60 protein-coding genes, 1 tRNA gene and 3 pseudogenes (3 of these 64 cut by a window edge) are annotated in these 55,489 nt (G+C 70.1%); 28 read left to right on the top strand and 36 right to left on the bottom strand.

Going from position 1 to position 55,489, the window contains the following annotated elements:
* Positions 1-1,715 carry the 3' portion of an ABC transporter permease gene (locus AB0B85_RS12235; protein WP_357406386.1) on the top strand. 841 nt of this gene lie to the left of the window's left edge, so 1,715 of the gene's 2,556 nt are visible here — the last part of the coding sequence; the start codon falls outside the window, past its left edge; it ends in the stop codon at positions 1,713-1,715.
* 84 nt (positions 1,716-1,799) lie between these two features.
* Here the strand turns inward: AB0B85_RS12235 and AB0B85_RS12230 are convergent, their stop codons facing one another.
* Both AB0B85_RS12230 and AB0B85_RS12225 read right to left on the bottom strand, forming a co-directional pair.
* Positions 1,800-2,456 carry an HAD family phosphatase gene (locus AB0B85_RS12230; RefSeq protein ID WP_357406434.1) on the bottom strand — a complete coding sequence of 219 codons (657 nt, stop codon included), beginning with the start codon at positions 2,454-2,456 and terminating at the stop codon, positions 1,800-1,802.
* Between the two features lie 120 nt (positions 2,457-2,576).
* A complete protein-coding gene (locus AB0B85_RS12225; RefSeq protein ID WP_357406384.1) occupies positions 2,577-3,320 on the bottom strand; it encodes a neutral zinc metallopeptidase in 744 nt (247 codons plus the stop codon).
* A gap of 289 nt (positions 3,321-3,609) precedes the next feature.
* Here AB0B85_RS12225 and AB0B85_RS12220 point away from each other — a divergent pair, with 289 nt between their 5' ends.
* Both AB0B85_RS12220 and AB0B85_RS12215 read left to right on the top strand, forming a co-directional pair.
* Positions 3,610-4,002, top strand: a complete 393-nt coding sequence (locus AB0B85_RS12220) for a YciI family protein (protein ID WP_357406432.1) — start codon at positions 3,610-3,612, stop codon at positions 4,000-4,002.
* Between the two features lie 3 nt (positions 4,003-4,005).
* Positions 4,006-5,259: a sigma-70 family RNA polymerase sigma factor gene (locus AB0B85_RS12215; protein WP_357406383.1), complete on the top strand. Its 1,254-nt coding sequence runs from the start codon at positions 4,006-4,008 to the stop codon at positions 5,257-5,259.
* A gap of 8 nt (positions 5,260-5,267) precedes the next feature.
* On the opposite strand, the gene AB0B85_RS12210 is transcribed toward AB0B85_RS12215, so the two are convergent.
* Positions 5,268-6,368, bottom strand: a complete 1,101-nt coding sequence (locus tag AB0B85_RS12210) for an ionic transporter y4hA (protein ID WP_357406430.1) — start codon at positions 6,366-6,368, stop codon at positions 5,268-5,270.
* A 73-nt stretch (positions 6,369-6,441) separates the two neighbouring features.
* Here AB0B85_RS12210 and AB0B85_RS12205 point away from each other — a divergent pair, with 73 nt between their 5' ends.
* A complete protein-coding gene (locus AB0B85_RS12205; RefSeq protein WP_357406381.1) occupies positions 6,442-6,822 on the top strand; it encodes a metalloregulator ArsR/SmtB family transcription factor in 381 nt (126 codons plus the stop codon).
* Complete coding sequence (locus tag AB0B85_RS12200; protein WP_357406379.1) at positions 6,819-7,316, top strand: SRPBCC family protein; 498 nt, start codon at positions 6,819-6,821, stop codon at positions 7,314-7,316. Before AB0B85_RS12205 ends, AB0B85_RS12200 begins: the two co-directional genes overlap by 4 nt.
* Position 7,317: 1 nt before the next feature.
* Here AB0B85_RS12200 and mug read toward each other — a convergent pair whose 3' ends face one another.
* On the bottom strand, positions 7,318-7,887 hold the full coding sequence (mug, locus tag AB0B85_RS12195) for a G/U mismatch-specific DNA glycosylase (protein WP_357406377.1): 570 nt from the start codon (positions 7,885-7,887) through the stop codon (positions 7,318-7,320).
* 74 nt (positions 7,888-7,961) lie between these two features.
* On the opposite strand from mug, the gene AB0B85_RS12190 reads away from it, so the two are divergent.
* The 3 genes from AB0B85_RS12190 to AB0B85_RS12180 all read left to right on the top strand — a co-directional run bounded on the left by AB0B85_RS12190 (position 7,962) and on the right by AB0B85_RS12180 (position 13,504).
* On the top strand, positions 7,962-8,702 hold the full coding sequence (locus AB0B85_RS12190) for a methyltransferase domain-containing protein (protein ID WP_357406376.1): 741 nt from the start codon (positions 7,962-7,964) through the stop codon (positions 8,700-8,702).
* Positions 8,703-9,316: 614 nt separating this feature from the next.
* Positions 9,317-10,582 (top strand): ThuA domain-containing protein, encoded by a 1,266-nt coding sequence (locus tag AB0B85_RS12185; RefSeq protein ID WP_357406374.1) that lies wholly within the window; start codon positions 9,317-9,319, stop codon positions 10,580-10,582.
* Between the two features lie 87 nt (positions 10,583-10,669).
* Complete coding sequence (locus AB0B85_RS12180) at positions 10,670-13,504, top strand: PQQ-dependent sugar dehydrogenase (protein ID WP_357406372.1); 2,835 nt, start codon at positions 10,670-10,672, stop codon at positions 13,502-13,504.
* Between the two features lie 246 nt (positions 13,505-13,750).
* Here AB0B85_RS12180 and AB0B85_RS12175 read toward each other — a convergent pair.
* Positions 13,751-14,077: pseudogene (locus AB0B85_RS12175) on the bottom strand (IS701 family transposase); the annotation flags it as partial.
* Between AB0B85_RS12175 and AB0B85_RS12170 the strand changes: the two are divergent.
* The 4 genes and pseudogenes from AB0B85_RS12170 (at position 14,031) to AB0B85_RS12155 (ending at position 15,440) form a co-directional block, all read left to right on the top strand.
* Positions 14,031-14,564 carry an ATP-binding protein gene (locus tag AB0B85_RS12170; protein ID WP_357406370.1) on the top strand — a complete coding sequence of 178 codons (534 nt, stop codon included), beginning with the start codon at positions 14,031-14,033 and terminating at the stop codon, positions 14,562-14,564. The pseudogene AB0B85_RS12175 and the gene AB0B85_RS12170 sit on opposite strands and share 47 nt — an antisense overlap.
* Positions 14,565-14,670: 106 nt before the next feature.
* Positions 14,671-14,895: a hypothetical protein gene (locus tag AB0B85_RS12165; RefSeq protein WP_357406368.1), complete on the top strand. Its 225-nt coding sequence runs from the start codon at positions 14,671-14,673 to the stop codon at positions 14,893-14,895.
* A 12-nt stretch (positions 14,896-14,907) separates the two neighbouring features.
* Positions 14,908-15,003 (top strand): annotated as a pseudogene (locus AB0B85_RS12160) (HNH endonuclease); the annotation flags it as partial.
* 2 nt (positions 15,004-15,005) lie between these two features.
* Complete coding sequence (locus AB0B85_RS12155; RefSeq protein ID WP_357406366.1) at positions 15,006-15,440, top strand: SMI1/KNR4 family protein; 435 nt, start codon at positions 15,006-15,008, stop codon at positions 15,438-15,440.
* Positions 15,441-15,770: 330 nt separating this feature from the next.
* On the opposite strand, the gene AB0B85_RS12150 is transcribed toward AB0B85_RS12155, so the two are convergent.
* Positions 15,771-15,944 (bottom strand): hypothetical protein, encoded by a 174-nt coding sequence (locus AB0B85_RS12150; protein WP_357406364.1) that lies wholly within the window; start codon positions 15,942-15,944, stop codon positions 15,771-15,773.
* A gap of 2 nt (positions 15,945-15,946) precedes the next feature.
* The gene (locus AB0B85_RS12145) at positions 15,947-16,531 is read right to left on the bottom strand and encodes a hypothetical protein (RefSeq protein WP_357406362.1); all 585 of its coding nucleotides are present in this window, start codon (positions 16,529-16,531) and stop codon (positions 15,947-15,949) included.
* A gap of 122 nt (positions 16,532-16,653) precedes the next feature.
* Here AB0B85_RS12145 and AB0B85_RS12140 point away from each other — a divergent pair, with 122 nt between their 5' ends.
* Both AB0B85_RS12140 and AB0B85_RS12135 read left to right on the top strand, forming a co-directional pair.
* Complete coding sequence (locus tag AB0B85_RS12140; protein WP_357406360.1) at positions 16,654-17,598, top strand: NAD(P)-dependent oxidoreductase; 945 nt, start codon at positions 16,654-16,656, stop codon at positions 17,596-17,598.
* A 68-nt stretch (positions 17,599-17,666) separates the two neighbouring features.
* Positions 17,667-18,590 (top strand): hypothetical protein, encoded by a 924-nt coding sequence (locus AB0B85_RS12135; RefSeq protein WP_357406358.1) that lies wholly within the window; start codon positions 17,667-17,669, stop codon positions 18,588-18,590.
* A 142-nt stretch (positions 18,591-18,732) separates the two neighbouring features.
* Here AB0B85_RS12135 and AB0B85_RS12130 read toward each other — a convergent pair whose 3' ends face one another.
* Positions 18,733-19,182, bottom strand: coding sequence for a GNAT family N-acetyltransferase (locus AB0B85_RS12130; RefSeq protein ID WP_357406356.1), 450 nt, complete (start codon positions 19,180-19,182; stop codon positions 18,733-18,735).
* Between the two features lie 107 nt (positions 19,183-19,289).
* Positions 19,290-19,730, bottom strand: a complete 441-nt coding sequence (locus AB0B85_RS12125; RefSeq protein WP_357406354.1) for a VOC family protein — start codon at positions 19,728-19,730, stop codon at positions 19,290-19,292.
* Positions 19,731-20,073: 343 nt separating this feature from the next.
* Here AB0B85_RS12125 and AB0B85_RS12120 point away from each other — a divergent pair, with 343 nt between their 5' ends.
* Positions 20,074-20,568 carry a GNAT family N-acetyltransferase gene (locus tag AB0B85_RS12120; RefSeq protein ID WP_357406352.1) on the top strand — a complete coding sequence of 165 codons (495 nt, stop codon included), beginning with the start codon at positions 20,074-20,076 and terminating at the stop codon, positions 20,566-20,568.
* Positions 20,569-20,629: 61 nt separating this feature from the next.
* Here AB0B85_RS12120 and AB0B85_RS12115 read toward each other — a convergent pair whose 3' ends face one another.
* The 3 genes from AB0B85_RS12115 to AB0B85_RS12105 are packed head-to-tail and all read right to left on the bottom strand — an operon-like array spanning position 20,630 to position 22,316.
* Positions 20,630-21,538: an alpha/beta hydrolase gene (locus AB0B85_RS12115; RefSeq protein WP_357406350.1), complete on the bottom strand. Its 909-nt coding sequence runs from the start codon at positions 21,536-21,538 to the stop codon at positions 20,630-20,632.
* Complete coding sequence (locus tag AB0B85_RS12110; RefSeq protein WP_357406349.1) at positions 21,531-21,998, bottom strand: hypothetical protein; 468 nt, start codon at positions 21,996-21,998, stop codon at positions 21,531-21,533. Before AB0B85_RS12110 ends, AB0B85_RS12115 begins: the two co-directional genes overlap by 8 nt.
* Positions 21,999-22,049: 51 nt before the next feature.
* A complete protein-coding gene (locus tag AB0B85_RS12105) occupies positions 22,050-22,316 on the bottom strand; it encodes a hypothetical protein (protein WP_357406347.1) in 267 nt (88 codons plus the stop codon).
* A gap of 101 nt (positions 22,317-22,417) precedes the next feature.
* Here AB0B85_RS12105 and AB0B85_RS12100 point away from each other — a divergent pair, with 101 nt between their 5' ends.
* Positions 22,418-23,176, top strand: a complete 759-nt coding sequence (locus tag AB0B85_RS12100) for an ATP-grasp domain-containing protein (protein ID WP_357406345.1) — start codon at positions 22,418-22,420, stop codon at positions 23,174-23,176.
* A gap of 161 nt (positions 23,177-23,337) precedes the next feature.
* A complete protein-coding gene (locus AB0B85_RS12095) occupies positions 23,338-23,490 on the top strand; it encodes a hypothetical protein (protein WP_357406343.1) in 153 nt (50 codons plus the stop codon).
* Positions 23,491-23,571: 81 nt separating this feature from the next.
* Here the strand turns inward: AB0B85_RS12095 and AB0B85_RS12090 are convergent, their stop codons facing one another.
* Positions 23,572-23,805 (bottom strand): hypothetical protein, encoded by a 234-nt coding sequence (locus tag AB0B85_RS12090; protein WP_357406341.1) that lies wholly within the window; start codon positions 23,803-23,805, stop codon positions 23,572-23,574.
* 458 nt (positions 23,806-24,263) lie between these two features.
* On the opposite strand from AB0B85_RS12090, the gene AB0B85_RS12085 reads away from it, so the two are divergent.
* Both AB0B85_RS12085 and AB0B85_RS12080 read left to right on the top strand, forming a co-directional pair.
* Positions 24,264-24,839, top strand: a complete 576-nt coding sequence (locus tag AB0B85_RS12085) for a hypothetical protein (protein ID WP_357406339.1) — start codon at positions 24,264-24,266, stop codon at positions 24,837-24,839.
* A gap of 168 nt (positions 24,840-25,007) precedes the next feature.
* The gene (locus AB0B85_RS12080; protein WP_357406338.1) at positions 25,008-25,229 is read left to right on the top strand and encodes a hypothetical protein; all 222 of its coding nucleotides are present in this window, start codon (positions 25,008-25,010) and stop codon (positions 25,227-25,229) included.
* 150 nt (positions 25,230-25,379) lie between these two features.
* Here AB0B85_RS12080 and AB0B85_RS12075 read toward each other — a convergent pair whose 3' ends face one another.
* From AB0B85_RS12075 to metH, 4 genes are all read right to left on the bottom strand, one after another.
* On the bottom strand, positions 25,380-25,547 hold the full coding sequence (locus AB0B85_RS12075; protein ID WP_357406336.1) for a hypothetical protein: 168 nt from the start codon (positions 25,545-25,547) through the stop codon (positions 25,380-25,382).
* Positions 25,548-25,815: 268 nt separating this feature from the next.
* A tRNA-OTHER gene (locus AB0B85_RS12070) sits at positions 25,816-25,943 on the bottom strand.
* 120 nt (positions 25,944-26,063) lie between these two features.
* On the bottom strand, positions 26,064-26,222 hold the full coding sequence (locus AB0B85_RS12065) for a hypothetical protein (RefSeq protein WP_357406334.1): 159 nt from the start codon (positions 26,220-26,222) through the stop codon (positions 26,064-26,066).
* A gap of 362 nt (positions 26,223-26,584) precedes the next feature.
* Complete coding sequence (gene metH, locus AB0B85_RS12060) at positions 26,585-30,100, bottom strand: methionine synthase (protein ID WP_357406332.1); 3,516 nt, start codon at positions 30,098-30,100, stop codon at positions 26,585-26,587.
* Between the two features lie 262 nt (positions 30,101-30,362).
* On the opposite strand from metH, the gene AB0B85_RS12055 reads away from it, so the two are divergent.
* The 5 genes from AB0B85_RS12055 to AB0B85_RS12035 all read left to right on the top strand — a co-directional run bounded on the left by AB0B85_RS12055 (position 30,363) and on the right by AB0B85_RS12035 (position 34,864).
* Complete coding sequence (locus AB0B85_RS12055) at positions 30,363-31,232, top strand: PAC2 family protein (protein ID WP_357254177.1); 870 nt, start codon at positions 30,363-30,365, stop codon at positions 31,230-31,232.
* 123 nt (positions 31,233-31,355) lie between these two features.
* Entirely contained in the window at positions 31,356-32,147 is a 792-nt protein-coding gene (locus AB0B85_RS12050) for a GntR family transcriptional regulator (RefSeq protein WP_357406330.1), read from the top strand.
* Positions 32,148-32,369: 222 nt separating this feature from the next.
* On the top strand, positions 32,370-33,104 hold the full coding sequence (locus AB0B85_RS12045; RefSeq protein WP_357406328.1) for a hypothetical protein: 735 nt from the start codon (positions 32,370-32,372) through the stop codon (positions 33,102-33,104).
* Positions 33,101-33,433, top strand: a complete 333-nt coding sequence (locus tag AB0B85_RS12040) for a transcriptional regulator (RefSeq protein WP_357406326.1) — start codon at positions 33,101-33,103, stop codon at positions 33,431-33,433. The genes AB0B85_RS12045 and AB0B85_RS12040 overlap by 4 nt, the downstream gene beginning before the upstream one ends.
* A 225-nt stretch (positions 33,434-33,658) precedes the next feature.
* A complete protein-coding gene (locus AB0B85_RS12035; protein ID WP_357406324.1) occupies positions 33,659-34,864 on the top strand; it encodes an acetylhydrolase in 1,206 nt (401 codons plus the stop codon).
* 213 nt (positions 34,865-35,077) lie between these two features.
* On the opposite strand, the gene mshC is transcribed toward AB0B85_RS12035, so the two are convergent.
* From mshC to AB0B85_RS12015, 4 genes are all read right to left on the bottom strand, one after another.
* The gene (mshC, locus tag AB0B85_RS12030) at positions 35,078-36,316 is read right to left on the bottom strand and encodes a cysteine--1-D-myo-inosityl 2-amino-2-deoxy-alpha-D-glucopyranoside ligase (protein ID WP_357406322.1); all 1,239 of its coding nucleotides are present in this window, start codon (positions 36,314-36,316) and stop codon (positions 35,078-35,080) included.
* 66 nt (positions 36,317-36,382) lie between these two features.
* On the bottom strand, positions 36,383-37,201 hold the full coding sequence (locus tag AB0B85_RS12025; protein WP_357406320.1) for an SCO1664 family protein: 819 nt from the start codon (positions 37,199-37,201) through the stop codon (positions 36,383-36,385).
* Positions 37,198-37,788, bottom strand: coding sequence for a DUF3090 domain-containing protein (locus AB0B85_RS12020; protein ID WP_357254163.1), 591 nt, complete (start codon positions 37,786-37,788; stop codon positions 37,198-37,200). Before AB0B85_RS12020 ends, AB0B85_RS12025 begins: the two co-directional genes overlap by 4 nt.
* A gap of 115 nt (positions 37,789-37,903) precedes the next feature.
* Positions 37,904-38,626 (bottom strand): MSMEG_4193 family putative phosphomutase, encoded by a 723-nt coding sequence (locus AB0B85_RS12015; RefSeq protein WP_357406318.1) that lies wholly within the window; start codon positions 38,624-38,626, stop codon positions 37,904-37,906.
* A gap of 158 nt (positions 38,627-38,784) precedes the next feature.
* On the opposite strand from AB0B85_RS12015, the gene AB0B85_RS12010 reads away from it, so the two are divergent.
* Positions 38,785-39,504, top strand: coding sequence for a YoaK family protein (locus AB0B85_RS12010; RefSeq protein WP_357406316.1), 720 nt, complete (start codon positions 38,785-38,787; stop codon positions 39,502-39,504).
* Positions 39,505-39,506: 2 nt separating this feature from the next.
* Here the strand turns inward: AB0B85_RS12010 and AB0B85_RS12005 are convergent, their stop codons facing one another.
* The 12 genes and pseudogenes from AB0B85_RS12005 to AB0B85_RS11950 all read right to left on the bottom strand — a co-directional run bounded on the left by AB0B85_RS12005 (position 39,507) and on the right by AB0B85_RS11950 (position 51,419).
* On the bottom strand, positions 39,507-41,165 hold the full coding sequence (locus AB0B85_RS12005) for an ammonium transporter (protein WP_357406314.1): 1,659 nt from the start codon (positions 41,163-41,165) through the stop codon (positions 39,507-39,509).
* Positions 41,166-41,191: 26 nt separating this feature from the next.
* Entirely contained in the window at positions 41,192-42,217 is a 1,026-nt protein-coding gene (gene yut / locus AB0B85_RS12000) for an urea transporter (protein WP_357406312.1), read from the bottom strand.
* A 19-nt stretch (positions 42,218-42,236) separates the two neighbouring features.
* On the bottom strand, positions 42,237-43,154 hold the full coding sequence (locus AB0B85_RS11995) for an urease accessory protein UreD (RefSeq protein WP_357406310.1): 918 nt from the start codon (positions 43,152-43,154) through the stop codon (positions 42,237-42,239).
* Entirely contained in the window at positions 43,151-43,780 is a 630-nt protein-coding gene (ureG, locus tag AB0B85_RS11990; RefSeq protein ID WP_357406308.1) for an urease accessory protein UreG, read from the bottom strand. Before ureG ends, AB0B85_RS11995 begins: the two co-directional genes overlap by 4 nt.
* A 60-nt stretch (positions 43,781-43,840) precedes the next feature.
* A complete protein-coding gene (locus AB0B85_RS11985) occupies positions 43,841-44,518 on the bottom strand; it encodes an urease accessory protein UreF (protein WP_357406306.1) in 678 nt (225 codons plus the stop codon).
* 22 nt (positions 44,519-44,540) lie between these two features.
* Complete coding sequence (gene ureE / locus AB0B85_RS11980; protein WP_357406304.1) at positions 44,541-45,104, bottom strand: urease accessory protein UreE; 564 nt, start codon at positions 45,102-45,104, stop codon at positions 44,541-44,543.
* A 61-nt stretch (positions 45,105-45,165) separates the two neighbouring features.
* A complete protein-coding gene (locus AB0B85_RS11975) occupies positions 45,166-46,884 on the bottom strand; it encodes an urease subunit alpha (protein ID WP_357406302.1) in 1,719 nt (572 codons plus the stop codon).
* A gap of 174 nt (positions 46,885-47,058) precedes the next feature.
* A pseudogene (locus AB0B85_RS11970) lies at positions 47,059-47,394 on the bottom strand (urease subunit beta); the annotation flags it as partial.
* 43 nt (positions 47,395-47,437) lie between these two features.
* Positions 47,438-47,740, bottom strand: coding sequence for an urease subunit gamma (locus AB0B85_RS11965; protein WP_088948057.1), 303 nt, complete (start codon positions 47,738-47,740; stop codon positions 47,438-47,440).
* 170 nt (positions 47,741-47,910) lie between these two features.
* Positions 47,911-49,353, bottom strand: a complete 1,443-nt coding sequence (locus AB0B85_RS11960; protein WP_357406300.1) for a sugar porter family MFS transporter — start codon at positions 49,351-49,353, stop codon at positions 47,911-47,913.
* Positions 49,354-49,533: 180 nt separating this feature from the next.
* On the bottom strand, positions 49,534-50,370 hold the full coding sequence (locus AB0B85_RS11955) for an undecaprenyl-diphosphate phosphatase (protein WP_357406298.1): 837 nt from the start codon (positions 50,368-50,370) through the stop codon (positions 49,534-49,536).
* The gene (locus AB0B85_RS11950; RefSeq protein ID WP_357406296.1) at positions 50,367-51,419 is read right to left on the bottom strand and encodes an LLM class F420-dependent oxidoreductase; all 1,053 of its coding nucleotides are present in this window, start codon (positions 51,417-51,419) and stop codon (positions 50,367-50,369) included. Before AB0B85_RS11950 ends, AB0B85_RS11955 begins: the two co-directional genes overlap by 4 nt.
* Before the next feature lie 186 nt (positions 51,420-51,605).
* Between AB0B85_RS11950 and AB0B85_RS11945 the strand changes: the two genes are divergently transcribed.
* A complete protein-coding gene (locus tag AB0B85_RS11945; protein ID WP_357406294.1) occupies positions 51,606-52,577 on the top strand; it encodes an aldo/keto reductase in 972 nt (323 codons plus the stop codon).
* Between the two features lie 92 nt (positions 52,578-52,669).
* Here the strand turns inward: AB0B85_RS11945 and AB0B85_RS11940 are convergent, their stop codons facing one another.
* From AB0B85_RS11940 to AB0B85_RS11930, 3 genes are read right to left on the bottom strand one after another with little or no spacing between them, the layout of a single operon-like run.
* Positions 52,670-53,578: a hypothetical protein gene (locus AB0B85_RS11940; RefSeq protein WP_357406292.1), complete on the bottom strand. Its 909-nt coding sequence runs from the start codon at positions 53,576-53,578 to the stop codon at positions 52,670-52,672.
* Positions 53,579-53,587: 9 nt separating this feature from the next.
* Entirely contained in the window at positions 53,588-54,649 is a 1,062-nt protein-coding gene (locus AB0B85_RS11935; protein ID WP_357406290.1) for a WXG100 family type VII secretion target, read from the bottom strand.
* The gene (locus AB0B85_RS11930; RefSeq protein ID WP_357406288.1) at positions 54,646-54,978 is read right to left on the bottom strand and encodes a hypothetical protein; all 333 of its coding nucleotides are present in this window, start codon (positions 54,976-54,978) and stop codon (positions 54,646-54,648) included. The genes AB0B85_RS11935 and AB0B85_RS11930 overlap by 4 nt, the downstream gene beginning before the upstream one ends.
* A gap of 93 nt (positions 54,979-55,071) precedes the next feature.
* On the opposite strand from AB0B85_RS11930, the gene AB0B85_RS11925 reads away from it, so the two are divergent.
* Positions 55,072-55,489, top strand: the 5' portion of a protein-coding gene (locus AB0B85_RS11925) for a YbaB/EbfC family nucleoid-associated protein (protein ID WP_357406286.1). It continues 2 nt past the right edge of the window; 418 of the gene's 420 nt are visible here — the first part of the coding sequence; it begins with the start codon at positions 55,072-55,074; the stop codon is cut by the window's right edge — 1 of its three bases falls inside, at position 55,489.
* Positions 55,488-55,489 carry a 2-nt sliver of an SseB family protein gene (locus AB0B85_RS11920; RefSeq protein ID WP_357406284.1) on the top strand. It continues 799 nt past the right edge of the window, so only 2 of the gene's 801 nt are visible here; its start codon straddles the right edge of the window (only 2 of its three bases are visible, at positions 55,488-55,489); its stop codon lies beyond the right edge, outside the window. Before AB0B85_RS11925 ends, AB0B85_RS11920 begins: the two co-directional genes overlap by 4 nt.

Raw genomic sequence — 55,489 nt, 5'->3', positions numbered from 1 at the left:
TGCTTGTCGCCACGTTCCTGATCCTCAACACCTTCTCGATCATCGTGGCCCAGCGCACCCGCGAGTTGGCGTTGATGCGCGCCATCGGGGCCAGCGGGCGGCAGATCATCGGTTCGGTGGTGCTGGAGGCCATCACTGTCGGCCTGATCGCCTCGGTCCTCGGTCTCGCCGCCGGCATCGGTGTGGGGGCGCTGCTGGCCTTCCTGTTCGGCAAGCTCGCCGGTGGCCTGACGCTGGCCGGGATCGGTGTGCCGGCGGCGGCGGTGATCGGGGCGTTCGCCATCGGGCTGCTCATCACTGTGGTCGCGGCGCTGCTGCCGGCGCTGCGGGCGTCGCGGATCCCGCCGATCGCGGCCATGCAGGACGTGGCCACGCCGGACCGGCCGCTGACCAAGGTCACCGTGGCCGGGTCGGTGGTCACCGCCATCGGCGCGGTGCTGCTCTTCCTCGGGCTCAGCGGCAACGCCGGCGGGCAGACGCTTTCCACAATCCTCGGTGGGGTGCTGTTCTCCTTCATCGGCGTGGCGCTGCTGACTCCGCTGATCAGCCGGCCGGTGGTGACCCTGCTCGGCGCGATCTTCTCCTGGTCGGTGCCGGGCAAGCTGGGCCGGCTCAACTCCGGGCGCAACCCGCGCCGCACCGCGATCACCGCCGCGGCGCTGATGGTCGGCGTCGCGCTGATCACCGGCATCACGGTGATCCTCGACTCGGCCAAGAGCAGCATCAGCGCGCTCGCCGAGGACACCATCAAGGCCGAGCTGGTGATCTCCGGTCAGCAGGGCGGTCCGCGTCCGCCGAGCTTCGACCCGGGTGTGCTGGACCAGGCGAAGGCCCTGCCCGGCGTGCAGTTGGTCGACGGCGAGTACGGCGACATGGCGAAGGTCGACGGCCAGAGCACCTGGGTCGCGGCGAGCAGTGACATCGCGTCGCTGCGGCAGATCTTCGGAGCGAAGGCCACCGCCGGCGACATCGACCGGCTCGGTCCGACCCAGATGCTGGCCAGCTCGGACACGGCCACCTCGCGGGGCTGGTCGGTGGGCTCGACGGTCAAGGTGCAACTGCCCCGGGGCGAGGCGCGGACGTACACCGTCAGCGGCATCTACGAGTCGTCCCAGTTGACCAACCCGGTGACGCTGCCGGTGCAGGCCGCGAAGGACTTCACCATCCCGCAGCCCATCCAGGGCTTCATCCAACTCGCCCCCGGTGCCCGGGTCGCCGACGTGCAGCCCCAGGTGGAGACGCTGCTGGCGGACAGCCCCGAGGTGTCGGTGGCCGACCGGGACGCGTTCGTCAAGCAGCAGACCGGTCAGCTCGACGGGCTGCTCACAATGATCAAGATCCTGTTGGGGCTGGCCCTCATCATCGCCGGGCTCGGCATCGTCAACACCTTGGCCCTGTCGGTGTTGGAACGGACCCGCGAGCTGGGTCTGCTGCGGGCGATCGGCCTGCGCCGCGGCCAGACGATGGGCATGATCACCGTGGAGGCGGTGGTGATCTCCGTGTTCGGCGCGCTGCTGGGCGTGGCGGTCGGCACCGGCCTCGGCGCCGCGGTGGTCGAGGCGCTCAAGGACGAGGGCATCACCGACCTGAACCTGCCCTGGGGGCAGATGGTCGCCTTCCTCGTTCTCGCCGCGCTCATCGGCGTGGTGGCCGCGGTGCTGCCGGCCATCCGGGCGGCCCGGATCAACGTGCTGGGCGCCATCGCCCACGACTGATCGGTTGCGGCGACGCCCCCGCTCGGCACGTGCGAGCGGGGGCGTCGGCCGTTCCGGGTGCCATCCGCGGACCGTGCCGGCCGCTCAGCCCGTCGCCGCGGTCCGGTCGGCAAGCAGCGCCGCGAGCAGACCCAGGTCCACGTCGGCCAGGCTCCGCACCTGGTGTACGCCGACAGTGCGCGCGAGCGCCACCTCCGCCGGTACGGCAAGCACCGCCGCGCCGGAGGCGAGCGCGCTGGCCACCCCGGTCGGCGAGTCCTCGATCGCCACGCAACGCTCGATCGGCACGCCCAGCAGCCGGGCGGCGGTCAGGTAGGGCTCGGGGTGCGGTTTGGCCGCGACGACCTCGTCGCCGGCGACCACTGTGTCGAAGTTGTCCCGGCCCAGGGTGTCCAGGGCGATCTCGACAAGCGCCCGGGGGCTGGAGGTGACAAGCGCGCTGGGGATTCCCGCCGCGCGGACCGCGCGTAGCAGCTCGAACGCGCCGGGCCGCCAGGGCAGACCGGTGCGGAACAGCTCCAGGATCCGGGCGTTGATCAACGCCGCGCTGATCTCCGGATCCCGTTCGGGCTGCCCCAGGTCGTCGTGCAGGATGCGCATCGACTCGGCCATGGCGGTGCCGACGATCGACCGACGGGCGTCCTCGGACAGCTCCCCGCCGTACTCACGGGCGAGTTCCTGCAGCGCGACGTCCCACAGCTTCTCGCTGTCGACGAGCGTGCCGTCCATGTCGAAGAGCACGGCGGCGGGGTGGTGGCTGCTCAGCGGATCCTCCAGGGTCGTGTCCGACACCGGCGATCCTGCCAGGCCAGGTCACCGCCGGTGGCCGCGACGGGCACCGGCGTGATCCGGGCAACCCGCTCAGCCCAGGTCGCAGGCCGCAAGTGAGCGCTCGTAGCCCCGGAAGAACGAGTCGGTGCGCTGCTCGGCGGTGCCGTGCGACCCCTCCGCGAACCACGGCTGATCCGGGTCGTCGCCGACGGCCGCCAACCCTTCGCGGAACTCGTCGAGGTCACCTTCGGCCAGGGTCAGGGCCTCGGCGCGCACCGAGTCGCCGAGGTACGCACCGGCCATGCAGTCCGCCTGCAACTCCTGCTGGATGGTGAAGCTGTAGTTGATGCCGAGCCGCACCTGGATGCCGTGGGCGTACTCGTGGCCGAGCAGGTAGAACACGAACGCGTCACCGACCTGGCGGAACGCCGCTACCGACCAGGCGACGTCGTACGCGATGAAGTCGCCCTGCGAGCAGTAGACGGCGTTGTTGCGGGGCAGCGGCTGGCCCCCGCACGACACCTCACCCGCCCGTTGGTAGGGGGTGATCCGCCGGATCGGTTGGAACCGCTGCCCGGACTCCTTGAACTGGGCCGCCCAGTACCGCTCGGCGACGTCCTGTGCGTCGGCGACGTCCTGCTTGAACTCGGCGACGCTTGTGGTGCTGTCGGCCCGGGTGGTGCTCGGCGCCGGAGCTGCCGGCGACCGGTCCCGGGTGGGACTCTCACCCGCCGGCTCGGCCAGCCCGCCGCCGGCGCAGGCGAGCGACACCAGGGCGGCGATCACCAGACCCGCCAACGGGCCTCGGACGTTGTGTCCCGACAGTGCCCCCACTGTGCCTCCCCTGGCGTCGGTCCTGCCCTGACGCAGTACCCCGACGATACGACCGCCACGCACCACTTCCACGCACACCAGCGCCACATGGTTCACCCCGGAACCGCCTCCCTCCCCCGTGATCAAGAGGTCGGCGTCACGACACGCCGGTCGGCATGACGCGAGCCTCTTGATCACCGGGGCGGAGACTGGGGTGGGTGGGTGTCCGGGTGGGGGGTTGGGCTTCGACGTTTCTGGTGGGCGGCACCGGAGGCGGTGCCGGCGACAGGAGGGAACACCCGTGAAGTACATGATTCTGCTGTTCGGCTCGCAACAGGACTACGACGTGCTGTCCGGTCGGGCGACCGACCGGCCGGCCATGTCGGCCGAGCAGGTCGCGGCGATGCACACGCACATGGAGACCGTGCACCAGGCGCTGGCCGAGTCCGGGGAGTTGGTCGACGCGCGCGGCCTGAGTGCGCCGGCACACGCCCGCCGGGTGCAGGTGCGTGCGGGCGCACCCGTGGTCACCGACGGCCCGTACCCGGAGACGCAGGAGGTCCTCGCGGGTTACACGATCGTGGAGTGCGCCAGCTTCGACCGGGCCACCGAGATCGCCGCCGGCCTGGTCGACCCGGACGCGCCCGGCGGTTACGTGGACGTGCGGCCGGTGCTGGACGGCGTCGAGGACCTGGCCGGCTGACAGGTGTCTGAGCTGCCCGTCGAGGACCTGCTGCGCGAACTGGCGCCGCAGGTCCTCGGCGCGCTGGTGCGCCGCTACGGGCACTTCGACACCGCCGAGGACGCCGTGCAGGAGGCACTGATCGCCGCAACGGACCGGTGGCCGCGCGACGGCGTACCGGAGAGTCCCCGTCGCTGGTTGATCACCGTGGCGTCCCGCCGGCTGACCGACCTGCTGCGCCACGAGCAGGCCCGGATGCGGCGGGAGGACAGGGTGGCCCGGTGGGCGCTGCCGGAGCAGTGGCGCGCCCCGGCGGCCGATCAACCGCCGGCGGACGCCGACGACACGCTCATCCTGCTGTTCCTCTGCTGCCATCCGGCCCTCTCACCGGCATCGCAGATCGCGCTCACGCTGCGCGCGGTGGGTGGGCTGAGCACCGCCGAGGTGGCCCGCGCGTTCCTGGTGCCGGAGGCGACGATGACCCGGCGGATCAGCCGGGGAAAGCAGCGGATCCGCGACACCGGGTTGCGGTTCGCGCCGCCCACCGGCGCGGAGCGCGTCGACCAGCTCGCCGCCGTGCTGCACGTGCTTTACCTGATCTTCACCGAGGGGTACGCGCGCACGGCCGGCCCCGGCTTGCTGCGCGCCGACCTGAGCGCCGAGGCGATCCGGCTGGCCCGCCTCATGCACCGGCTGCTACCGGAGGACGCGGAGGTCACCGGCCTGCTCGCGTTGATGCTGCTCACCGACGCCCGCGCTCCGGCCCGGATCGGCCCGCACGGCGAGTTGGTGCCGATGGCCGAGCAGGACCGCGGCCGATGGCGGGCCGAGCAGATCGCCGAGGGGGTCGCGCTGATCACCGCGGCGCTACCGGGCGGGGTGGTCGGGGCGTACCAGGTACAGGCCGCGATCGCCGCCGTGCACGACGAGGCGCCCCGCGCGCAGGACACCGACTGGGCGCAGATCACCGCCCTGTACGAGGTGCTGCTGGGCATCTGCGACAACCCGGTGGTGGCGCTGAACCATGCCGTGGCGGTGGCGATGAGCAGGGGCGCGTCGGCCGGCCTGGCGCTGCTCGCCGGCCTGGCGGGCGACGTCCGCCTCGCCGACGATCCCCGACTCCCGGCCGCCCGCGCCCACCTGTGGGAGATGGTCGGTGAGCGGGATGCGGCACGGGAGGCGTACCGGATGGCGGCGGCGCGCTCGACGAACCTGGCGCAGCAGCGCTACCTGAACGCCCGCGCGGACCGCCTGGCGGCGGGTGACGGATCGCGGTGACGGCGGGGTCAGGGGCTCGCGGCCAGGAAGACGAAGGCGGCGAGCAACACCAGGTGGACGCCGCCCTGGAGGACGTTGGCCCGGCCCGGCACGACGGTGAGCACCGCGGTCACCGCGGTCAGCGCGAGCAGGGCGAGCTGGGTGCCGCCGAGGCCGAGCAGCAGGGGGCCGTCCAGCCAGATCGAGGCGATGGCGATGACCGGGATGGTCAGGCCGATGCTTGCCATCGCGGAACCGAGCGCGAGGTTCAGACTTATCTGTACGCGGTCGCGGCGCGCGGCGCGGGCGGCAGCGAGGGTCTCCGGCAGCAGCACCAGCAGGGCGATGATCACACCGACGAACGCGTGCGGCAGGTTCGCGGCGGCGACGCCGGCCTCGATTGTCGGTGAGACGGTCTTCGCGTCGCCCACCACCGCGATCAACGCCACCAGCAGCAGCCCCAGGCTGATCAGCGCCGCGCGGGTCGTCGGTGGCTTGGCGTGCTCCTCGGCGTCGATCACCTGGCCCTGACTGTCGACCGGCAGGAAGTAGTCGCGGTGCCGGCCGGTCTGCACGAGCACGAACAGCCCGTACAGGGCCAGCGACGCGACGGCGGCGAAGGTGAGTTGGGCCGGGCTGAACTCCGGGCCGGGCCGGGCCGTGGTGAAGGTCGGGATGACCAGACTCAGCGTGGCCAGGGTGACCACGGTGGCCAGCGCACCGCCGGTGCCCTCCGGATTGAACACGGCGACGCGTCGGCGCAGCGCCCCGAGCAGCAACGACAGGCCGAGGATGCCGTTACAGGTGATCATGACAGCGGCGAACACTGTGTCGCGGGCGAGCGACTGGGTCTTCTCCGGGCCGCTGATCATCAGCGTGACGATGAGGGCGACCTCGATCACGGTGACCGCGACGGCGAGCACCAGTGAGCCGTAGGGCTCTCCCACCCGGTGGGCGACCACCTCCGCGTGGTGCACGGCCGCGAGCACCGCGCCGCCGAGCAGCACCGCGACCACCACGATGACGGGCCCGGGCAGACTCCGCCCCCAGGTGACGATCAGCACGAGCACGGCGAGCACGGGTACGGCGACGGTCCAGTCGGTCATCCGGGAGCGAAACAGGGTGGCCATGTCGTACAGCGTGCCAGGCCAGCTGATCATGTGCCCACCATCGACGCAGCCGGGTTCCCCATACCCGTAACCCATGGGTTACGCTTTCGGGGTGGATGAGGTGGCCAGCGCGATCGCGGACCCGGTGCGCCGGCACATCCTGACCATGCTGCGCGACGAACCCCTCTCCGCCGGTGACATCGCCAAACGGTTCGCGATCAGTCGACCCGCGGTCAGCCGCCACCTGCGGGTGCTGCGCGAGAGCGGCCTGCTCCGCGACGAGCTGGTCGGTCGCCAGAGGTTCTACCGCCTCGACCCCGGCCCGCTCGCCCCGCTGGCCGAGTGGCTGGCCGGGCTCGCCGGCGACAACAGGTGGGAGCGGCGCCTCGACGCGCTGGAAACCGAGATCTACCGCACCCGCCGAGAGCGCCGCGCTCGCGGCCCGGTGGAACACCGAAGGGAGCACACGGCATGACGCGCACACCCGCCGGACGCCTGTTTCGCACCGCCACCGGCCACGATCTTGTCCTCACCCGGACCTTCCGCGCCCCGGCGGCGGACGTCTGGGCCAGCCTGACCGAGTCGGAACGCACGGCCCGGTGGTTCGGCCCGTGGGAGGGCGACGCCGCGCCCGGACGGACCATCCGGATCCAGATGGCCTACGAGGAGGGGCAGCCCTGGTGTGAGGTCCACATCGACGCGTGCGAGCCCCAGCGACGCCTCGCCGTATCGATGATGGACAGCTACGGCACCTGGCGGCTGGACCTGGCGCTCACCGAGACCGACGGCACCACCGAACTGCGGTTCGTCCAGCACCTCACAAGCGTGGCGGGCATCGCCGAGGTCGGCGCCGGCTGGGAGTACTACCTGGACCTGCTCGTCGCCTCCCGGGACGGCTCGTCCCGGCCCGAGTTCGACGAGTACCACCCCGCCATGCAGGCCTACTACCAGGGGCTGGCGACCGACTGACCTAGGGGCCGGTCTCGCGGCGCAGCCTGGCGAACTCGGCGGTCAACGCCGGCAGCGGAAAGTGCGCGTTCAGGCCACTGGGGTTGGGCAGCACCCACACCCGCGACGGGCCCAGCCGGTCCGGCTGCGGGCCCAGCCCGGCCTTCGGCCGAACGAAGGCGATCCGGTAGGCGGTCACCCCGAGAATCGCCACCCAGCGCGGTTGGTACCGCTCGGTCTTCACCGCGAGCCCGGTCACCCCGGCCACCAACTCCGCCGAGGTCAACTCGTCGGCGCGGGCGGTGGCCCGGTTGCTGAGGCTGGTGACGCCCAGCCCCTTCCGCAGCAACTCGTCGTGTTCCCACGGCTGCAACTCACGGTCGGTGAAACCGGCGCCGTGCAGGGCCGGCCAGAACCGACTGCCCCGACGAGCGAAGGGCAGCCCCACGGCGGCGGAGTAGAGACCCGGGTTGAAGCCGCAGAACAGCACCCGCAGGCCGGGCCCGATCACGTCGGCCAGGCCCCGGCCAGCCGCCGCCGCCACCTCCTGCGGGGTCGGCCGCCGAAACGGCCCCGGCCGCCGCGCGTCCACCCCACCGATTCTGCCGTACCCGGGGGCGCCGGACCCGGCGCGCGCCGACGATCACCGTTTGACACCCTCATCGGATGCCGACCGACCACCTCGCCACCAGTCGCTACCGGCGGATGCGCTGGAACACCCCGCTGTCCGAGGAGCACGCGGCGCTGCTGCTCCAGCGACTCGAGGTCCACCCCGGGGCGCGCGTACTCGATCTGGGCTGCGGTTGGGGCGAGTTGCTGCTGCGGGCGGTCACCGCCGGAGGCGTCGCCGGCCCGGTCGCGACGAGGGGCGTCGGCGTCGACACCGACGACGCCGTGCTCACCCGGGGGCGGCGGCTGGCCGCGGATCGGTCGCTGAGCCGGCATGTCGCCTTCGTGATGGGGGACGTGGCGGCCTGGCAGGAGCCGGCCGACCGGGTCCTCTGCATCGGCTCGGCGCACGCGTTCGGCGGCACCCGGGCCGCGCTCGACGCGCTCGCCGCCGTGGTACGGCCCGGGGGCAGGCTCCTGTTCGGCGACGCGTACTGGGACCGTCCACCGACCCCGCAGGTCGAACAGATCTTCGGCACGGAAGTCACGGCGCTCCCGGAGTTGGTCGAGGCCGCCCGCGAGCGTGGCTGGCGGGTGCTGCACGTGAGCACCGCCGACCAACGGGAGTGGGACGACTTCGAGTCCACCTGGCTCGCGGGCCGGCAGGAGTGGCTGCTGGCGTACCCGGAGGATCCCCGCGCGGCCGAGGTCCGCGCGGAACTCGACGACCGGTTGCGCGAGTACGTCGGTGGCTACCGGGGCATCCTCGGTCTCGCCTACCTCGTGCTCGGTCGCTGACCGCCCGCGTTGCCGCCGCTGCCCGCCGGCGCCCTCCAGACGGTCGCCCTCGGGACCGCACGACGGCCGCGGGAGCTGGAACGGTCCCCGGCCGAACCGACGGCGCGGCTTCGATCGCTGTCGAATCGTCGCACCTTGCCATCGTCACCGACCCGGAGACGATCGCCGATCTCATCCTCCGGTCGGGCCGGGGCAACCGCGCGCACGGGTCGGCCGGCCGCCCGACGCGCGGCCGGGTAGGTGGGTAAACCAGCAGCGCCGCGCGTTGTCCGGCGCGAACGTCTCGTCCTAGTGGGTGGACCTGCCGCCGACCACGCGACGTGCCGCACCGCCTGCGCCGGCCGCACCGGCGGGCACCCGGGCCGGAGCGGGTGGGCTTGACGAGGGCAAGACATCGGAGGTTTACTGCCTCAGCGATACCAGTCGATACAATCGGACCGTCCACAGTGTCGGCCGGGGTGACCGACTGGCGCAGCGCCCCATCCTCCATCACCCCACCACCCCCGCACCACCTCAGCCGAGCATCGGCGGCCCGGCTTCCGCACCACCGCCACTGCGGCCCCGGCCTGCCCCGTGCACAGCCTGAGGTCGACGCTCAGCAGAGGAGCACGTCCATGCGTTCCCGTCCCCGTTTGTTGGCCTTCGTCATCGGCTTGGCCGTGTTGATGGCCAGCCTGCTAGTCCTTCCCACACCGTCCTCGGCCGCGCCGCTGACCAAGGTCCTGGTGTTCAGCAAGACCGCCGGCTTCCGCCACTCGGCCATCCCCAACGGCATCGCCGCCATCCAGCAGCTGGGCTCGGCCAACGGCTTCAGCGTGACAGCGACCGAGGACGCCAACCAGTTCACCACCTCCAACCTGGCCCAGTACCAGGCGGTGGTCTTCATGTCGACCACCGGCGACGTCCTCAACTCCAGCCAGCAGACGGCCTTCGAGCAGTACATCGCCGCCGGCGGTGGGTACGTCGGCGTGCACGCCGCGGCCGACACCGAGTACAGCTGGCCGTGGTACGGCCAACTGGTCGGGGCGTGGTTCGACTCGCACCCGGCGATCCAGACCGCGACCGTGAAGATCGAGGACCGGAGCAACCCGTCGACCGCGCACCTCGGCGCCACCTGGGTCCGCTCCGACGAGTGGTACAACTACCGCACCAACCCCCGGTCCAGCGCGCGGGTCCTCGCCAGCCTCGACGAGTCGTCCTACAGCGGCGGCAACATGAACGGCGACCACCCGATCACCTGGTGCAAGGCGTTCGGCGGCGGCCGGGCCTGGTACACGGGTCTCGGGCACACCGAGGCGTCGTACACCGACCCGAACTTCACCCGGATGCTGCTCGGTGGCCTGCAGGTCGCCGCGGGTTCGGTGAGCGCCAACTGCTCGCCGGGGACGGACCCGACGACCCCGCCGCCCACGACGGCCCCGCCGACCACCGCCCCGCCGACCACTCCCCCGCCCACGACGGCCCCGCCGACCACCCCGCCGCCGGCCGCCACCGGTTCCACCCTGCGGGCCCGCGCCAACAACCAGTACGTGAGCGCGCCGAACGCCACCACCGCGCTGATCGCCAACAAGAGCTCCGCCGGCACCAGCGAGCGGTTCGAACTGGTAAGCCTCGCCAACGGCAACGTCGCGCTGAAGGCCAAGAGCAACGGGCAGTTCGTCGCGGCGGAGAACGCCGGGGCGTCCGCGCTGATCGCCAACCGGGCCAGCGCCGGCGCGTGGGAGACGTTCCAGCTGATCCGCAACTCCGACGGCACGGTAAGCCTGCGGGCGACGGTGAACAGCCGGTACGTGGCCGCTGACAACGGAGGCGCCTCCCCGCTGATCGCCAACCGGACCGCCATCGGTCAGTGGGAGAAGTTCGACCTCGTCACCAACTGACCGCGCCGCGGTTCGCTCCTCACCACCCTCACCTGGTCGTGGTGCGCCCCCGCGCGCCCGTCCCCCGGTCGTCGAGAAAGGACGATCATGCTCTCGTACCCCCGGCGCTGGTCCCGGGCACTCGTCGCGGCGGTCACCACCGTCGCGAGTGTGGCCCTGGCCGTGGCCGCACCCTCCACCGCCGCCCAGGCGGTGGTGATCCCCGCCAGCGATTACCAACAGATCAAACTCGCCACCGGCTCGGCGGAGCTGGGTGAGGCCATGTCCCTGGCCGTGCTGCCCAACCGTTCGGTGCTGCACACCGCCCGCAACGGCGTGCTGCGGGTGACCGACGTGGCCGGCAACACCAAGGTCTCCGGCACCCTGTCGGTCTACACCCACGACGAGGAGGGGTTGCAGGGCGTCGCCGTCGACCCCAACTTCGCCACCAACCGGTGGATCTACCTGTACTACTCGCCCACGCTGAGCACCCCGTCCGGGGACGCCCCCACCACCGGTTCGCAGTCGGACTGGGACCGGTGGAAGGGGCACCTGCGGTTGTCGCGGTTCACCCTCAACAGCGACGACACGCTCAACCTGAGCAGCGAGAAGATCGTGCTCCAGGTCGCCAACGACCGTGGGCAGTGCTGCCACGTCGGCGGTGACCTGGACTTCGACGCCGCCGGCAACCTGTACCTGACCACCGGCGACGACACCAACCCGTTCGAGTCGTCGGGCTACGCGCCGCTTGACGAGCGGACCAACCGCAACCCGCAGTTCGACGCCCAGCGCTCGGCGGGCAACACCAACGACCTGCGGGGCAAGCTGCTGCGAATCAAGCCGCAGGCCGACGGGACGTACACGATCCCGTCGGGCAACCTGTTCGCGCCCGGCACTGCCAACACCCGTCCCGAGATCTACGCGATGGGTATGCGCAACCCCTTCCGGATGAGCGTGGACAAGGCCACCGGCGTCGTCTACGTCGGTGACTACGGCCCGGACGCGGGAAGCACCAACTCCAGCCGGGGCCCGCAGGGTCAGGTCGAGTTCAACCGGATCACGGCGCCGGGCAACTACGGCTGGCCGTACTGCACCGGCAGCAACACCAGCAACGAAACATACAACGAATACACCTTCCCGTCCGGGCCGTCGCAGTCGAAGTACAACTGCTCGGGCGGGCCGACGAACAACTCGTTCCGCAACACCGGCCTACAGACCCTGCCCGCGGCGAAGCCGGCCTGGATCAAGTACGCCGGCGACTCCGGTTCACCGTCGGAGTTCGGCAGCGGCTCCGAGTCGCCGATGGCCGGGCCGGTCTACCGGTACGACGCCTCGCTCAACTCCAGCGTCAAGTTCCCGCAGTCGCTCAACGGCCTGTTCTTCGCCGGTGAGTACGGCCGTCGCTGGATCAAGCCCATCGCCGTCAACGCCGACGGCTCGCGCGGAGAGATCTCCAGCTTCCCGTGGAGCGGCACGCAGGTCATGGACATGGCCTTCGGCCCGGACGGCGCGCTCTACGTGCTCGACTACGGCACCGGCTCGAACAACCAGGCGCTGTTCCGGATCGAGTACATCGGTGGGGGTAACCGCAACCCGATCGCTGTCGCCTCGGCCAACCCCACCTCGGGCGCCAATCCGCTTACCGTCAACTTCTCCTCGGCCGGCAGCTCCGACCCCGAAGGTGGCTCGCTGAGCTACCTGTGGACGTTCGGTGACGGCACCACGTCGACGGCGGCCAACCCGACGAAGACGTACACCACGAACGGCACCTACTCCCCCACTCTGAAGGTCACCGACCCGACCGGCCTCACCGGCACGGCGAGCCTGGTCATCACCGTGGGCAACACGGCGCCGACGGTGACGCTGACCTCGCCCGTCGACGGTCAGCTGTTCAGCTTCGGCGACACCGTGCCGTACCAGATCTCGGTGAGCGACCCGCAGGACGGCACTATCGACTGCACCAAGGTGAGCCTGACCTACGCGCTGGGCCACGACAGTCACGCCCACCAGATCACCTCGAAGACCGGGTGCAGCGGCTCGATCACCGTCCCGACCGACGGTGAGCACGACTCCGCAGCGAACATCTACGGGGTCTTCGACGCCGCCTACACCGACAACGGCGGGTTGACCACGCACAACATCAGGACGCTGCAGCCGAAGCACCGCCAGGGTGAGCACTTCGGCGCCCAGTCCGGTGTCCAGGCGACCGACCACACCAGCGCCGAGGGTGGTCGCACTGCCGGGTTCATCGAGAACAACGACTGGATCTCGTACCAGCCGTACAACCTGTCGAACGCCAACCGCATCACCGTGCGGGCGTCGTCGGCCGGCGCCGGTGGCACGATCGAGGTCCGGGCCGGTTCGGCCACCGGCAGCCTGCTGGGCACCGTCACGGTGCCGGTGACCGGCAACTGGGAGACCTTCACCGAGGTGTCCGGCACGATCAGCAACCCGCCGTCCGCGTCGACCACGCTGTACCTGGTGTTCAAGGGCGGCTCCGGCTACCTGTTCGACGTTGACGCGTTCACCTTCACCACCGGCACCGGCGGCAGCACGCCGGTGAGCACCCTGCGGGCGCAGATCAACAGCCAGTACGTGTCGGCGGTCGGCTCCACCGCGTTGATCGCCAACAAGGCCAGCGTCGGCAGCACCGAGCAGTTCGACAGGGTGGACGCCGGCAACGGCAACATCGCGCTGCGGTCGCGGGCCAACGGGCTCTACGTCTCGGCCGCGAGCTCGGGCGCCAACCCGTTGGTCGCCAACGCCACGTCGATCGGGTCGTGGGAGACGTTCCAGCTCATCACGAACTCGGATGGGACGGTGAGCCTGCGCGCCACCGTCAACAACCAGATCGTGTGTGCCGAGAACGCCGGGGCCGGTTCCCTGATCGCCAACCGGACGTCGGTGGGGGCCTGGGAGAAGTTCGTCCTGACCACCGGCTGAGTGGCACTACCCGGCCTGATCGACGGCCGGGTCGCCGAACGGCGGGAATCCGGGGTGGGCGGTGCGAACCGCCCGCCCCGTTCTCGTGTGCCGGTGCCGTTGACCCCGGCGGACTCCTAGTAGTGCTTTGTTAGGTTCTGTGGCGTTTGTTGCGGTGTAAGGGTTTCACGGGTTGGTGGCAGGTGATGCAGGCGCCGGTCCAGGTCGCGAGGAGGCGTTGCAGCTCGCGGATGACCGTGTAGAGGGTCAGGCCGGCGCAGCCGCTCTTGGGTCCAGGCGTAGTTCCGTGATGAACAGGTGCGCGGCGGTGACGAGGGTGACGTGGCGGTGCCAGCCGATGAAGGAGCGGCCTTCGAAGTGGTCCAGGCCGAGGCCGGTCTTCAGTTCGCGGTAGTCGTGTTCGATGCGCCAGCAGATCTTGCCGTAGCGGATCAGGTCGGGCCATTGGGCGATCAGCCACCGCTGCGGCAGGGTGCCGTCGGTGGCGCGGGCGACGCGGTGTCCGGCTGGGCGTACTCGTAGGAAGATGAACTGGGAACTCATCGTGCCCTTCGAGCCTTCCCGCCAGGTGATCGTTTCCGTGGCGGGACGTCCGGCGGCGCGAATGTGTTCGACCAGGCTGAGCGCGGTCGACAAGAACCCGCAGGTCGACGCCGTCTACGTCAACAACCTCGCCAACCCCGCCTGGGTCCGAGCCGGCGCCCCGCTGGTCCTGGTCGGAAACTCCGGCACCGGCAAGAGCCACCTGCTTATCGGCATCGGCACCGCCATCGCCGAGCATGGCCTGCGAGTCCGTTACACCACCACCGCGAACCTGGTCAACGAACTGGCCGAAGCCCACAACGAGAAACGCCTCTCCAAGACCCTCCACCGCTACGCCCGCTACGACCTGCTCTGCCTCGACGAATTCGGATACCTCAACCTCGACCGCACCGGCGCGAAACTCCTGTTCCAGATCTTCACCGAACGCGAAGAACGCACCCTAACGCAGCGCAGCGACCCACATACAACGCACCGGCCTCGCCGACGCGGTGGAGCCCAATCAAGGTGCCGATCATGAATGCTCGCCAGCTGGTACCCAAAGAAGCTAACGATCAAGGATCGCCGATATATCCCCCGACGGCAGGTGGTGCCAGAAGAACCTGCCCGAGTGGTGCCGGTTCAACGTGCCGGAATCGTACGAGGGCAAATACTGGACCCCGAGGCTTCAGGAGAAGTATCCGGACGGGATGTGGTTCACCGACGATGGGTACCCGGACTTCGGGCCCTACATCAAGCCGCCCCGCTCACAGCACGAGGCGCACTTCGACCCGCACTTCGAGGGCAACCACGGCAGCGACTTCACCGACGCCAATCGCAAGGCCGGTCTGCCTGCCACGCCCGAAGGCTAAGCCTGGCATCATCACCAGGACACGAAGCGGATGCAGTTGGCGCCGTCGGACCTGCACGATGCCGTCAAACACGCTGGCGGCGTATCCATCATGAAGGGAAGAACGTAGGCATGGCAGTGCCCTACCTGCGCCAGGAGGCGCCCGCGTCCGAGGAGCTTGTTGCCCGCCTCGAAGGGCGACTCGGCCATCCGCTGCCTAACACCTACCGCGCCTACCTGCGCCAGCACGACGGCGGGCGGCTCGCCAACAACGACCAAGCCGTCAACACGATCTTTTCCCTCGGCGACGTGCCCGACTACGCCAGCATGTGGGACCGGCTCGACACCTACGACGGTCGAGTGCCGACGTGGCTGTTGCCGGTAGCCCGGGACGAGTACGGCAACCTCTTCACCATCTCTCTGCGCGACATCGACAACGGCTCGGTCTGGTTCTGGAACCACGAGGAAGAGGAGATGGACGACGACCTCCCGCCCACCGAGGACGACATCACCCGCGTTGCAGACAGTTGGCCGCAGTTCCTCGACGGCCTCGCCCCGGTCGGCTAAATCCGCGACGTCAGAGGGCGGTTGCCTTGCTCGCGGTGGTGGTTGATGTTGTCCCCGATGAAGGTACGCAGCCCGAGCTGGTTGGCCGTGTCTCGGTTTGTTGCGGCTGACCCGTCGAGTGCGCCGATTCGCTCCGGGTAGGCGGTCAGGTATATCTGCCGCTCGTCGTCGGATAGGCCGCGCCACCAGGCGCGTACCTCCGCCGGATTGCTGCCGGGGCTGGGATGCTGTCCTTGCTAATCCCCAGTACCGCTGCGGCGGCCTGGGCTGCGTCTTGGGCCTTGTTGTACTCCCACGTGTACTGCCCGGGCATGCTCGTCTTCAGCTGGGTCAATGCGCGGGCGATCCGGCTGTCGGCCTCGGTGCCTCGGCAACGATTTTTTCGATGAACTCGGTGTAGATGGCAGCGTTCTGCATGTCTCGGCGATGGATGAGTTCCGCGTCCGGGTCGTGCCTCGCCTCCGCGGCCATCGGTGGCACGGTGATTCGGCCGGTGTCGTCCACGGCTAGGAGTCCGCGGGCACCCCCGCCTCGAGTTGACCGATCATCGGTGCGAGCAGGTCGTTGAGCTCCCGCACCAGCACAGCTGTGGCGCGGCGGGCCGTGGTCGCGACGTCGCCATCCGGACCGTCCGGTGCCGGCGGCAGATCATCGAGCGGTACGGGAGCCTCGACCTGGAGCATCGCCCGCAGGTGCGGGCTGCGGGTCTGATCCTGCTCGGTAGGGGTCGTGTACTGGCCGAACAGCTGGGGCCAGTCACGCCAGCCGCGGTCACGCTGCCACTGTCTGGTCCAGGTCAACTCGGCCGGCCAGCGGGAGATCACCGTCACCGCGCCGACCATGCTGCCGTCCCAGGGGCTTCTCGTGCAGGTCGCCGAGACAATCCGCCGATGCCAGCGGACGAAACCCGGAGACAGATCGGTGGCGACCCGCCAGGCGGTCGCCGCGAACCCGACCGGCGAGATGTCACCCCAGCTGTCGGCGAAGTCGTCGAGCCGCCGGCGCACCTCGGCCTCGTAGCGGCCGCCCACATCGGCACCGCGCTCACGGTCGAACTGCTCGTCCAGCCAGAAGGCGCGCGGCTCAGGCATTCCCCACCCCGGATCTGTGAAGGCTTCTCAGGCACGACGCGGCACGTTCCGCGGTCAGGCACCCGTCACCGACCGTACCCGATGGCTTGACAAGCGCCGGGTTCCGGAGTGGACGATGCACCGTGCGAATCCTCGTGGTGGGTGGCAGTGGTCTGATCGGCGCTCACGTGGTCGAGGTGCTGCGCGAGCGCGGCCACGCCACCACCACTGTGGCGCGTACCGCCCGGCCGGGGGTGGATCACCTGCTCGATGTCGGGTCCGCCTCGATCGAGCAGCTGCGGCCGATGCTCGCCGGTCACGACGGGGTCGTGTACGCCACCCGCACCGACGAGCAACGGTCGTTGCCCAGACCGATCTATCCGGAGTTCCGCCGCGACAACGTCGAACCGGTGGTACGCCTGTGCACCGCCGCCCGGACCGAGGGCCTCACCCGCGCGGTGGTGATGGGGTCGTACTACACCTACTTCGACCGGTTGCACCCACAGTGGCGGCTCGGCGAGCGGCACACGTACATCAGGTGCCGGATCGAACAGGCCCGGGAGGGACGGGCCGCCGCCGGTGCGGAACTGCCGGTCGCCGTCCTCGAACTGCCCTTCGTCTTCGGCCGGGCCGGTGACCGGTTGCCGAACTGGGCGGGGCCGCTGGACCGGTGGGCCCGCTCCCGTACCCCGCTGGTAGCGCCGACCGGCGGGAGTGCCGCGGCCTCGGCGCGCAGCGTGGCGGAGGTCACGGCGGACGCGTTGGAGCAGGCCAGCGGCGCGGACATCCCGGTCGCCGACGAGAACCTCACCTGGCACGAGATGATCGGGCGCATCGCGGCGGCGGTCGGCCGCCGCCGCCGGGTGGGCCGACTACCGGCCGGTGCGGCACGGGCCGCCCTGCGACTCGGCGGCGCGTTGCAGGGCCTCGGAGGCAAGGAGTCGGGCATCAACCCCACCCACCTCGCCGACCTGCTCCTCGCTGACCTGTTCGTCGAGCCGACAACCGGCCGGTCACTGGACTCCGCGCTACGCGAGACCTTCCCGACGACAGGCGGCGGTGGTGCGGCCGGCGCGGATCGAGCGTAAGAGAATCCTACGCTCAGCCACCTCGGCCATGTATGGATCTTGCTCTTCCGGAGTGTCAGGCTGGCCGGGTGTGCGAGATCAGCGAGACGCGAATCGGCTACCCACGCGGGCAGACCGAAGGATATGGGCGTGTCCTCGCCGTGCTGCCGTACGCGGCGGCCGGTGACCCGAGCCGGGTGGTCGTGACCGACCGCACCCCGTTCCATCCGGTGGACCACACGTGGCCGGATCAGCCCGCCGACCATGGTCTGATCTCGTTCGGATCGACGGCGGTCCCGGTCGTGGACACCCAGATCCTCTCGGTCGAGTCGGCGACCGGTGAGGTGCGGATCGGGCCCGAGGTGTCCGCGCGCCGCGGTGACCCGGACCGGATTCTCGCTGTCGGGCACATCGTGAACACCGTGGACGCCGACATCGCCGGATGGGTCGGGCAGGTCGTTTCGCTCGAGGTCGACGCCGTACGCCGGGCCGCGCTGAGTGCGGCGCACACCGGCTGCCATCTGGTCGCCTTCGCGGTCAACGAGTGCCTCGACGAGTTGTGGACCAAAGACGCTCTCCGTGACTCCAGAGGGAACAGGAACTTCGACGCGGCGGCGCTCCTGGACAGCCGACACCATGTCGATGGGAGCATCGACCGGTACCGGTTGGGAAAGTCCCTCCGAAAGAGGGGGTTCAACCATCCGGCATTCATCGCCGAACTCGACGCGTACGTTCGGCGCGCCAACGACATACTCGCGACCTGGCTGGCGTCCCAGGCGGGCGTGACCGTGACCGGTAGTTCGGACCACTTCACCGCGGACCGGCTCTGGCGGTGCGACATCTCTCCACCCGCTGTCATGCCCTGCGGTGGTACGCACGTGTCCGACCTCGGGCAGATCGCCGCGATCGATATCAGTGCCCAGTTCGACGACGAGACCAACGTGCTCACCCTCGCGGCCTCGACGGTCGTGAACGCGCATCCGCGCGGCTCGACCGCCCTCGCCCCGGGCTAGGTGCCGAGGTACGTGAGCATGGCAAGCACCCGGTGGTTCGCCGCGTGGCAACTGCGCAGCCGGGACGCCTGAGCCGGCCACCCTCACGTCGAAGCTGCGATCCGTCGTCGACGCCGTGGCCGGCGGTCCGCGCAGTGCCTAGCTAGCCCTGCGATGCCGGTGGTCGGGCGAGGTACGCGGTCTTGACGTCGGCCGAGAACCCGCAGGCGCGGTAGAAGCCGTGCGTCGCGGGGTTACGCGACCCGGTCATCAGCATCGCCTTGTAGCAGCCCGCGTCCCAGGCGGCCTGGAGCGTGGCGGCCATGATCTCGCGACCCAGCCCGGTGCCGCGCCGCGACTCCTCGACCACGACGTTCTCGATGACGGCGTAGGGCGACGCGGACCGGCTGATGTTGGGGATCAGGTTGAGGTACGTCGTGGCGACGACTACCCCGTCCACATCGAGGACGAAGAGACTCAGCCCTGGTGTGCCGAGGATCTGCGCGAAGGCCGCCTCGTCGGAGCCGTCGTCGAGCACCGGATCGTCCGGGTTCAACTGTCGGTAGAGGCGGATGATCTGCGCGAAGTCGTCAGGTCGAGCCGTCCGGAACATGCCGGGAGCCTAACGACGGCGGCGGACGGGCGCTGTCCTAGCAGCGGTGGCCCGTGCGGCCGCGACGTCGCCGCGTCTGCTGGCTCCCGAGCATGACGCGACCGCTCTCAGCGAAGCTCCTCGGCCAGCCCGACGATGATGCCCTCGGGGCCACGGACGTAGCAGAGCAGAAAGATGTCCTCGTATCGCTGCACCTCACCTACCAGTTCCGCCCCGTGGCGGCGCAGCCGGGCGATCGTGTCCTCGACGTCGTCGACGGCGAACATGATCCGGCGAATGCCGAGGGTGTTCGCCGCCGCGTCCTGCGGGTCGTGGCGGACCGCCTTCGGCGTGTGGAACACGGCCAGCTCGACCTTGCCGTGACCGTCCGGGGTCCGCAGCATCGCGACCTCCTGGCGCACGCCGTCGACGCCGACGACGCGCTCCACCCACCGCCCCTCGACCGGCCCCCTGCCCTCCAACTCCATGCCGAGCTCGACGAAGAACGCGATGACGGCGTCCAGGTCCTCGACCACGATGAGGACGTTGTCCATCCGCTTGATCGCCATGCTGGTTCCCCCTGTTCCGGGTGCGGTCGCGGTGGCCGCGATCCCTTCGAGACATGCGTACCCTGTGGCCCTGCCGGTGACTGACGCTACGAGGTGACGATGCGCGAGAGACCTCATCCGCCGGATTGGACGGTCCCGCGGGCTTCCCCTGCCCACGACGCTTGTCACCCTGCTGGCCCAGGGCCGGTGGTCGCCGACCCGAGGGTGGTAGCCAGTGACTTCTGGACCGACCCCCGCCAATGCTCCTGGCGGCTGGTGACGCCCACCTTCACGCGACTCCTCGCGATGTTCGGCCTCACCTGGCCGGCACCCATCGGTCCTGGTCCTGTGGCAGGGTGTGGCGGTGCATCACGTTGATCTTCGCGCCGCCACGCCGAGCGACCTCGCGTTCCTCACCGACATGCTGGTGGAGGCCATCAACTGGCTGCCGGAACGGAACTGGTCGCGCGAGCGCATCCTGGCCGACCCCGCGCTGGCCCACTATGTCACCGGGTGGATGCGGCCGGACGACATCGGGGTGGTCGCGGTGGAGCCGGCCGGGCAACCGGTCGGCGCGGCCTGGCTGCGGCACCTGACGGCCGCTGACCCAGGTTACGGGTACGTGAGCGACGACGTGCCGGAGCTGACCATCGGCGTGGTGCAGTCGTGGCGCGGCCGGGGTGTGGGCCGGACGCTGTTGCGCGCCACCCTGGACGCCGCCCGCGCCGAAGGCATCCGGCGGGTGTCGCTGAGTGTGGAGCGGGCGAACTTCGCCGCCGGGCTCTACGCCGCCGAAGGGTTCCGCACCGTCGAGTCGTTCGAGAACGCGGACACGATGGTCGCCGAAATCCGGGCCTGACCCGCGCCGCGTCTCTGCCGTACCGGCACGTGCCCGAGGAGGTGGGCCGCCGCGGGCCGCCTCAGGCGTGAGCGTTGAGGAAGTCGGTGATGAGGGTGGCGAGCTCCTGAGGGCGTTCGGCGACCATCGCGTGGCTGGCGCCGGCGAGCTGCCGCACCCGTAGGGACGGGTTGTCCACAGTGGCGAGCCGTTCGGCGGTGACCGTGCGATACGCCTCGTACAGGTCGCGGAACGGCTGTTGTTCGGGCAGGTCCTCGGTGGCGAGAACGAGCAACAGCGGGCAGCGGACGTCGCGGTAGGCGGGCATCAGGTCAAGGGAGTCCATGGCATCGCGGAGCTGCCGGGTGAGGGCCGGACCGGGCCGCAGCCGGCTGCGGCCGTCGTCGCCGGGCACCAGGTTGCGTGCGAAGGCAGCCACCCAGTCGTCGGGTGCGGCGCCGTAGCGCTGGGCCATGGCTCGCTGACCCGCAAGCATGGCGGCCACCTGCTCGGCGGTCAGCGGTTCGGCAAGCATCGCGGCCATCCCGTCGAAGACGGCCCGCAGCTTGGCCAGCTCGGTCTCGGCCTGCTCCGGATCCAGCCCGGCGACCTGGTCCGGACGGTTCAACGGCGGATTGCCGTCGAGGCTGACGGCACCGGGGCACTCCGGGTGACGCTGCGCCCAGAGGGTGGCGAGCATGCCGCCGAGGGAGACGCCGACCACCGCTGGGGTGGTGAGGCCGAGGTGGTCGGTGACGGCGGCCAGGTCGGCCAGTACGTCGTCCCAGCGCCACCGGCCGTCTCCGGACCGGCCGTGACCGCGCAGGTCGACGGTGACCACCCGGCGGGTCGGGCGCAGGTGCTCGGCGAGGGTGGTCATCTGGGCGAGGTTGCCACCGGCGCCGTGCAGGAGCAGCAGCGGTTGTCCGGGTCCGCCGAAGTCGCGGATCGCGATGGGCACGGCCCCGGAGTCGATGATGGTCTCAGCCACGTCGGGTTCCTTCCTTGAGCAGTCGGTCGCGTACGGAGGCGGAGCGCACGCCGCCTTCGGGATGGCGGGCGAGCTTGTCGCGGGAGACCAGGTCGTGGACGCCCTGGCGGGTGATGCCGAGCATGGCGCCGGCCACCGCGTACGACACGGATTCGGCAGTCGGGTGGCCGACCCGTCGCGCGACGGTCTGGCCGAGCGGGCTGCGCCACCAGTCGAGGGGTGGGTCGAACGGTCCGTCCTCCGGGTAGAGGGTGGAGATCGCGCGCATGACCACGCCGACGGCGGCCCGGTCGTCGCCGCCGACGAGTGTGGTGGCCCAGGATCGGGCCCGCTCCCGGACGACGGCGCGTAGCGGGTCGATGGCGTCGTGGCCGTCGAGAAGGATTTCGAGCGGGTCCAGCAGACGGATATCGATCAACCGGATGAGCTGCTCGGTCAGTTCCTGGTGAGTTGGCGACATGCCGGCCCTTTCGCTACTTGACGCCTATCGTCAAGTACTTGACGGCGAGTGTCAAGCCCGGTCGGCCGGCACGCCGCCCGGCGGTGCCGCCGTCTTCCACCGAAACTGGTGGTCGGGCTCGTCGCGATACTCCAGAACGCCCGCCCGCACCAACGCGTGCAGCATGTCGAAGAGCGCCGCACCGACCGGGTCGTCCGACCAGAACACCCACTTGACCTGCAAGAACGTGCGATCCGTAAACAGGCCCACAGCCCTGCCCAACTCGTACTGGGCGCCGTCCACGTCGGTCCACCCAGCGAGAGCGTCAGCCAGACCCATGGCCACAGATCCTCGCACGCGAACAGGGCCAACCTCAGCAGCGGCGACAGCTACGGATAACGACTGTGACAGCGCCGACCGGTACGGCAGGATCCTCGTCCGTGACGCTCGTCCTGCCACCGCGACTGACCGCATCGGCCCAGCGGTTGCGCGACACCGCCCATCGACGCGGGCTGGCCACCGTGCAGCTGCCCACCTTCACGGTGCCCACCGGCATGCGAGCCGACCACCTGCACGCCGGGCCGACCTTCGCCGACGCCGTCGCCCCGCTGCTCGGGATCGCCCCGCTGGAGGCCCCACCCGGCTGGCTCGCCGGGCTGCCCCGGGACGTCACGCGCCGGGACATCACAGTTGTCACGATCGACGACGCCTACGAACTCCGTCGACCCGCATTCATCAAGTCACCCAACGACAAGACCATCCGGGCCATGATCTACACCGACGGTTCCCGCCTGCCAGGACCCGACGCCGTCGACCGACAAACTCCCGTCCTCGTCAGCGACATCGTCGACTTCACCACCGAGTACCGGCTGCACCTGCTCGACGGCGCCGTCCACGCCGCAAGCCAGTACGCCGAGCACGGCCGGCTGCGCCTCGGCCCGGCACCTGCCGACGCGCTCGCCTTCGGCGCGGACCTGGCGGCCGGATTCGGTCACACACTTCCCACCGCCATCGTGGTCGACGTGGGGACCATCGACGGCGGCTGGGCCGTCATCGAGCCGAACGCGGCCTGGGCCAGCGGAGCCTACGAGGCCGATCCCGACCTGGTGCTCGACGTCGTCCTGCGCGCCGCCGGCCCGAGGGCCACAGTCAGTGACCACGATCGCCGGTTCATCCGGCCAGCGCAGCCCACTGCCTAGACCGTCGTCTCATCCTGCCCCTGACCGGCGACGGGCGGCCCGCGATGCCCCGAGGCCGCATTCGGGAGCCACGGTCGACGACGGTGTGGTGACTCGTCGGGCAAACCGGGGCCGTCCGCCGCTGACCGCTGGTCCTGCTGCTCGGCCTTCAGTCGCTTGTGATGGCCATCGAGCAGGTCAACCGCTTCCCGCAAGCCGCACCCGCGCTGCTCACGGATCAGGACAAGCGCTTGGATGTTCCGGCCGGCCCGAACCAGCTCATCAAGATCCTGGTTATCCACTCGATCAGGATCCCCTACCGACCCGCCGGCTGAGCCGGACGCCCTCGGGTACGGGTGACAGCACCTGAGGGCGTTACCTGGCGTGGTATTGGTCAACGGTGAGGGCGTAGTCGATCAAAGCTGACGGCTCTGCTCCCTCACCTCTGCCGCGCAACTGAGCAACGACCTAGCCAGCGCCTCCGCCCGGTCCGCCGACAACCACAACGAGCCGTGTGGCACGTCGTCATCGGGACCGGCCAGCCCTTGCGTCAGAGTCTCCGCTGGCACTTCGACGTCAAGCCGAACGAAATGATGCCCCCTGCTGTAGTCGACGAAGGCATCGAGGTACCGGTCATCATCAAAGGTCACCGCCGCATGCTGCCACGACAGCGAGGCTCACCTCACCCCTCAGCCTCGCCGCTTCGTGCCGAACGCAGCTACGCTGCGTCGTCTGCTGTCATCGGTTGTCGTCCGGTGCCCTTGGGCTCGACCACGACCTCGCCTGCCACAGTGATGTGTCGTCCACAGGTGGCAGTGCACCTGCGCCCGTCACTTGGCGTTGTATTGATCGAAGGTGAGAGCGTAGACGATCAACACGGACAAGATGCCGCCTGAGCTGCCCGCTCATTGGTGATCGGTGGTCAACGTTCCCTTGCTCCCGGTCCGCCTGTGACGGCCCGCAAACGGCATGATCTTGGGGCTCCTCGGGCTCGCGACCCTCGCTTGTGTAAGTTCTGTGCGGCAGGTCCGTCCTTGTCCGGCGGCGGTCGTCAGCTCGGATTGCCCGTCCGTCTCCGCACCTGCGGGCGCGCTACCGTCCGGTGGGGATGCTGTCAGCATTGCTGTCGACAGCTTTCCGCCGGCGGCTCTACCTCCCGGCTGTTGCGAGCGGTTGGGACCATGGCGCCATGACGCCAGGCCCACCAGCTACCCAGGCCGAGGATCAGGTATCCGAAGAGGTCCTCATGGCGGCCTACGCCGTGGTCGGCGCCCGCCGCACATCCCTCGACACGATGATGTGGCAAGTCCCCGCGTTGGCTACCGCGGCCCAGGCCTTCCTCCTCACGATTGCCCTACAGGCGGGCGGCTCAACCCCTGCTCAAGCGGTCTCGGCCGTCCTGGGCGCTATTCTCGCCCTGCTGTCGGCACAACTGATGGCCAAGCACCGCCACCTTGAAATGAGCGACAGCCGGCTAGCGGAGCGGATCGAGCGACAACTGGGCCTTGCGCAAGGCCTTGAAGTCCCTCCCCACGCCGCAGGCCGTCTCCGCCTCGGCGACCACCAGCCTTGGTGGATTCGGCTGTCGTCCTACCGCCTCTGGCTCTTCGGCGTGGCGTCGTTCGGCGTCGCCGACTTGGTCATAGCCCTCGACGCGATCGCAGGCCTGGGCATCTTTCACTGAGCCACCACCTTGACCTATGGACTGTCGGCCAGGCAGTTGCTGAGGGCCGGGTACGCAGGCCGCGAGCCGCAGCCGGTCAGCGGAGGGCTGTACCGGCGCCATGGGTCGCTCTACTTCGGCGCGGTTCGGCGAGCAGGGCGACACCGCCGGCCCTGGCGGAACAGCGACTTGGTCTTCACCATCCGCCTCGGTACGCCGATCGAGCCGAGGAACTTCCACCGGGAGTTCAAGACCCGCTGCCGCAAGACCGGCGTTCGGGAGACCTCCGTGCACACCCGGCGCACCTGCGCCACCCTGCTGGCGGCCCTCGACGTTCAGCCCCGGGTCATGATGCGGACCCAGCGGCACAGCCAGATCGCGGTGACCATGAACATCCACGCGACCGTTTGAAGCCGTGCTGTCGCAGCACCAGCCCCACCTGCTTGGCGATCATGTGCAGGTCTGCCTGCCGTACCGGACGCTCCAGGTAGAAGATCGTATTGGCGAGTACGACAAGGAGATCGAGCCACGGGAGGTTGCTGCACTTCACTGCTGCACTCCTCATCCGCGTGTAGCGCTGCTCAGCCGACCCCGAAAGGTGGCAGCGAGCTTGGCGATCGTGGTCGGGTCGCGGGCAACCTCGGCAAGGATGTCCCGGGCGACAGGCCGGTGCGTGATCTCGGCCGGTGCGGTGCGCTCGGCCTGCACCAGCAACCGAGCCACCCACATGAAGTCTCTCCATGACCTCAGACCATGCGGAACGGACGGCGGCTTTTCTGGCCTCGCACCAGCCCGCGGGATTGATCACTGCCACACGACCGTCCTGCCCGCCCTCTCCACCCGACCACTTGACCCCCGGGCAACCAACGCGGGGCGCTCACCTGCGCCTTCAAAGCCACTGAGCTGCCAGAACAGTCCCCAGCGTCCGGGACAGTCCGCGGGCGTTCGTCCCGATCGTCACCCAGGTAGTCACCCAACTGTGCTGGGAGAGTGCGAGCGGACCGGAGGGGATTCGAACCCCCGGTGGGGCATGGCACGCCAGCGGCCCCACACGCCTTCGAGCCGCCGCGCGTGCACGGCACCCGGCATCTCAGCGCTGCAATAACCCGGCTCTGCCACCGGTCCGCCGACAGTCTGCCCTCGACACTGTCAGCTTGGGAATCGTGTTGATCGATACTTTCTGTAGCGGCCCTCTCGGCGGGGAGCTAGGCAGCGCAGAGCACGAGCGTCCTCGATGTGATGCCGCTACCGTTCGACGATCCATCCAAGCTCCGCCAGGCGGCCGATCAAGCGGTCAAGATCGAGCGTCCGAAACATCCACAGCTCATCGCGATCAGCAGCCTCGAACTCCAACCCGACTTTTCGCCATCGTCGGATTGCGATCAAATTGTCGGCGGTGACCACCAGAACTCCGGCCCAGATCTCCCGTAGCGCGATGGAGTCCCGCTCAGCCCGCAGCCTCGCCATCGGCCAGCCAGAGTCGGCGCGAACGCCGCCCCCCACCTTCGGAACGACCCGGATACCACCACGTATCGAGAACCCGCCTGCGCCCAACTCCGGCCCTCCGTGTTCTCTACCTGGCCACCGCTGACGGGCCTGCCGCTCGGTCGCTCGAAGTTCAACCCGGAGTCTGGAAGCCTGCGATCCGGGCCGCCGACATCCCCGACGACCGTCGCAACGCCATGCACGTCCTGCGGGAGACGGCATGATCACGGCTCAGCGGCCTTCGGGACGACCTCGGGTGCAGGTCAGTGCACCTGCGCCCGTCACTTGGCGTTGAAGTAACTGGCCTCCGGGTGGTGGACCACTATCGCGTCGGTGGCCTGCTCCGGCATCAACTGGAACTCCTCGGACAACTCCACGCCGATCCGCTCCGACCCGAGCAGGTCCACGATCTTCGCCCGGTCCTCCAGGTCCGGGCAGGCCGGGTAGCCGAACGCGTACCGGCAGCCCCGGTAGTCGTTGCGCAGAATGCCGGCCAGGTCCACAGGGTCGTCGATGCTCAACGGGCGGCCGTCGGGCAGGGTCAGCTCGGCGCGGATGCGCCGGTGCCAGTACTCGGCGAGCGCCTCGGTGAGCTGCACGGACAGCCCGTGCACCTCCAGGTAGTCGCGGTACTCGTTGCGGGCGAACAGCTTCGCCGCGTACTCGCTGACGGGTTGCCCGACGGTGACCAGTTGCAGCGCGACCACGTCGAGCTGGTCGCCCTTGGGCCTGAAGAAGTCCGCCAGGCAGAGCCGCCGCTCCTGGCGCTGGCGGGGGAAGGAGAACCGGGCGCGCTCCGCGTGCCCGTTCTCGTCGAGCACCACCAGGTCATTGCCTTCGGAGTACGCGGGGAAGTAGCCGTACACCACGGCTGCCTCAAGGACCTGGTCGGCGATCAGCCGGTCCAACCAGTACCGCAGCCGCGGCCGACCTTCGGTCTCCACAAGCTCGTCGTAGGACGGTCCGTTGCCGCCCCGGGCGCCGTTGAGCCCCCACTGCCCGCGGAACGTGGCCCGCTCGTCGAGCAACGCCGCGTACTCGGCCATCGGCACGCCCTTGACCACCCGGGTGCCGAAGAACGGCGGAGTGGGCACCTCCACGTCGACTGCCACATTGGAGCGGGTCGAGGAGTCGTGCAGCTCCGGCAGCGACTCGGTGACCATCGTCCGCTGCCGCTCCCGACGGGCCCGCCGCTCCGCGAGGGCAGCCTCCCGCTCCGGGTCGATCACCGGCGCGCCACCCCGCTTGGCGGTCATCACCTTGTCCATCAGGGACAGCCCCTCGAACGCGTCCCGCGCGTAGTGCACCTGGCCCGGGAACATCGACCGCAGGTCGTCCTCGACGTACGCGCGGGTGAGCGCCGCCCCGCCCAGCAGGACCGGCCAGCGCTCCGCGACCCCGCGGGTGGCCATCTCGGCCAGGTTTTCCTTCATGATGACTGTGCTCTTGACCAGCAGCCCGGACATGCCGATCGCGTCGGCGCGGTGCTGCTCGGCGGCGTCCAGGATGGCGTTGATCGGCTGCTTGATGCCGATGTTCACCACCTCGTAGCCGTTGTTGGACAGGATGATGTCGACAAGGTTCTTGCCGATGTCGTGCACGTCACCGCGCACCGTGGCGAGCACGATGCGACCCTTGCCGCCGTCCTCGGTGGTCTCCATGTGCGGCTCCAGGTACGCCACAGCGGTCTTCATCACCTCGGCGGACTGGAGCACGAACGGCAACTGCATCTGGCCGGAGCCGAACAGCTCACCGACCACCTTCATGCCGTCCAGCAGGATGTCGTTGATGATCGACAGCGGGGACCGGCCGCCGGCCATCGCCTCGTCCAGGTCGGCCTCCAGGCCGTTGCGCTCGCCGTCGATGATGCGCCGCTTGAGCCGCTCGTCAAGCGGCAGCGCGGCCAACTCCTGGGCGCGGCTGGCCCGGGCGCTCGTCACGTCGACGCCCTCGAACAGCTCCAGGAAGCGCTGCACCGGGTCGTACCCCTCGCGGCGCCGGTCGTAGACCAGGTCCAGGGCGACCTCGCGCTGCTCGTCGGGGATCTTCGACATCGGCAGGATCTTGCTGGCGTGCACGATGGCCGAGGTCAGGCCGGCCTGCACACACTCGTGCAGGAACACCGAGTTGAGCACCTGGCGGGCCGCCGGGTTGAGCCCGAACGAGATGTTCGAGATGCCCAGTGTGAAGTTGACCCCCGGGTAGCGGGTGGAGATCTCCCGGATCGCCTCGATCGTCTCGATGCCGTCGCGGCGGGTCTCCTCCTGACCGGTGGCGATCGGGAACGTCAACGCGTCGATCAGGATGTCCGCGCGGTCCATCCCCCACCGGCCGGTCAGGTCGTCGATCAGCCGCGCCGCGACCCGCACCTTCCACTCCTGGGTACGTGCCTGCCCCTCCTCGTCGATGAGCAGCGCCACCACCGCAGCGCCGTGCTCACGGACGATCGGCATCACCCGCGCGTACCGGGAGTCGGGGCCGTCACCGTCCTCGAAGTTCACCGAGTTGACCACGCACCGCCCACCGAGCATCTCCAGCCCCGCCTCGACCACGGCCGGCTCGGTGGAGTCCAGCATGATCGGCAGCGTCGACGCGGTGGCGAACCGCCCGGCCAGCTCCCGCATGTCCTGCGTGCCGTCGCGGCCGACGTAGTCGACGCACAGGTCGAGCAGGTGCGAGCCGTCGCGGGCCTGACTGCGGGCGATCTCCACGCAGGCCCGCCAGTCGCCGGCGAGCATCGCCTCCCGGAACGCCTTGGAGCCGTTGGCGTTGGTGCGCTCCCCCACCATCAGCACCGACGCGTCCTGGGCGAACGGCACCGGGTGGTAGACCGACGAGACACCCGCCTCGTGCCGGGGCTCGCGGGCCGGGGCGGTGACGCCGTGCAGCCGCTCGGCCAGCACCTGGATGTGCTCCGGGGTGGTGCCGCAGCAGCCCCCGACAAGCCCCACGCCGTACTCGGTGATGAACCGCTCCAGGGCCTCGGCCAGCTCCACGGGAGTCAGCGGGAAATGCGCCCCGTCGGCGGTCAGCACCGGCAGGCCGGCGTTCGGCATCACCGACAGCGGGATGCGGGAGTGCTGCGACAGATACCGCAGGTGCTCGCTCATCTCGGCCGGACCGGTCGAGCAGTTGAGCCCGATCAGGTCCACGCCCAGCGGCTCGATCGCCGCCAGGGCCGCACCGATCTCGCTGCCGACCAGCATGGTGCCGGTGGTCTCCACGGCCACGTGACAGATGATCGGCACCGACCGGCCCAGCTCGGCCATCGCCCGCTTCGACCCGACCACCGCCGCCTTGACCTGGAGCAGGTCCTGGCACGTCTCGATGATCAACGCGTCCGCGCCACCGACGATCAGACCCGCGGCGTTCTCCTGGTACGCGTCGCGCAGCGTCGAGTAGGGGGCGTGCCCGAGGGTGGGCAGCTTGGTGCCCGGCCCGATCGAGCCGAGCACGAACCGGGGCCGCTGCGGGGTGCTGGCCGCGTCGGCGGCCTCCCGGGCGATCCGGGCGCCCGCCTCGGACAACTCCCGGATGCGGTGCGGGATGTCGTACTCGGCGAGGTTGGCGAGGTTGGCGCCGAAGGTGTTCGTCTCCACGCAGTCCGCGCCGGCGGCCAGGTAGGCGTCGTGCACCCCGCGCACCACGTCGGGACGGGTGACGTTGAGGATCTCGTTGCACCCTTCGAGGCCGTCGAAGTCCTCGAGTGTGAGGTCCGCGGCCTGCAGCATCGTGCCCATCGCCCCGTCGGCGATGAGAATCCGGCCAGCCAGCGCATCCAGCAACGAAGTCCGCACGCGTCCAGGTTAGTGCGGCAGCCGTCCTGCTCACCCACCCTCGGCACCTGATCCCAGATTGTGTCAGCGGGATCACGCTGTCCGGTCCGTTCGGGTATGACCGGGCCTGGAAGCGGCAGACCGGCGCGGCCGACAGGCCGTACCTCCGCCCGGGACGTAGGCTGACGGACGTGAAGGACAACAGGGACGCCGCTGTGCCCCACGGTATGACGACCGGGCGCCATCCCGGCGCCGGCCGCGACGAGCAGGGTGAGGTGACGGCGTGACCGAGTTCGACGGACTGCCGGTGCTGCGGTCCCCGGTGGCCATCGCCGCGTTCGAGGGCTGGAATGACGCCGCTGACGCGTCCACCGCCGCGGTGGAGCACCTTGAGCAGGTCTGGAACGCCCGGCAGATCGCCGAGCTGGATCCGGAGGACTTCTACGACTTCCAGGTCAGCCGGCCCACCATCACGATGGCCGATGGGGAGACCCGTCGGGTGGAGTGGCCGACGACCCGGTTCATGGTGGCCAGCCCGGAGGGCACCGACCGTGACGTGGTGCTGATCCGCGGCATCGAGCCGAGCATGCGCTGGCGGACGTTCTGCGAGCAGGTGCTGGAGATCTGCCACAGCCTGGAGGTGGAACGGGTGGTGCTGCTCGGCGCGTTGCTCGCCGACGTTCCGTACACTCGGCCGTTGCCGATCAGCGGCAGCGCCTCGGACGCGCAGGCCGCCGAGCGCTACCAGCTCACCCCCACCCGCTACGACGGGCCGACCGGGATCGTCGGCGTGCTCCACGACGCCTGCACCCGCGCCGACGTGGATGCCGTCTCGTTCTGGGTGCACGTGCCGCACTACGCCAACAACCCGCCCTGCCCCAAGGCCACCCTCGCCCTGCTGCACCGGGTGGAGGAGGTCGTCGACCTGCCGGTGCCGATGGCCGACCTGGCCGAGGAGTCCGCCGAGTGGGAGCAGCGGGTGCGCAGCGCCGCCGAGCAGGACGCCGAGCTCGGCGAGTACGTCCGCGAGCTGGAGGAACGGGTCGGCGACGAGGGCATCACCCCGCTGACCGGTGACGAGATCGCTCAGGAGTTCGAGAAGTACCTGCGCCGTCGGGGCGGTTCGGCCGGCCCCACCGCCGGCTCCTGGTAGCACTGTTCGTCGCGGGCCCTCGGACCTTTGTGGTCCGGGGGCCCGTTTTTTCGCGTGTCACGGGTAGCGCCGTCACACCCGCTAGGGCATCCTAGGAACCTAGATGTGATCAAGGAGGCGGGTGTGCAGATCAATCCCGGGGCCGCCGAGTTCCCGCACCGACAGATCGCCGCGCAGCTCAAGGCCCAGGTCCGCCGGGGCGACTGGGGGCCCGGCGAACGGCTGCCATCCATCCCGGCCATCGCCGAGATGTTCGGCGTCGCCAAACAGACGGTGCAACGCGCCGTCGACCAGCTCCGCGTCGAGGGCATCCTGATCACCAAACCCGGCTCCGGTACGTACGTCCGGGGCACCCGACGCCGACTCAACAGGCTCTCCCGAGGCCGGTACGGCGGCTTCCGCGGCTACCACACCGACCTGGCCGCCCGGTACCGCCAGCAACTCGTCTCGGTCGGGCGCGCTCCCGCTCCCGCCGAGGTCGCCGACGCGTTCGGCGCACCGGACGGCACCGAGCTGCTCTGCCGCCGACACCTCGTGCGCACCGACGACTCCCCCGTCGAGGTGGGCGCCTCCTGGTTCCTGCCCCGCGACACCGCAGGCACCTCGCTTGAGCGCGCCGAGGCGTTCGGCCGGCCGCTCTACCAGGAGGCCGAGGAGGCAACCGGGCGGCGGTACGTCTCGGCCACCGACACGATCAGCGCCCGCCAACCCAGCCGGGAAGAGGCCGAAACCCTCCAGATCCGGCCCGATACCCCGGTGCTGCACCTGCTGCACGTCGCGTACGACAGTCACCGCAAGCCCATCGAGGTCGCGCAGGCCACCTGGCCCGGCCCGATGACCACCCTCACCGAGGAGTACCAGATTCCTGCCCCCACCCCCGAGGCCGATCCCGACCCCGGCCTGGTTCTGGGCTAGGTTCCGGCTCGCCGATCATGTCCGTCGGGGCATGGCGCGGAGCCAGTCCAGCGCCACGACGCGGTTGAGGACGGCTGGGTAGTCGGTGCCCCAGTCCGCCTGTTGAACCCGCGTCCCACCTGGTTTGCGTTCGCGGTGGGCGGCGCGGTCACAGTTGGCACGGCCCGTGAAATGCGGTCAGACTCTCTTGCACGGATAGGTCTGTAATGCAAAGCTAACTTCATGACACACGAATCCGTTCCACAGGCGGATGGGCCTCACGAGCTGTTGGCGGCCGTGCGCGACCTGACCCGCCAGGTCCGTGTCGCCCAGCGCGGCACCTGGTTTCCGCTGCTGGTCTTCGCGGTGATCACCCTGATCGCGATACCCGTCTACCGGTACGCCCCCTACGTCGACCTGTTCGACACCTGCCGATCCAGCCCGCAGCACACGGTCTGCATGGCACCCAACCCGACGGAGCTCGGATACTGGACGGTCGCGCTGGTGCTCTCCTACGCGGCGATCGCAGGCTTCTACGTACGACAGTCCCGACGGCGCGGCGTGGGCACCCCGATCCGCCCCTACGTCGTCGTCGGCGTCGCGTTGGCCGTTCTGATGACGGCCGTGTCGATCTGGCTGAGGCTCCACCCGCTCGTCCCCGTCCCCGCCGATCCCTTCTCCACCGATCCGGCCGCGATCGAGGTCGGGCCAGCGGCGTGGCTCGTCAACGGGCTGGCCAGTCCCATAGCGGTAATCGCGTTGGCGCTGCTGGTGCTCGCGTGGGTCGAACGCAACTGGGCGCTGCTGGCGTACAGCCTCGTCTACCTGGCGATCGTGATGGTGCAGGGCGGCCAGGTCATCCACTCGACCTCGCCGTGGTTCTTCCTGCCGTACCTGCTCGTCCCGGCGGCGCTGCTGCTGCTCGGCAGTGCCGCCTTCGCCCTGTTCCGGCCGACCACCGAGGTTCCGGGGCGATGACCGACCATCCCACCAACGGCCTCGACGACGTGGTCCACCAGCGCGTCCGCTTGGGCATCCTGGCCATCGCTCACCAGGCCCGCCAGGTCGAGTTCGGCTTCCTGCGCACCACCCTGCAGCTGACCGCGGGCAACCTCGGGCAGCACCTGAACGTCCTGGAGAAGGCCGAGCTGATCCAGATCGAGAAGGGCTACGAGGGCAAGCGCCCACGCACCTGGGTGACTCTCACCGCTACCGGTGAGGCAGCCCTGCGCGACGAGATCGCCCACCTCAAGGAACTCATTCAGCAGGTCGAACATGCCGAGACGGCGCCGATCGCCGACCGGTGACCGGTGACCGACGGCCAGCCGACGTGCGCGGACCGGATCCCGTGCAACACGGGGTCTGTCACGCCCAGACACGGCAGGCCTGGTGTCTCCAGCAGCAGAGCGCTGAAGTCTTCATCATCGAAGAGCGCTGACACCGATACAACTACACCCTCAGTGTATACACTGCGATGATATCGATGGCCGGAGCGCTCCGTTGCGGCGTCGAGAAACCCAAGGGGAGGACAAATGGAAACCGTGCAGCCGATGGGTGGACGGGGAATGACGCGCCGCGGCCTTGTCGGAGCGGCACTGGCGACCGGGATCAGCGTGCCGCTTGGCATCGCCGGTCGCGCCACGGCAGCCGCCACCGATCCGGGCTTGGTCCGGCTCTCCCTGCCCGCGCCGACCGGGCCGTACCGCGTGGGGACGGTGCCGCTGCACCTGGTCGACCGGTCACAGCCGGACCCGCTGGCCGGGCCGGGACGGTACCGGGAGTTGATGGTCAGCCTCTGGTACCCCGCCCGGGACGTGCGGCGACACCCGCTCGCCCCGTGGATGACCGCCGCCTCGATGCGCACGCTGCTGGGCTCCGCCGGCTTCGACCCCGACGCCGCGCTGGCACCACTGACCGCCGGCCACGAGGGCGCCCCGGTGTTGCGCCCGCGCCGACGGCTGCCGGTGGTGCTGTACTCGCACGGCGCCGGCAGCCACCGTTCGGACACCACAATCGTTGTCCAGGAACTGGCCAGCCACGGCTATGTGGTGGTCACGGTGGACCACACCTACGACGGGTTCGGCGAGTTCCCCGACGGCCGGGTAACCGTCCAGGAGAACAGCCACCACGCCACCCCATGGACCTATACCCGCGACGTCCGGTTCGTCCTCGACCAGATCGCCGACCTCGCCGCCGGGGGCAACCCCGACGTCGACCACGCACCGCTGCCGGCCGGGCTGGGCACCGCCCTCGACCTAAGCCGAATCGGCATGTTCGGTTGGTCGAAGGGCGGCACCGCGACGGCCCTGACCATGGCCACCGACCGGCGGATCCGAGCGGGACTGAGCATCGACGGCCCGATGCTGTCGCAGCCGCTGCCCACCACCGACCTGTACCGGCCGTTCATGCTGATGACGGCGGCGTTCACCCAGGCCGCGGAGCCCGCCGTCGCCGAGTTCTTCACCCACCTACGCGGATGGCGGCTCAACATCCAAGCCGCCGAAGCTGTCCACTCGTCCTACGGGGACAACCAGTGGCTGATTCCACAACTGGCACGGGTCATCGGGATGAGCGACGAGGAACTCGTCAGCTGGATCGGGAATCTCGACCCCGCCCGCGCGGTGCGGATCGGGCAGGCGTACCCGCTGGCGTTCTTCGACCTGCACTTGCGGCACCGGGGCGGCCGTCTCCTGAGCGGCCCGAGCCGCTCCTTTCCCGAGGTGACGTTCATTCCATAGCCCGTTCGTCCGCGCCGTGCCGGCCCGCCCCAACCCCCTGCCTGGTTCTGGACTGAGCCGGAACGCGCGGCGCGGGGCCGTCCGCAGGAAGGGCGGGACCCGGTCGATCATGGGGTTGTGGTGCCTCGCGAAAGGTACAAAGCACCGTGTATCGGGCACCAGAAGTCCATGATCGACGCAAGCGGGGGCGAGCGGGGTGGGTTGTCGGGTGGGCTAGAGGCGGATGCCCAGGAGGGCGTCTACCGTCTTCGCGAAGAGGGCGGGCGCTTCGGGGTCATCCGTGGTGCCCGCCAGGGTCGCGTCGGCCCAGCGGTCGGCCACGGCCAGGGCGCCCGGGGTGTCCAGGTCGTCGGCCAGGCGTTCGCGTACCCCGGCCAGCAGCTCGGCCCCGGACGGCCCGGCCGGCGCGGCGGCGGCCCGCCGCCAGCGGGCCAGGCGCTCCTGGGCGGCGGTGAGCAGGTCGTCGGTCCAGGTGCGGTCGCTGCGGTAGTGCTCGGAGATCAGCGCCAGCCGGATCGCCATCGGGTCGACCTTGTCGGCGCGCAGCCGGGACACGAAGACCAGGTTGCCGCGGGACTTGGACATCTTCTCGCCGTCCAGGCCGATCATGCCGGCGTGCACGTAGTGCTCGGCGAACGGGGCCTGACCGGTGAGCCGCTCGGCGTGCGCGGCGGACGCCTCGTGGTGCGGGAACAGCAGGTCGTTGCCGCCGCCCTGCACGTCGATCCGGTCACCGAGGAGGTTCATGGCGATCACCGCGCACTCGATGTGCCAGCCCGGGCGGCCCGGCCCCAACTCCCCGCCCGGCCAGGACGGCTCGCCCTCGCGGGCCCCGCGCCACAGCACCGGGTCCAGTGGGTCGCGCTTGCCGGCCCGGTCGGGGTCACCGCCGCGCTCGGGGAAGATCTCCAGCATCTGCTCACGGGTGAGGTTGGACTCGTAGCCGAACCGGCCGGTGGCGGAGATGTCGAAGTAGATGTCGCCGGTGCCGTCGTCGAGCCGGTACGCGGCGCCGTCCTTGACCAGCACCGCGACCTTGTCGGCGATGTCCGGGATCGACTCGACGGCACCCACGTAGTGCTCCGGCGGGATGATCCGCAGCGCCTCCATGTCCTCCCGGAACAGCGCGGTCTCGCGCATCGCGAGGACCACCCAGTCCTCGCCGTCGCGGGCGGCCCGCTCCAGCAGCGGGTCGTCGATGTCTGTGACGTTCTGCACGTAGCGCACCGGACGGCCGGCGTCGCGCCACATCCGCTGCACCAGGTCGAACGTGATCATGGTGGCGGCGTGACCGAGGTGTGTGGCGTCGTAAGGGGTGATGCCGCAGACGTACATGCTTCCCGCGTCGGCCGGCTCACTCGGGTGGACGCCCTGCCGCGCCGAGTCGTACAACGCCAACGGCTCGCCCTTGCCCGGCAGCCGTGGCACCTCGTGTCCCGCCCAAGACTCCATGGGACCAGCCTAGCCAGCCCGGCGACGCCGCCGGAGCGCACCACGGGTGATCAAGATGACAGCAGCTCACATGGGGGGCCAGGGCATCGCCGGCCAGTCCTCCGGCGGCTGCGGGAAACGGCCGCTCTCGCGCAACCGGTCGACCCGGCCGGCCAGCTCGGCCACCTCGCTGATCGTCAGGTGGTCGGCAAGCTCCGCGCCGAGCGCTCCGGTGATCTGCCCGGCGAGCCCGGCGAGCATCTCCACCGCGTCCGGGGGAAGCTGTCGGCCGGCCCAACCCCAGAGCACCGTACGGAGCTTGTCCTCCACGTGGAAGCTCACCCCGTGGTCGACGCCGTAGATGCGGTCGTCCGGGCCGACCAGCACGTGCCCACCCTTGCGGTCGGCGTTGTTGATCACCGCGTCGAGCACCGCGAGGCGGGCCAGTCGTGGGTCTTCGGCGTGCGCCAACACGTACGCCGCGCCGTCGTCGTCCCGGGCCGCGGCGATCGGGAACCAGCGCGGCGGCAGCTCGTCGGCCGGCAGGAAGCCGACAAGCGCCTCGGCGTCCTCCGGCTCGTCGATCCACAGCTGGCAGGAGCCGGGGCCGAACGGCCCGTCGCGCAGCACTGTGGGCGGCACCAGGCCCCAGCCCGTCGCCTCGGAGACCAGGTACGCCGAGACCTCCCGACCGGCCAGGGTGCCGTCGGGGAAGTCCCAGAGCGGTCGTTCGCCCCGCACCGGCTTGTAGACGCAGCGGGCGGTGACCCCGTCCAGGGTCAGGATGCCGCGCAGCGTCGTGTTCGACGCGTCGACCAGCCGACCCTCCAGGTCGAGCGTGCCGTCACGCAGCAGCCGCAGCGCCGCGTCGCCGTCCTGGCGAGGCTGGAGGCCGGACGAGGTCACCGGTGGTAACCGTTGTGCCGCGGGCAGAGGTGCCCGGCGGGGTCCAACGGTTGGCCGCAGAGCGGGCACGGCGGCCGGCCCGCGTTGACCACTCGCCGGGCCCGCTCGATGAACTGGCGGGTCGCCTGCGGGGTGAGCCGCACCCGGAGCCGGTCGAGGTCCTCGTCCGGCTCGTCGTCCTCGACATCGTCGTCGTCGGGGTCTTCGTCGTCCTCGTCGCCCAGCTCGACCTCGGGCTCCACCTCGCCGGCGGCGATCGCCTCGATCACCACGGTCGCGGTGTCCACGTCGAAGGCCAGCCCGAGGGTGCCGACTCGGAACTCCTCGTCGACCGGCGTGTCGAGCGGCTCGTTGTCGCCGATCACCGGCGCCAGCTCGGGCAGGTCCACCCCGAAGCGACGCTGCGCCTCGGTGAGCAGCTCTTCCAACTTCTCGGCGAGCAGGGACACCTGGACCTTCTCCAGCGCGACACTGACCAGCCGACCGCCGCCGCGGGCCTGCAGGAAGAAGGCGCGCTCCCCCGGCGGCCCGACGGTCCCGGCGACGAACCGCTCCGGCGGTTCGAACGCGTGCACCTGGTGGGTCATACCCACGACCCTATCCGGCCCGCCAGGGCACCGCGCACCCCACCGACCCGAATCACCGTGCGCCCCGCCACGCCCGGCGCACCGGTCCTGGCACCCGGGCGCGGCGGACGCCGGCTCACCGGCCGGCCCCCGCGCCGCCGCCCACCGGGGCGTCGGAGTCGGCAGTGCTCGCCGCCGCCCGCGTCGCCCGCCGACGCTTGCGGGGCGGCGGTGCCAGCGCGGCCAGGTCACCGCCGGTGTCGTTGAGCCGGAGCAGGAACGGCCGCAACGGGGTGTACCGGATCGCCGTCACCGACGCCGGGTCGGCCACGATCCGTTGAAAGAGATCAAGGTGTACGCCGAGCGCGTCGGCGACTATCGCCTTGATCACGTCGCCGTGGCTGCAGGCCAGCCAGACCGCCTCCGGGCCGTGCTCGGCGGTGATCCGGGCATCCCACGCGCGTACCGCCGCGACCGCCCGCGCGGCCATCGCGGCCATCGCCTCGCCGTTCGGGAAGACCGCCGCGCTGGGGTGCTGCTGGACCACCGGCCAGAGCGGCTCCTTCGCCAGCTTCTTCAGTGGCTGCCCCTCCCAGTCTCCGTAGCCGCACTCGATCAGCCCCTCCTCCACGAGCGGGGCGGTGTCGGGCAGCGCCAGCTCCAGGGTCTGCCGGCACCGGATGAGCGGACTGGTCACCACCGCCGCGAGCGGCACCCGGCGCAGTCGTTCGCCGACCGCTGTCGCCTGGGCCCGGCCGGTGTCGTCCAACTCGACCGGCTGGCGGCCGGCCAGGCCGCCGTCGGCGTTCGCTGTCGTCCGGCCGTGTCGCAGAAGCAGAAGGGTCGCCACGGGGACCACCCTATGACCTGGGCCCGACCGGACGTCGCCGTCGGGCGACCAGGGTGTCCGGCCACCGGTGGCGGGGGGCTGGCGAAAACGGACTGAAGCACCAGGCTGACCGTAAAATGCGGTGTGCCGGTCTTGTCCGGAGCCGTTAGCGGAGGATGGGGAACGCGATGGGCGACTCACCATCCGAACGGCCCCCGGACCCGCAGGACGCGTACCGGGAGTTTCGGCACCCGCTGCTGGTCCTCGCCGTGACCACCGGGATCGCCGGCTTCGTGGACGCCTTCGCGTTCCTGCGCTACGGCGCGTTCGTCGCCAACCAGTCGGGCAACGCCGTCCTGCTCGGCATCGGCCTGGCCGGACGGCACGCCGCCTGGCCCGAGTCCGCCGCCTCACTTGTCGCGTTCGCCACCGGGACCGGCGTGGTCTCCCAGGTACGCGCGGCGCGCAGCCGGTGGTCGCCGGCTCTCCGGGGCCTCGGCAGCGCCGTGCTCACCCTCGCACTCTGGGCGGTGCTGAACGCCCTGCTGCACCACGGCCGGCAGGGCGGATGGCAACGAATCGCGCTTGCCGCTGCCGGCGGTCTCGCCATGGGCGCGCTGGCGACCCTGTTCGTCCGCACCGCCGGGGTCACCACCGCGATCACCTACCAGTCCGGCACGGTGGACAAGATCGGTGAGCGCATCGGTCGGTGGTTGGCCGGTCCGGACACCGGCCGGAAGCGGGCCCGGCAGGGCGCCTTCCTCGGGCTGTTGGCGCTTACCTGTTACGCCGCCGGTGGTGGCCTCGGCACGATCGCGCAGCAACGGCCCCTGTGGGTGCCGGCGTGGGGAACGCTGGCCCTGGCCGCCCTCTCGTTCCTGCTCCGCTCGGGACGGTCCCGGACCTGATCTCAGCGCACGTCGGTCGCGAGCTGGATCTCCTGCACGAAGCACTCCGGACGCTCGGCGCCGTACCGAACCAGCACGTCCAACACCGCGGACACCGCCTCGCGCTCCACCACCACCTCGACCCGGGCCCGGCCCACGAGATCCTGGTCCTGCCAGTAACCCCGGGGCAGCGAACGGGCCGCCGGTTCGGCGGTGGAGACCGTCGCGTCGGAGAGCACGATGGAGGTGGCTCCCGCGCCGACCAGGGCGTCGCGAAGCTCCCGGGTCGTCGGCAGCAGCGTCGGGTTGACAGTCGCGGTGACCAGTCGGGCGTTCTGGATCGGCCGGGTGGGCCGCTCGGCGGCGTGTCCCGGTCCGGGCTGGCGGCGTTGCGGTGCGCCGGTGCCGTTGAGGCCCGCCACGCCGCCCAGGTGGTAGGCATCGGCGTCCTGCTGGGCGTGGTCGAGGTTGTCCTGCACGTCGGCGGGGGCCCGCAGCCCGAGTACGGCCTGCACCGCGGCGGCGATCGCCCAACTGAGCACGAAGGAGAAGGCCACCACGGTGACCACGCCGACGATCTGGTGCCACAGCAGGGATCCGCCGCCGCCGAAGAACAGGCCATCCTTGCCGAGCGGATTGATGCCGCTGTCGCCGAAGAAGCCGACAAGCAGCGAGCCGAGCATGCCGCCGACGAAGTGGACGGCGAGGACGTCCAGCGCGTCGTCGAGGCGGAGCAGGTACTTTAGCCGCAGCGCGAAGTGGCAGACGAATCCGGCGATCGCGCCGATGGCGATGGCGGAGACCGTGTTGACGTACCCGGCGGCGGGGGTGACCGTCGCGAGCCCCGCTACCGCACCGGAGACGCCGCCCACGACGGTGCTGTGGCCGTCCTTCACCCGCTCGGCGATCAGCCAGACGAGCATTCCGGCGGCGGCAGCGAGATGGGTGTTGATCAGCGCCTGGGCGGCGAGTCCGTTGGCCTGGAGTCCGTCGCCGCCGTTGAAGCCGAACCAACCGAACCAGAGGATGCCCGCCCCGAGGATGGTGAGCGGGATCGAGTTGGGCGGGGACGCGGTGCGCGGCCAACCCCGGCGGCGTCCGACGACAAGCAGGGTGCCCAGCACGGCGGCGCCCGCCGAGGCGTGCACCACCATGCCACCGGCCCAGTCCTGGGCGCCGAACCTGGCCAGCCAACCGTCGGGGTGCCAGAGCCAGTGCGCGACCGGCGCGTAGACCACTATGGACCAGATCGCCAGGAACGCGACCCAGCCGGCGAACTTCAGCCGGCCCGCCGTGGCCCCGGTGACGAGCGCGGGGGTGATCACCGCGAACATCATCTGGTACGCGACGAACGCCAGGGTCGGGATGGTCACCTGACCGGCGATGACGTGCAGGTGGGGCGCGGGCGGGACCTTGAGGTCGGTCAGGCCGAAGAGTTCGAGGTTGCCGAAGAGGCCGGTGCCGGCGTCGTCACCGAAGGCGATGGTGTAGCCCACCAGGACCCAGGTCAGGCTGACCACGCCCAGCGCGATCATGTTCTGCTGGAGCATGGCGAGCACGTTGCGGGTGCGGACCATGCCGCCGTAGAAGGCGGCCAGGCCGGGAGTCATGAACAACACCAGGCCGGCGCAGACGAGCACCCAGGCGGTGTCGCCCGAGTTCACCGCTTCCTGAGCGAGCATCGCAGCTCACCTCTCCTCTCGGTACGTCAGACGGTGCGTCTCACCTCGGTGAGGATGGACTCCTTGACGCGTTCGTGGTTGGGCACCGGCGCGAAGTGCCGCTTGGGTAGCAGCAGCAGCCAGGTGGCGATGTTGAACGGCCCGGTCAGCACCGGAATGCCCAGCGGGGTGAGCACAGTCGCCAAGGCCAGTTGGACGAACAGCGTCAACGCGATGCCGAAGAGCGTGTAGAGGGTGACCATCGCTCCGGGTCGGTGCAGCACCGCGCCCACGGCGATCGCTGTCAGCACCGCGTTGAAGCCGAGCAGGCCCTTGTCCAGGGAGGACGCGTCGGCGCCGAACCAGAGCGCCAGCAGTGTCGCGCCGACGGCACCGATCACCGCGAAGAGCGCCGACCAGCGGGAGTTGACAAGCAACGCGACCAGGATGATCAACCCGGTGACCCAGCTGTCGATCAGGTAGACCTGGGACACCCCGCGCAGGAAGGTGGGGATCAGGTCCCAGTTGAAGCGGCCCCCGGTCAGTTGCCCCTCGCCGGGGAACATCGGCTTCAGTTTGGTGAGCACTGTGAACCTGTCGAACTGGTAGGCGGCCATCAGCAGGACCCAGGTGGTCAGCACGAACGGCATGGTGAACGCGGTGAGCCCCCAGGTCTTGAAGATCGCGTTCAGCGCGAGGGTGACCACAGTCGTGGCGATCGCGCCGAGCACCAGGTAGAGCCACATCAGCGGTCGGTCGTCGAGGAACGTCGGGACGGCGATGCCGGTCAGGAACGGGCTGAAGCCGAACAGTCCCTTGCGTAACGAGGGCTCGTCGACCCGCAGGGCGACGGCCGTGGCGGTGCCGACGACGAGGCCCACTACCGCTCCCCCGAGGATCCGCGGTTGCCCGTTCTCGAAGGCCCCCCAGGCGACCGCCACGAGGACGAGCAGGCCGGTGAGCGGGTTGTTCTGCAGGACGACCTGCGCGGGCCCGCGCAGGCAGGCGTCGACGAACCCGAGCAACGGGTTGCTGTCACTCAGCCTGTCCCAGCCCTGGGTCACGCTCGTCACGACATGCTCCTCGGATGCGTCATCGCCAGCTGAACGTCGGCGGGAAGGTGCGGCCGGTCACCTCTTCACGGGCGGCCACGCAGAAGGCGCGGACGGCGGCACGAACCGCCTCGGTCTCCTGCCCCAGCACCTTGAAGATGAGGCCGGCGTCGTTCGGCAGTCGGCTGACGGCGCTGGCCAGCGGTGTGTTCTCGTCCCAGACCGGCGTCGCGGTCCGTTCGAAAACGCGGGCGGCCCGCTCACCGCTGGTGAGCAGTACGACGTTGCCGAAGATGTGGAAGCGGTCCATGACCCCGACCCGCGCCACCGGAAACTGCCCGGGGGCCGCCACGAACTTCTCCACGAACAACTGCCGGCCGTCCGGGCGCTCGGCCCGTAAGCAGGAGGAGAAGAGGTCGTAGGCGAACAGTTCGCCGTCGCGGTAGTACTTGCGGCCGGGCTGCAGGACCTCGGCGTAGAGCATTGTGGCGTTCTCCGGGAGCCGCACCCGGGTGTCGGTGACGAACCGGCTGCCCCGGTACGGGATGGTCGGCTCCGGGAGGTATTCGAGATAGCTGTCCTCGGCCAGGGTGAACGTCTGGATCTGCGAGCCGTAGTTCGCGTCCATCTCCTGGATCTTGGTGGCGGCCTGGGTGACCAGGTGCGCCTGGCTGCCCGGCGCCAGGTCGACCTCCAGGTGCAGGCGGTCGCCCTGCAGCACCCCGCCGGAGGTGGTGAGGATCATGACGCAGGGCAGCTGCGGCATCTCCTCGTCCCAGTACAGGGCCCGCTGCACGAGCAGTGGTGACTGCCGGTAGAGGTCGTGCAGGATCGTCCGGTCGCCGCGCCGCTCGAACCCGAGGCGCAGGATGCCGACCTTGCCGTTGGACGCCGCGGGCAACTGGGCCGGTTGGTCCTGGTACGGCTCCAGTTCCCGCGCGCTGTCCAGTGTGATCATGCGACCACTTCGGCGTCGAAGAGCGCGTTGCGGCGGATCAGCGACACCAGTTCGTCGATGCCCTCGCCGGTCTTGCAGTTGGTGAACACGACGGGCTTGTCGTTGCGCATCATCGCCGCGTCGCGCGCCATGACGTCGAGGTCCGCCTCCACGTAGGGCGCGAGGTCGGTCTTGTTGATCACGAGGATGTCGGACTTGGAGATCCCCGGACCGTTCTTGCGCGGGATCTTGTCGCCGGCCGCCACGTCGATGACGTAGATGAAGAAGTCGACAAGCGCGGGGCTGAACGTGAGGGTGAGGTTGTCCCCGCCGCTCTCGATGAGCACCACGTCGCTGTCCGGGAAGCGGGACTCCATGTCCTCGACCGCCGCGAGGTTCATGCTCGGGTCCTCCCGCACCGCGGTGTGCGGGCAGGCCCCGGTCTCCACCCCGAGGATCCGCTCCTCGACCAGCACCCCGGTCAGGGCGCGTCGCACGTGCGTGGCGTCCTCGGTGGTGACGACGTCGTTGGTGATCACCAGTACGCGCAGTCCGTTGTCTACGAACCGGGGCACGACCGCCTCGATGATCGCGGTCTTGCCGCTGCCCACCGGGCCGCCGACGCCGATACGACTTGCCGACTTCATGATGTGACCTGTCCTTCTCAGAGACGTTTGAGGTGCGGGAAAGATGCGGGTGTCCGGCTCTCAGCTCATGAACATCCGCACGTGGACGTGCTGGTGCGCGGCGGACAGGACGTCGAGGTGCGGTCCGAAGGTCTGCATGTCGTCGAGGTCGGCGGTGCGCACGTCGCGGTAGTCGTCGGTGACCTTCTCGTTGACCGCGAACAGGATCGACTGCGCGTCGAGGTGGTCGACCCGCATCAACCGGATGGCGGCGCTGAGCACCGTCGAGGCCGCGCCGTACTGGTGGGCCGCGAAGGCGTCCTCCTCGGGCACCCCGAGGTCGGCGAACACCACCCCGAGCGCGACCGGGTACGTGACCGGCACACCCGCCGCCGTCTCGTCGAGCCGCTTCTTCAGCAGCGTCTCCCCGACGATCCGGGTCGCGGCTTCGGCCAGCTTGCGCCCCATCCGTACGGACATGGTGCGCATCTCTTCATTGATCTTGCGGAGGTGCACGGCCTCGTCGGCCCGCCGGATCCGGTCGAGGTCCCCCGCGCCGGCGGCCCGGTGACCGACGAGCAGGGCGACCCCGTCCCCGGTGGCGGCGAGCCGGGTGACCGTCCGGACGTACTCCTGAAGGGTCGTCCGGTCGTGCACGACACCGTGCTCGACGGCCATCTCCAGGCCGCTGGAGAAGGAGAAGGCGCCGACCGGGAAGACCGAGTCGCCGAACTGCAGCAGCTTCAGGGTTTCGGCCATGGTGCGCACCGTGCGGCCCCGCTCAGTTGAGGTCGGCGGGGAGGTGGGAGTGTGGCGTCGAGTCCGCGCCGCCGAACAGTCGCCGCGACTCGTGCGGCGCGAGGTAGGCGATGATCTCGGTGCCGGGAACGAACTCGTGGGTGATCCCGGTGAAGGCGTGGGTACGCATCACCGAGTCCATGACCTTGCGGTCCACGGTCAGCGGGACGTACATCTTGGTGCCCTTGACCACCGCGGGCCAGTGCTGGTTGCCGATGGCGTGACCCAGCTCGACGGCCGAGCGGATGAGCAACTCGGCCGACTCGCCGCGCAACTTGTCGAGGTGGACCACCATCACCTCGCCCAGCTGCACCCGGGCCACCACCGCCGTGGCGCTCAGGTCGTCCCAGGCCAGGACGTCGCCGTCGCGCAGCCGGACGCCGCGCTCCAGCGAGACCGACAACTCCGCCCCGGAGGTGGTCAGCTTGCGGATGCGGCTCTTCTGGGCATCCCACTGGTCCAGGACCAGGTCGTCGATGCGCGCTTCCTTCAGGCGCAGCATCCAGTCCGGCTCGTTCATGTTGCCCAGCACCGTCTCGACGAGCACGGGCCTCTCCTTTCGGTGGATGTGCCGGGACCAGGCGCGTGCGGGCCCGGCCCGGCGGGGGTCAGCTGAAGAAGTAGAGCTGGCTCAACGGCAGGTTCCGGGCCGGCGGCACTGTCGCGTGTACGCCGTCCATCTTCACGGCGAAGGTCTCCGGATCGACCTCGAGCTTGGGCAGCCGGTCGTTGCGGACCATGTCCCGTTTGGTGAGCCCGCGGGTCCGGTACACCGGCATGACCTGCCGTTGCAGGCCGAGCTGTTCGGCGATGCCGGCCTCGTGGGCGGCCCGGGACACGAAGGTCACGCAGGTCTGGGCCAGCTGACTGCCGTACGCGGCGAACGAGGGTCGGTAGTAGACCGGCTGCGGTGTCGGCAGCGACGCGTTCGGGTCGCCCATGATCGACCAGGCGATCATGCCGCCCTTGAGGACGAGCTTCGGCTTCGCGCCGAAGAACGCCGGTTCCCAGAGCACCAGGTCGGCCATCTTGCCGGGCGTGACCGAGCCCAGCACGTGCGAGATGCCCTGGGTGATCGCCGGGTTGATGGTCATCTTCGCGACGTACCGCAGCACCCGGAAGTTGTCGTTGGCGCTGGAGTCCTCGGCGAGCTTGCCGCGGGCGGTCTTCATCTGCCCGGCGAGCTGGATGGTGCGCAGCCAGGTCTCGCCGACGCGCCCCATGGCCTGCGAGTCGCTCTGCATCATCGAGATGACGCCCTCGTCGAGCAGCACGTCCTCGGCGGCGATCGTCTCGGTCCGGATCCGGCTCTCCACGAAGGCCACGTCCGAGGGGACCTGCGGGTTGAAGTTGTGACAGACCATGATCATGTCGTACAGCTCGGACTGGCTGTTGATGCCGTACGGCACGGTCGGCGTCGTCGAGCTGGGCAGCACGTTCATCTGGGCGGCGACCTTGATGACGTCCGGCGCGTGCCCGCCGCCGGCACCCTCGGTGTGGAAGGTGTGGATCGTGCGGCCCTCGAACGCGGCGATGCTGTCCTCGAGATAACCACTCTCGTTGAGGGTGTCGGTGTGGATGCTCACCTGCACGTCGAACTCGTCGGCGACGTCCAGGCAGGCCCGGATCACCGCCGGCGGGGCACCCCAGTCCTCGTGGATCTTGAAGCTCGGCGCGCCGGCCATGATCTGTTCCACGAGCGGGGCCCGGCCGGTGCTGTTGCCCTTCGCCATCAGGCCGATGTTGATCGGGATGCTCTCGAAGGCCCGCATCATCGCCTGGATGTTCCACGGCCCCGGGGTGATGGTGACGCCGTTGGTGCTGTCGGTCGGGCCGGTGCCACCGCCCCACAGGGTGGTCACGCCGTTGCTCAGGGCGGCGTACGCCTGCAGGGGCGTCACCAGGTGCACGTGCGTGTCGATGCCCCCGGCGGTCAGGATGAGGTGCTCGCCGGAGATGGCCTCCGTGCCCGGACCGGTCACCAACTCGGGGGTGACCCCGTCCATGATGTTCGGGTTACCGGCCTTGCCGATGCCGGCGATCTTGCCGTCCTTGACGCCGACGTCGGCCTTCACCACGCCGAGCGTCGCGTCGAGGATTGTCACGTTGGTGATGACCAGGTCCAGGCCGCCCTGCGCGTTCGTGTACTGGTTGTTGACCCCCATGCCGTCGCGCAGCGTCTTGCCGCCGCCGTACATCACCTCGTCGCCGAGGACCCGGAGATCCTTCTCGATCTCGATGTACAGGTCGGTGTCGCCGAGCCTGATCTGGTCACCCGTCGTGGGGCCGTACATGCCGGAATACTCTTGCCGGGAAATCTGGCTCATCGAATCATCTCTCCTGCCCGAGGCGCGCAGCCCTGCGGGTTAATCGATCTACTTCTTCTTGCCCTTGGGGTCGTCCTGCTGCTCCGGGGCGAACTTGAATCCCCGGGTCTTGGCGTTGTGGATCGCCTCGGTACGGTCCGGCCGGTAACTGGGGGTCGACTCGCTGCCGCTCCACCCCTGCACCAGACCGTTGAATCCGTAGACACGCTGCTGCCCGCCGAAGGGGACGAGCTCGACTGTCTTCTTGTCGCCCGGCTCGAAACGGATCGAGGTCGTCGCCGGGATGTTCAGTCGCCTGCCGAAGGCGGCCTCCCGGTCGAAGGCGAGCATCCGGTTGGCCTCGAAGAAGTGGAAATGTGAGCCGATCTGGATCGGTCGGTCGCCGGTGTTCTGGACGACAACCTCGGTGACCGGCCGACCCGCGTTCAACTCCAGCGGTTGATCGCTCAGCACGTAGCCGCCGATGGGTCGCACGTGCTTCGAGTTGGGGCCGGGATGTTGCGTGGCCATGTCCTGCTCCACCTTCCTGGGGATCGCGTCCGGGCTGCTGCGCCTATCGGATCGGTGAGTGCACGGTGACCAGTCGTGAGCCGTCGGTGAAGACCGCCTCGACCTGGATCATCGGCAGCATGTCCGGCACGCCGGGCATCACGTCGTCGGCGCTGAGGGTGCTGCGGGCCTCGTTCATTACCTCTTCGACGGTCTTGCCCTCCCGCGCCCCCTCCAGGGCGGCGGCGCAGATCACCGCGACGGCCTCGGGGTGGTTCAGCTTGATCCCCCTGGCCTTACGGGCGTTCGCGACGATGGCCATCGAGAGGATCGTCAGCTTGTCGAATTCCCTTGGTGTCAGATGCACTGTCCTGGTCCTTCACGACTGTCGGTCGGGAGCCGCCAGCCCGCCGAGCGGACGGCCACCGGGCGAACACGACGCTCGACCCGAATAGCTATTTGTCCGTCAGATCCGTTTTGGGCGACTTCGAGTCGAACGTACGCCCCGTCCCTGCGTGGTGGGTCAGAAGTCGAGAATCACGCCCGCGACTTCGCGCCGGAGCCGTGCCGCCGAGCGTCGGTCTGCCACATCTGCTGAATCTGTTCGAGGGTCCTGCCCCTGGTCTCCGGCAGGTACCGCCAGATGAACAGGAAGCCGACCACGCAGGTGCCGGCGAAGAGGGCGAACACCCCCGATCGCCCCAGGGCGTCGAGCATGCTCAGGAAGAACTGCGTGACCAGGTACTCGGTGCCCCAGTGGGTGGCGGAGGCGATCGCGACGCACCGGCCCCGGATGCGGCCGGGGAAGATCTCGTTGATGACGGTCCAGGCGGTCGGTCCGATCGACATCGCGTAGAACGCCACGAACATGACCACGCCAATCAACAGGAAGATGCCCGCGTCGGTGGGACGGTGCCCGGTCGCTCCTGCGGTCCGCGTCGACGGGGGCATCTTCGCGAAGCTGACGCTGACCACCACGAGCGAGACCGCCATGCCCAGCAGCCCCACCAGCAGCAGCGGCCGGCGACCGAGCCGATCCAGGAAGGCGACCGCGACCAACGTGAAGAGTGAGTCGACAGCACCGATCGCCCAGGTGGTCGCTGCCAGTTGCGCCTGCGGGGTGTGGAACCCGGCGGCCGAGAAGATCTCGTCGGCGTAGTAGATGATCCCGTTGATCCCGGTCAGTTGCTGGAACAGCGCCAGGCCGACACCCAGCACCAACGGACGCCGCCACTGCGGCGACACCACCTCCCGCCACCCCGCCCTGCCGGCCGAGAGGCTCTCCTCGACGGCGTGCAGCCGCTCGGGCACCTTTCGTGCCGGCACTGTCGCCCGTAGGGATGCCTCCGCCCGACGCCTGTCCCCCCGCCCGAAGTACCAGACGGCCGAGTCGGGGATCACCGTGGTGACCAGGGCGAGGGCCACGCCCAGCAGCGACGCCGCCGCCAGCAGGTAACGCCAGGAGCTGCCGGCCTCGAACAGCTCGTCGGCCAGGTAGCCGACGAAGATGGCGAAGGTGGTGGAGAACTGGTAGACCGCCAGGAGGCTGCCGCGGATCCGTTCCGGCGCGGCCTCCGCCGCGTACATCGGCCCGGCGACCGAGGCCACCCCGATGCCCAACCCCAGGATCAACCGCGCACCGAACATGACCCCGATGACCGGCGCCACCGCCTGCACTATGGTGCCCACCGCGAACGTGGCGGCGGCGACCCACAGCGCCCCCCGCCGACCGATCCGGTCCGCGAGGTGACCGCCGAGCAGGGCACCCACGAGCGCCCCGGGCGTCACCCAGCTCGCCGCCACCTCGACGGCGAAGGTGTCCGCGTGGAAGGTCTGCCGAATGTCGCGCAGCGCACCGCTGATGACGCCCTGGTCGTAGCCGAAGAACGCACCGGAGAGCACGACGATCGCCAGGACCGCGACGAGGTTGCGTCTCGGTGGCCGCCCCCGACCACGCATCGGGCCAGCACTCGCAGTCACGGTCGCCCCCTCCGCCGCGAGCCACCGACAGATCCCACCCGGGGAGACAGCCCGATATCAGCAGGATAAGTCCGTTAAGTCGGTCTCGTAGAGCACAACCGAAACGCCGAGCCCGCCCGGCCGCGCACACAGAGCGGCCCCCGTCGCCGCTGTCGCGGACGGGGGCCGGCTGCGGGCGGATCAGGTGGCGCTGATCGTGCCGGTCATCAGCAGAGCGAGGACCAGGGTGCCCAGCGCGACCCGGTACAGCACGAAGACGTACAGGGTGTGGTGGGCGACGTAGCGCAGCAACCAGGCGATGGCCGCGTACCCGATGCCGAAGGCGATCACGGTGGCCACGATCGTCTGCGCCACTGTGGGCACCGAGGTGCCCGGGGCGGACGGCTCGAAGACGTCCCCGAGGCTGAACACCCCGGACATCACCACCGCCGGGATGGCTAGCAGGAAGGAGTACCGTGCCGCCGCCTCCCGGGTGAGGTTGAGCAGCAGGCCGGCGGTGAGCGTGCCGCCGGAGCGGGACACCCCGGGGACCAGCGCCATCGCCTGGGCGAAACCCATGACGATGCCGTCCTTCATCCGGAAGTTCTCCAGGGTGCGGGTCTGCCGCCCCCAGTACTCCGCGAACGCCAGCACGAAGGCGAACACGATCAGCGTGGTCGCCACCACCCAGAGGTTGCGCCCGGCGGTCTTGATCTGGTCCTTGAACAGGAAACCGAACAGCCCGATCGGAATCGAGCCGACGATCACGTACCAGCCCATCCGGTAGTCCAGGCTGGAACGCACCGACGTGTCCCGCAGGCCGACCAGCCAGGTGCGGGTGATCCGCCAGATGTCCTTGGCGAAGTAGATCAGCACTGCCGCTTCGGTGCCGAGCTGGGTGACCGCGGTGAACGACGCGCCGGCGTCCCGGTCGAAGAAGATCGCCGAGGTGATCCGCAGGTGCCCCGACGAGCTGACCGGCAGGAACTCGGTAAGGCCCTGGACGATGCCCAGGACAATGGCTTCAACCCAGGTCACTCGCCGACTCCCGACAGATCAAGTGCCTCGGCGACGGTACGCAGGGTCTGCACACCACTGTCCCGGTCGGCCACGAACAAACTCACCGACAGCGTGGTGACGCCGGCGGCAGCGTACTCCCGCATCCGCTCAGCGACCCGCTCCTTCGGGCCGAGCAGCGAGGTGCGGTCGATGAACTCCACGGGTACGGCGGCGGCGGCGTCGCGCTGCCGCTTGGCCAGGTACAGCTCCTGCACCTCGCGGGCGGCGTCGCCGTAACCCATCCGGGTGGCGAGCTGGTTGTAGAAGTTCTGCTCACGGCTGCCCATGCCGCCCACGTACAGCGCGGCGTACCAGCGGACCAGCTCGGCGCAGGAGGCGACGTCGTCGCCGATCACGACGGGCACCGAGGGCACCACGTCGAACCCGGCCAGTTCCTTGCCGATCTTGGCCCGTCCGGCCCGGACCGAGGCGAGCTGCTCCTCGGCGAACTCCGGGGCGTAGAACACCGCCAACCAGCCGTCGGCGATCTCACCGGCCAGCTCCAGGTTCTTCGGACCCACCGCGGCCAGATAGATCGGTATCCGCTCGCGTGGCGGGTGGAAGCCCAGGCGAAGGGCCTTGCCGGGGCCGTCCGGCAGCGGCAGCGTGTAGTGCTGCCCGTCGTACGCCACCTCCTTGCGGGCGATCGCCAACTTCACGATGTCGACGAACTCCCGGGTCCGGGAGAGTGGCTTGGCGAACCGCACACCGTGCCAGCCCTCGGAGACCTGCGGGCCGGAGACGCCCAGGCCGAGCCGGAACCGGCCGCCGGAGAGCGCGTCGATGGTGGCGGCGGTCATGGCGGTGGCGGCCGGCGTTCGGGCCGGGATCTGCATCACCGCCGCGCCCACGTCGATCCGTTCGGTCTGGCCGGCCATCCAGGCGAGCATGCTTGGCGAGTCGGAGCCGTAGGCCTCCGCCGCCCACACCACCGAATAGCCCAGCCGGTCCGCCTCCTGGGCCAGCGCCAGGTGGTCGGCCGGTGTGCTCCATGCGGTCTGGTATCCAAGACTGAGCCCGAGTCGCACTGGTCCTCCCCCATCCGTGGCACAGGTCGCACCAGGTTACGCAATGCCGAAAACGGACTCGATCACCGGCTCGACACCTTCGCTCCCCCCTCCGTCGGGGCAGCCCAGGCCGACGGAACCGGCAGAACCGGCAGAGATACGGGAGCGAGGATATCCGTGGCGGCAGGTTCGAAATAAGGTTCACCCATGCAACAGCGACCGCTCGGCCGAAGCGGGCTGGCGGTTTCCCGGCTCGCGCTCGGCACCATGACCTGGGGCCGGGACACCGACGCCGACGACGCGGCCGCCCAGCTGAAGAGTTATCTGGACGCGGGCGGCAACCTGATCGACACCGCCGACGTGTACGGCGACGGCGACGCCGAGTCGGTGATCGGCTCACTGCTGGGCACCCTGGTGCCCCGCGACGACCTGCTGATCGCCACGAAGGCGGGGTTGCGCCCGGGCAGTGGCCGACGGCGCGACGGCTCCCGGGGGCACCTGTTGCGCACGCTGGACGCCTCGCTGCGCCGGCTGGGCACCGACCACGTCGACCTGTTCCAGGTGCACGGGTACGACCCGGACACCCCGCTGGAGGAGACGCTTGCCGCACTTGACCACGCGGTGGCCAGCGGCAAGGTCCGCTACGTCGGGGTGTCGAACTTCTCCGGCTGGCAGACCGCACGGGCCGCCGCCTGGCAGACCGCCTGGCCGGGGCGGGCGCCGGTGGTCGCCAGCCAGGTGGAGTACTCCCTGCTGGAGCGGGGCGTGGAGCGGGAGGTGCTGCCCGCGTGCGACGCGCTCGGCCTCGGCCTGCTGCCGTGGTCACCGCTGGGTCGGGGGGTGCTCACCGGCAAGTACCGGCACGGCCGCCCGGCAGACTCCCGAGCCGCGTCGCCGCACTTCGAGCGGTTCGTCTCGACGTACCTGGAGCCGCGCTGCTCGAGCATCGTGGAGGCGGTGGCCACCGCGGCCGGCGGGCTGGGGGTCTCGCCGCTGGAGGTGGCGTTGGCCTGGGTCCGGGACCGACCGGGGGTGACCGCCCCGATCCTCGGCGCGCGGACCGTCGGGCAGCTGCTCGGCGCGCTCTCCGTGGAACGGATCACACTGCCCGAGGAAATCACCACGGCGCTCGACGACGTCTCGGCGGTGCCGGTGGGCTACCCCGAGCGCGACGGGTGACCAGCCCGCCCGGTCGGGGCCGACCCGCCGCCCGGGTCAGGACGTCGGGCGGCGGCTCCCAGGGTGCGGCGTCACGGCGTCGGGCAGCCGCGTCACGGCGTCGGGCGGTTGCCGGGCAGGTCCTGGATCGCGGTCAGGAAACGTGACTGGTCGTCGCGGAGCGCGGGCTGGGTGAGCCGGATCCAGGAACCGTCGTCGAAGAAGACGGTGGAGGCGAGCTGCACGAGCCCGCTCGCGCCGCGCTCCGAGTCGACCCGGGCCACCCGGCTGCGCGGCACACTCCAGAGCACCCGCGGTTGCCGCCGGTCCGGCCGGTCGGGGTCGGGCCGCACCCCCATCCGCAGCAGGTGCAGATGGGTGTCGGTCACCGCCAGCGGCGTACCCGTGTAGCGCTCCAGGAAGAGCAGGAGGCTGCCGGCGAGGGTGGCGAGGTCACCGCTGAAGACGTACCGACGGCGGTAGGCGATCTCGGCCAACTGGTTGGCCAACGGGCGGTACAGGCTGAGCCGGAACAGCGCCCGGAACGCCTCCTGCTCCTCGGTGAGCGGGATCGGCACCCGCTCGGCGGGTTGGTGCGGCGGATCCGGCTGCGGCTCGGCAGTCTCCGGCAGCCCGGCCGCGACGGCAGCCGCCCGGCCCGGCAGCAGCAGCACGCCTGCGGCCAGCCGCACCGGCGTCAGCACCGCGTCCACCCAGACCACCGGGTTGACGATGTTGAGCAGCCCGAACAGCAGCTTCGGATCGAGCTGGTCGACGAATTGGTCGGCCATCACCTCGGCGAGCTGCCGGCCCGCTTTGTGCGTGTCCGGAGCGCGGACCGGCGCGAGGCCCACGTAGCGCAGCTGCTGGCCGGGCAGCAGCGGCGCCACCAGGGCACGTTCGGGTTCGTCGCTGGTGCGGAACTCGTCACGCAACTCCCGGGCCTTGTCCCGGGCGACCCGCGCGCCGCCGAGCACCGCGTCGGTGAACCGACCCAGCCGGCCCCGCTCCCCTGCCGTCACGTGTTCCTCCTACCGGCCCGCCGGCTGACCCGCCGGCGGCTGCCCGAAGACATTCTGGTCGATCCAGTCGGCGCCCCCCTGCACCGCCTGGTCGACCCGGTCGCCGATCTGCTCGCTGCCCGGCACGGAGAGGCCACTGGTCAGTGCGACAGTCCCCCAGGTGACGCCGTGCAGCACCGAGTTCGGCACGTTCCACGGCAGGTTGGTCGCCCAGTCCCGGGCGATCACCCGGGCGCCGTCGGCGACACCGTGCGCCCGCAGCGCGGCGGCCCGGTCGAGGGCACCCATGTCGAACGGGGAACCGGACTTGCCCAGCTTGTAGGTGCCCTTGGTGGGGTCGAGGAACTTGTGGTGCCACTTGTCGAGCTTGCCGGCGGCGCGGCGCTTGTCGGCGTACTTCTTGCCGGTGCGCAGCGCCTTCTGCATGTCGACCAGCTTGTCCAGGTGCGCCCGCAGCTTGCGCAGGTACAGCAGGACCCGCTGGAGCAGGCGGATGACCTTCTGCAGGTGCACAGCGAGCGGCCGGATGACCTTCAACATCCGGGTGACCACGATCAGGCCCCTGGTGACGGCCACGCCCACCCCGGCGGCCCAGGACGCGCCCATCGTGACCGGCGCCATCAGCAACGCCGTCACCAACGTCACCAGGAGAAAGTTGACGAACTCCACGCAGATGTCGACGAGCACGTCGTGCACGGTCTGCAGGCCGTCGGCGACACTGCGCAGGTACTCCGCCGTCGCGGCGAACTGTTCGGCGACGTCGAGCAGTTGCTGCTCCACGTCGGCCAACCGCTGGCCGTACGCCACGCCGGACGGTGAGCGCCACCCGGTCTGCGCGGACTCCCGCGTCCCGCGGTGTGTTTGCGCCAGCTCACGCACATGCCCGGCCAGCGCGTCCCACTCGGCGGCCTTGGCGCGCAGCACGGCGGGCTCGCCGTCGACCAGGTCGACGAGTTGGATCAGCGGCCAGGCCAGGGTCCGACAGACGCTGTCCACAGCGTCCTGCACACCGGAGAGCGCGTTGTCGAGGCCGTTCCACAGTTGGACTGCACTGCCTGCCGGGCCGCTCACCCGGGCAGCCCCGACTGGATGGCCTTGAACCCGGCGTCGAGATCCCGCTCGTTGACCTCGTACGCCTCGCCCGTGTCGCCCAGCGCCGTGGCGACCCGCTCGAACGCGGCGTTCGCGGCGGCGAACAGCTCCTTACCGCCGGTGACCTGCTCGGCGTACTTGTCGCGCAACATGTCGCTGGCGAACGGCAGGTGCCCGAAGGCGTCCGACGGCACGTCGCCGGCCGAGGTGATCTGCGCCTCCAGCGCGGCGAGCGAGCCGGCGACCCGCTTGGCGACTGTCTCCAGTCGACGGACCGCCTGCACGTCGACCTCAATGTCCGGCGGCATGCCGTTCCTCCCCCCAGGTGTCGAGCGCACCGACGATACGATCTCCGGGCCGCCGGCACCACCCGGTCGCACGTTCCACTGGGGAGGAACCTCATGACGGACCCGTCGTCCGCGTTCGACGCGCTCGCCGGGCGGATCGCCGACATCGAGCGCCGGTTCGCGGGCCTCCGCGACGACCTGGCCGAGCTCTCCGGCACCGCTGCTGACGAGAGCGGGCTGGTCTCGGCGACAGTCGACGCCACCGGGGCGCTGACCGGCCTCACCCTCGCGCCCGCAGCCCTGCGCGCGGGCACGGAGGGGGTGGCCGAGCTGGTGCTCGACGCGTACCGGCGGGCTCGTGAGGTCGCCTCCGCGCACGTCGAGGAGCACACCGAGGGGTTGGACGTCACGCTCGGCGCGGGGCTCGGCGACCTGTTCGGCACACCTGGCGATTTCTCGGCGTTCGGCCGGCTGGAGGAGACAGTCGCCCGGCTCGGGCGGATGGACGACCGCCTGCCCGGCCCACCGGCGT

The sequence above is a fragment of the Micromonospora sp. NPDC049044 genome, assembly GCF_040649215.1.
Taxonomy (GTDB): Bacteria; Actinomycetota; Actinomycetes; order Mycobacteriales; family Micromonosporaceae; genus Micromonospora.
Note: the sequence above shows the minus strand (reverse complement) of the source record. Positions and strands in the feature narration are given on the sequence as shown.

Excerpts from the sequence above, each read along its gene's own strand:
- AB0B85_RS12220 (WP_357406432.1), top strand. The coding sequence starts at position 3,610 with ATGATTCTGCTGTTCGGCTCGCAACAGGACTACGACGTGCTGTCCGGT.
- AB0B85_RS12210 (WP_357406430.1), bottom strand. The coding sequence starts at position 6,368 with ATGGCCACCCTGTTTCGCTCCCGGATGACCGACTGGACCGTCGCCGTA.
- AB0B85_RS12205 (WP_357406381.1), top strand. The coding sequence starts at position 6,442 with ATGGGTTACGCTTTCGGGGTGGATGAGGTGGCCAGCGCGATCGCGGAC.
- AB0B85_RS12200 (WP_357406379.1), top strand. The coding sequence starts at position 6,819 with ATGACGCGCACACCCGCCGGACGCCTGTTTCGCACCGCCACCGGCCAC.
- AB0B85_RS12190 (WP_357406376.1), top strand. The coding sequence starts at position 7,962 with ATGCCGACCGACCACCTCGCCACCAGTCGCTACCGGCGGATGCGCTGG.
- AB0B85_RS12185 (WP_357406374.1), top strand. The coding sequence starts at position 9,317 with ATGCGTTCCCGTCCCCGTTTGTTGGCCTTCGTCATCGGCTTGGCCGTG.
- AB0B85_RS12180 (WP_357406372.1), top strand. The coding sequence starts at position 10,670 with ATGCTCTCGTACCCCCGGCGCTGGTCCCGGGCACTCGTCGCGGCGGTC.
- AB0B85_RS12170 (WP_357406370.1), top strand. The coding sequence starts at position 14,031 with ATGAACTGGGAACTCATCGTGCCCTTCGAGCCTTCCCGCCAGGTGATC.
- AB0B85_RS12155 (WP_357406366.1), top strand. The coding sequence starts at position 15,006 with ATGGCAGTGCCCTACCTGCGCCAGGAGGCGCCCGCGTCCGAGGAGCTT.
- AB0B85_RS12145 (WP_357406362.1), bottom strand. The coding sequence starts at position 16,531 with ATGCCTGAGCCGCGCGCCTTCTGGCTGGACGAGCAGTTCGACCGTGAG.
- AB0B85_RS12130 (WP_357406356.1), bottom strand. The coding sequence starts at position 19,182 with ATGTTCCGGACGGCTCGACCTGACGACTTCGCGCAGATCATCCGCCTC.
- AB0B85_RS12125 (WP_357406354.1), bottom strand. The coding sequence starts at position 19,730 with ATGGCGATCAAGCGGATGGACAACGTCCTCATCGTGGTCGAGGACCTG.
- AB0B85_RS12110 (WP_357406349.1), bottom strand. The coding sequence starts at position 21,998 with ATGTCGCCAACTCACCAGGAACTGACCGAGCAGCTCATCCGGTTGATC.
- AB0B85_RS12105 (WP_357406347.1), bottom strand. The coding sequence starts at position 22,316 with ATGGGTCTGGCTGACGCTCTCGCTGGGTGGACCGACGTGGACGGCGCC.
- AB0B85_RS12095 (WP_357406343.1), top strand. The coding sequence starts at position 23,338 with ATGGCCATCGAGCAGGTCAACCGCTTCCCGCAAGCCGCACCCGCGCTG.
- AB0B85_RS12085 (WP_357406339.1), top strand. The coding sequence starts at position 24,264 with ATGCTGTCAGCATTGCTGTCGACAGCTTTCCGCCGGCGGCTCTACCTC.
- AB0B85_RS12075 (WP_357406336.1), bottom strand. The coding sequence starts at position 25,547 with ATGTGGGTGGCTCGGTTGCTGGTGCAGGCCGAGCGCACCGCACCGGCC.
- AB0B85_RS12045 (WP_357406328.1), top strand. The coding sequence starts at position 32,370 with ATGACACACGAATCCGTTCCACAGGCGGATGGGCCTCACGAGCTGTTG.
- AB0B85_RS12040 (WP_357406326.1), top strand. The coding sequence starts at position 33,101 with ATGACCGACCATCCCACCAACGGCCTCGACGACGTGGTCCACCAGCGC.
- AB0B85_RS12035 (WP_357406324.1), top strand. The coding sequence starts at position 33,659 with ATGGAAACCGTGCAGCCGATGGGTGGACGGGGAATGACGCGCCGCGGC.
- mshC (WP_357406322.1), bottom strand. The coding sequence starts at position 36,316 with ATGGAGTCTTGGGCGGGACACGAGGTGCCACGGCTGCCGGGCAAGGGC.
- AB0B85_RS12020 (WP_357254163.1), bottom strand. The coding sequence starts at position 37,788 with ATGACCCACCAGGTGCACGCGTTCGAACCGCCGGAGCGGTTCGTCGCC.
- AB0B85_RS12010 (WP_357406316.1), top strand. The coding sequence starts at position 38,785 with ATGGGCGACTCACCATCCGAACGGCCCCCGGACCCGCAGGACGCGTAC.
- AB0B85_RS12005 (WP_357406314.1), bottom strand. The coding sequence starts at position 41,165 with ATGCTCGCTCAGGAAGCGGTGAACTCGGGCGACACCGCCTGGGTGCTC.
- AB0B85_RS11995 (WP_357406310.1), bottom strand. The coding sequence starts at position 43,154 with ATGATCACACTGGACAGCGCGCGGGAACTGGAGCCGTACCAGGACCAA.
- ureG (WP_357406308.1), bottom strand. The coding sequence starts at position 43,780 with ATGAAGTCGGCAAGTCGTATCGGCGTCGGCGGCCCGGTGGGCAGCGGC.
- AB0B85_RS11985 (WP_357406306.1), bottom strand. The coding sequence starts at position 44,518 with ATGGCCGAAACCCTGAAGCTGCTGCAGTTCGGCGACTCGGTCTTCCCG.
- AB0B85_RS11975 (WP_357406302.1), bottom strand. The coding sequence starts at position 46,884 with ATGAGCCAGATTTCCCGGCAAGAGTATTCCGGCATGTACGGCCCCACG.
- AB0B85_RS11945 (WP_357406294.1), top strand. The coding sequence starts at position 51,606 with ATGCAACAGCGACCGCTCGGCCGAAGCGGGCTGGCGGTTTCCCGGCTC.
- AB0B85_RS11930 (WP_357406288.1), bottom strand. The coding sequence starts at position 54,978 with ATGCCGCCGGACATTGAGGTCGACGTGCAGGCGGTCCGTCGACTGGAG.